The organism is Clostridium sp. AF28-12 (assembly GCF_003435225.1).
GTDB classification, from domain to species: domain Bacteria; phylum Bacillota; class Clostridia; order Lachnospirales; family Lachnospiraceae; genus Pilosibacter; species Pilosibacter fragilis.
Genome location: NZ_QWGJ01000021.1, coordinates 1 through 47,326, shown reverse-complemented (window position 1 = coordinate 47,326; position 47,326 = coordinate 1). Strand labels below are relative to the sequence as shown.

Annotated in this window: 43 protein-coding genes and 1 other annotated feature; of the genes, 30 read left to right on the top strand and 13 right to left on the bottom strand. The window is 49.4% G+C overall.

From position 1 onward, the window contains the following. Positions 1-191 precede the first annotated feature (191 nt). The 8 genes from DWY93_RS14680 (at position 192) to DWY93_RS14645 (ending at position 6,107) form a co-directional block, all read left to right on the top strand. Positions 192-965 carry a hypothetical protein gene (locus DWY93_RS14680; protein ID WP_117471048.1) on the top strand — a complete coding sequence of 258 codons (774 nt, stop codon included), beginning with the start codon at positions 192-194 and terminating at the stop codon, positions 963-965. Then, complete coding sequence (locus DWY93_RS14675) at positions 962-1,393, top strand: A24 family peptidase (protein ID WP_117471047.1); 432 nt, start codon at positions 962-964, stop codon at positions 1,391-1,393. The genes DWY93_RS14680 and DWY93_RS14675 overlap by 4 nt, the downstream gene beginning before the upstream one ends. Next, entirely contained in the window at positions 1,390-1,803 is a 414-nt protein-coding gene (locus DWY93_RS14670; protein WP_117471046.1) for a hypothetical protein, read from the top strand. The genes DWY93_RS14675 and DWY93_RS14670 overlap by 4 nt, the downstream gene beginning before the upstream one ends. Continuing rightward, positions 1,803-3,266, top strand: a complete 1,464-nt coding sequence (locus DWY93_RS14665) for a DUF6382 domain-containing protein (RefSeq protein ID WP_117471045.1) — start codon at positions 1,803-1,805, stop codon at positions 3,264-3,266. Before DWY93_RS14670 ends, DWY93_RS14665 begins: the two co-directional genes overlap by 1 nt. Before the next feature lie 112 nt (positions 3,267-3,378). Beyond that, complete coding sequence (locus DWY93_RS14660; protein WP_117471044.1) at positions 3,379-4,479, top strand: hypothetical protein; 1,101 nt, start codon at positions 3,379-3,381, stop codon at positions 4,477-4,479. A gap of 22 nt (positions 4,480-4,501) precedes the next feature. Continuing rightward, on the top strand, positions 4,502-5,122 hold the full coding sequence (locus DWY93_RS14655) for a rhomboid family intramembrane serine protease (RefSeq protein ID WP_015552895.1): 621 nt from the start codon (positions 4,502-4,504) through the stop codon (positions 5,120-5,122). Beyond that, complete coding sequence (locus DWY93_RS14650) at positions 5,119-5,535, top strand: HIT family protein (RefSeq protein WP_015552896.1); 417 nt, start codon at positions 5,119-5,121, stop codon at positions 5,533-5,535. Before DWY93_RS14655 ends, DWY93_RS14650 begins: the two co-directional genes overlap by 4 nt. 26 nt (positions 5,536-5,561) lie before the next feature. Next, positions 5,562-6,107, top strand: coding sequence for an RNA polymerase sigma factor (locus DWY93_RS14645; protein ID WP_117472544.1), 546 nt, complete (start codon positions 5,562-5,564; stop codon positions 6,105-6,107). Here the strand turns inward: DWY93_RS14645 and DWY93_RS14640 are convergent. After that, positions 6,098-7,168, bottom strand: a complete 1,071-nt coding sequence (locus tag DWY93_RS14640; protein ID WP_015552898.1) for an undecaprenyldiphospho-muramoylpentapeptide beta-N-acetylglucosaminyltransferase — start codon at positions 7,166-7,168, stop codon at positions 6,098-6,100. The two genes, DWY93_RS14645 and DWY93_RS14640, sit on opposite strands and share 10 nt — an antisense overlap. Positions 7,169-7,282: 114 nt before the next feature. On the opposite strand from DWY93_RS14640, the gene DWY93_RS14635 reads away from it, so the two are divergent. Further along, positions 7,283-8,164 carry a hypothetical protein gene (locus DWY93_RS14635; RefSeq protein ID WP_117471042.1) on the top strand — a complete coding sequence of 294 codons (882 nt, stop codon included), beginning with the start codon at positions 7,283-7,285 and terminating at the stop codon, positions 8,162-8,164. A 65-nt stretch (positions 8,165-8,229) separates the two neighbouring features. Then, positions 8,230-8,760: a DUF6147 family protein gene (locus tag DWY93_RS14630; protein WP_015552900.1), complete on the top strand. Its 531-nt coding sequence runs from the start codon at positions 8,230-8,232 to the stop codon at positions 8,758-8,760. Between the two features lie 214 nt (positions 8,761-8,974). Here the strand turns inward: DWY93_RS14630 and DWY93_RS14625 are convergent, their stop codons facing one another. Beyond that, positions 8,975-9,223 (bottom strand): TIGR03905 family TSCPD domain-containing protein, encoded by a 249-nt coding sequence (locus DWY93_RS14625; protein ID WP_015552901.1) that lies wholly within the window; start codon positions 9,221-9,223, stop codon positions 8,975-8,977. A 457-nt stretch (positions 9,224-9,680) separates the two neighbouring features. Between DWY93_RS14625 and DWY93_RS14620 the strand changes: the two genes are divergently transcribed. From DWY93_RS14620 to DWY93_RS14610, 3 genes are all read left to right on the top strand, one after another. Continuing rightward, positions 9,681-10,373 carry a 5'-methylthioadenosine/adenosylhomocysteine nucleosidase gene (locus DWY93_RS14620; protein WP_117471041.1) on the top strand — a complete coding sequence of 231 codons (693 nt, stop codon included), beginning with the start codon at positions 9,681-9,683 and terminating at the stop codon, positions 10,371-10,373. 212 nt (positions 10,374-10,585) lie between these two features. Further along, on the top strand, positions 10,586-11,716 hold the full coding sequence (locus tag DWY93_RS14615) for a hypothetical protein (protein WP_015552903.1): 1,131 nt from the start codon (positions 10,586-10,588) through the stop codon (positions 11,714-11,716). 234 nt (positions 11,717-11,950) lie between these two features. Beyond that, positions 11,951-13,300: a glucose-6-phosphate isomerase gene (locus DWY93_RS14610; RefSeq protein WP_117471040.1), complete on the top strand. Its 1,350-nt coding sequence runs from the start codon at positions 11,951-11,953 to the stop codon at positions 13,298-13,300. Between the two features lie 472 nt (positions 13,301-13,772). On the opposite strand, the gene DWY93_RS14605 is transcribed toward DWY93_RS14610, so the two are convergent. Then, a complete protein-coding gene (locus DWY93_RS14605) occupies positions 13,773-14,039 on the bottom strand; it encodes a hypothetical protein (RefSeq protein ID WP_015552905.1) in 267 nt (88 codons plus the stop codon). A gap of 185 nt (positions 14,040-14,224) precedes the next feature. On the opposite strand from DWY93_RS14605, the gene DWY93_RS14600 reads away from it, so the two are divergent. The 10 genes from DWY93_RS14600 (at position 14,225) to DWY93_RS14555 (ending at position 27,380) form a co-directional block, all read left to right on the top strand. Then, the gene (locus DWY93_RS14600) at positions 14,225-15,325 is read left to right on the top strand and encodes a hypothetical protein (protein ID WP_117471039.1); all 1,101 of its coding nucleotides are present in this window, start codon (positions 14,225-14,227) and stop codon (positions 15,323-15,325) included. A 266-nt stretch (positions 15,326-15,591) separates the two neighbouring features. Beyond that, a complete protein-coding gene (locus DWY93_RS17320) occupies positions 15,592-16,581 on the top strand; it encodes a M15 family metallopeptidase (RefSeq protein WP_207658707.1) in 990 nt (329 codons plus the stop codon). Between the two features lie 341 nt (positions 16,582-16,922). After that, positions 16,923-17,525: a spore protease YyaC gene (gene yyaC / locus DWY93_RS14590; protein WP_117471038.1), complete on the top strand. Its 603-nt coding sequence runs from the start codon at positions 16,923-16,925 to the stop codon at positions 17,523-17,525. Positions 17,526-17,656: 131 nt separating this feature from the next. Next, positions 17,657-19,057 (top strand): LysM peptidoglycan-binding domain-containing protein, encoded by a 1,401-nt coding sequence (locus tag DWY93_RS14585; RefSeq protein ID WP_117471037.1) that lies wholly within the window; start codon positions 17,657-17,659, stop codon positions 19,055-19,057. Between the two features lie 181 nt (positions 19,058-19,238). Continuing rightward, a complete protein-coding gene (locus DWY93_RS14580) occupies positions 19,239-20,684 on the top strand; it encodes a DUF5711 family protein (RefSeq protein WP_147324215.1) in 1,446 nt (481 codons plus the stop codon). A 93-nt stretch (positions 20,685-20,777) separates the two neighbouring features. Continuing rightward, positions 20,778-22,760, top strand: a complete 1,983-nt coding sequence (tkt, locus tag DWY93_RS14575) for a transketolase (RefSeq protein ID WP_117471035.1) — start codon at positions 20,778-20,780, stop codon at positions 22,758-22,760. A 171-nt stretch (positions 22,761-22,931) separates the two neighbouring features. After that, positions 22,932-23,873: an ROK family glucokinase gene (locus tag DWY93_RS14570; RefSeq protein ID WP_015552913.1), complete on the top strand. Its 942-nt coding sequence runs from the start codon at positions 22,932-22,934 to the stop codon at positions 23,871-23,873. 311 nt (positions 23,874-24,184) lie between these two features. Further along, entirely contained in the window at positions 24,185-25,858 is a 1,674-nt protein-coding gene (locus DWY93_RS14565; RefSeq protein ID WP_015552914.1) for a putative manganese-dependent inorganic diphosphatase, read from the top strand. Between the two features lie 183 nt (positions 25,859-26,041). After that, positions 26,042-26,788 carry a flavin reductase family protein gene (locus DWY93_RS14560; RefSeq protein WP_117471034.1) on the top strand — a complete coding sequence of 249 codons (747 nt, stop codon included), beginning with the start codon at positions 26,042-26,044 and terminating at the stop codon, positions 26,786-26,788. Between the two features lie 79 nt (positions 26,789-26,867). Beyond that, positions 26,868-27,380: a shikimate kinase gene (locus tag DWY93_RS14555; protein ID WP_117471033.1), complete on the top strand. Its 513-nt coding sequence runs from the start codon at positions 26,868-26,870 to the stop codon at positions 27,378-27,380. 109 nt (positions 27,381-27,489) lie between these two features. Here DWY93_RS14555 and DWY93_RS14550 read toward each other — a convergent pair whose 3' ends face one another. From DWY93_RS14550 to DWY93_RS14520, 7 genes are all read right to left on the bottom strand, one after another. Further along, complete coding sequence (locus tag DWY93_RS14550; protein ID WP_117471032.1) at positions 27,490-28,158, bottom strand: cytidylate kinase-like family protein; 669 nt, start codon at positions 28,156-28,158, stop codon at positions 27,490-27,492. 33 nt (positions 28,159-28,191) lie between these two features. Continuing rightward, positions 28,192-28,452, bottom strand: a complete 261-nt coding sequence (locus tag DWY93_RS14545; RefSeq protein ID WP_117471031.1) for a hypothetical protein — start codon at positions 28,450-28,452, stop codon at positions 28,192-28,194. Between the two features lie 320 nt (positions 28,453-28,772). Next, entirely contained in the window at positions 28,773-29,747 is a 975-nt protein-coding gene (locus DWY93_RS14540; protein ID WP_021905087.1) for an oligopeptide/dipeptide ABC transporter ATP-binding protein, read from the bottom strand. Further along, positions 29,732-30,760, bottom strand: coding sequence for an ABC transporter ATP-binding protein (locus tag DWY93_RS14535; RefSeq protein WP_117471030.1), 1,029 nt, complete (start codon positions 30,758-30,760; stop codon positions 29,732-29,734). The genes DWY93_RS14540 and DWY93_RS14535 overlap by 16 nt, the downstream gene beginning before the upstream one ends. A gap of 12 nt (positions 30,761-30,772) precedes the next feature. Then, positions 30,773-31,711, bottom strand: coding sequence for an ABC transporter permease (locus tag DWY93_RS14530; RefSeq protein WP_242990670.1), 939 nt, complete (start codon positions 31,709-31,711; stop codon positions 30,773-30,775). Positions 31,712-31,717: 6 nt separating this feature from the next. Next, positions 31,718-32,668 (bottom strand): ABC transporter permease, encoded by a 951-nt coding sequence (locus tag DWY93_RS14525; RefSeq protein WP_021905090.1) that lies wholly within the window; start codon positions 32,666-32,668, stop codon positions 31,718-31,720. Positions 32,669-32,904: 236 nt separating this feature from the next. Next, on the bottom strand, positions 32,905-34,605 hold the full coding sequence (locus DWY93_RS14520; RefSeq protein ID WP_117471029.1) for an ABC transporter substrate-binding protein: 1,701 nt from the start codon (positions 34,603-34,605) through the stop codon (positions 32,905-32,907). A 509-nt stretch (positions 34,606-35,114) separates the two neighbouring features. Further along, positions 35,115-35,568 (top strand) — a binding site (T-box leader). 244 nt (positions 35,569-35,812) lie between these two features. Between DWY93_RS14520 and DWY93_RS14515 the strand changes: the two genes are divergently transcribed. The 7 genes from DWY93_RS14515 (at position 35,813) to DWY93_RS14485 (ending at position 44,387) form a co-directional block, all read left to right on the top strand. Beyond that, positions 35,813-36,847, top strand: coding sequence for a sugar ABC transporter substrate-binding protein (locus DWY93_RS14515; RefSeq protein WP_117471028.1), 1,035 nt, complete (start codon positions 35,813-35,815; stop codon positions 36,845-36,847). Positions 36,848-36,971: 124 nt separating this feature from the next. Beyond that, positions 36,972-38,612, top strand: coding sequence for a sugar ABC transporter ATP-binding protein (locus DWY93_RS14510; RefSeq protein ID WP_117471027.1), 1,641 nt, complete (start codon positions 36,972-36,974; stop codon positions 38,610-38,612). Then, a complete protein-coding gene (locus tag DWY93_RS14505) occupies positions 38,609-39,550 on the top strand; it encodes an ABC transporter permease (RefSeq protein WP_117471026.1) in 942 nt (313 codons plus the stop codon). The genes DWY93_RS14510 and DWY93_RS14505 overlap by 4 nt, the downstream gene beginning before the upstream one ends. A gap of 122 nt (positions 39,551-39,672) precedes the next feature. Beyond that, a complete protein-coding gene (locus tag DWY93_RS14500) occupies positions 39,673-41,178 on the top strand; it encodes an FGGY family carbohydrate kinase (RefSeq protein WP_117471025.1) in 1,506 nt (501 codons plus the stop codon). 164 nt (positions 41,179-41,342) lie between these two features. After that, positions 41,343-42,527 (top strand): tryptophan synthase subunit beta, encoded by a 1,185-nt coding sequence (gene trpB / locus DWY93_RS14495; RefSeq protein WP_117471359.1) that lies wholly within the window; start codon positions 41,343-41,345, stop codon positions 42,525-42,527. Beyond that, positions 42,520-43,302, top strand: a complete 783-nt coding sequence (gene trpA, locus DWY93_RS14490; protein WP_015552929.1) for a tryptophan synthase subunit alpha — start codon at positions 42,520-42,522, stop codon at positions 43,300-43,302. The genes trpB and trpA overlap by 8 nt, the downstream gene beginning before the upstream one ends. A 356-nt stretch (positions 43,303-43,658) precedes the next feature. Continuing rightward, positions 43,659-44,387, top strand: coding sequence for a DUF554 domain-containing protein (locus DWY93_RS14485; RefSeq protein WP_117471358.1), 729 nt, complete (start codon positions 43,659-43,661; stop codon positions 44,385-44,387). 170 nt (positions 44,388-44,557) lie between these two features. Here the strand turns inward: DWY93_RS14485 and DWY93_RS14480 are convergent, their stop codons facing one another. The 3 genes from DWY93_RS14480 to DWY93_RS14470 form a co-directional block, all read right to left on the bottom strand. Then, a complete protein-coding gene (locus tag DWY93_RS14480) occupies positions 44,558-45,094 on the bottom strand; it encodes a VanZ family protein (RefSeq protein WP_117471357.1) in 537 nt (178 codons plus the stop codon). 133 nt (positions 45,095-45,227) lie between these two features. Beyond that, positions 45,228-46,505 carry a DUF1576 domain-containing protein gene (locus tag DWY93_RS14475; RefSeq protein WP_117471356.1) on the bottom strand — a complete coding sequence of 426 codons (1,278 nt, stop codon included), beginning with the start codon at positions 46,503-46,505 and terminating at the stop codon, positions 45,228-45,230. A 135-nt stretch (positions 46,506-46,640) separates the two neighbouring features. Beyond that, a complete protein-coding gene (locus tag DWY93_RS14470; RefSeq protein WP_117471355.1) occupies positions 46,641-46,952 on the bottom strand; it encodes a helix-turn-helix domain-containing protein in 312 nt (103 codons plus the stop codon). Positions 46,953-47,326: the final 374 nt, after the last annotated feature.

The following is a 47,326-nucleotide window of genomic DNA, read 5'->3' as shown; positions in this document are numbered from 1 at the left end:
TTCTTTATATTATTTTATCTAGCACAACAGGTTAATTTAGATAAAGGAGGTGTATGGGTGTGCTCTTCTTTGCCAGTTCTAATAAAATGAATAAGCAATACCATTCTTATAGTCAAGATATGTCTCTCCAAGTACATTATCCCCTGCTGGCAAGGAGAGCGCATCCATGCACCTCCTCACTCCCGGCCTCCATGACAGTGGAAGCTGCGCTTGTTCTTCCGCTCGCCCTGTTTTTCTTCCTGGCACTTCTCAAACCAGTCACCTGGCTTGACAGGCAGAGAAAGGTTCAGACTGCCATGGAGCGGATCGGCGAGGAGATCAGTCAATATGGGATTTTGGCGGAGTCGGTGGAAACCGGAGACAGTGAGTTGCCGGCATTCTGTACGGACGCTGCGGCAGCTCTTTGGATCCGGGGAAAAGTCGGGCAGTACGCGGATCATGTGACGGTGAAAAAGGCAGATGTATACGGAGAGAACGGTGAGATCGAGTTTGCGGCGGAGTATCAGGAGGAGATTCCATTTTTTGAGACAGTTCTGGGAAAACAGACGGAGACTGTGGCTGTGAAACGGAGGTCCTGGATCGGAATTCCCGGGAAATTAAAGGGAGACGGGACTTCTCAAGATGGTGATGGGGATGAGCAGACGGAGATGGTCTATGTAGGGGCCGGAATAGGGAGATATCACCTGTTCCGGGACTGCCATTATATTTCGAATGAGTACATGACTGTCACAAGATCTGAGGCAGAAAACGGCAAGGTTCCCGGAGAAAAGCGAACGCCCTGTGCCGTCTGCGGGAAAAAGGGAGATGGATCGGAGACCGTCTATATCACGACGGCAGGCGAGCACTATCACTGCAATAAAAATTGCAGGTCTATGATATCCTATGTGCGGGAAGTACCGAAGGATGAGGCGGAACATCTTGGATTGTGCTCATACTGTGTGAGGAAAAAGGGGGAGACAGAATGAATCTGTTTTTTGTTTTTTTAGGAACCGCAGCCTGGCAGGATCTCAGAACGAGAAGCATCAGCCTGGAGGTACTGGCGGGCGGAGCGGCAGTAGGGATCATAACCTGCATATGGAAGGAACGGCTTCCGGGGGAGATCGTTCTGGCGATGATTCCTGGAATTATGCTTTTGCTGATTGGAATGTTGACAAGGGGGCTCCTGGGTGAGGGCGACGGGTGGTTTTTTATTGTATCCGGATTTTTCCTTGGGTGGCAGGAGTGTGTGATGTTATTGATCTCCGGGCAGATTTTCTGCGGAATATTTGGGCTTGCGATAATGGTCGGCGCACAGATCGGAACTGGAAGGGAAAATATCCGAAAACTGCGGCTGCCGTTTTTGCCGTTTCTTTTACCTGCGTCACTGTGGATGGTGCTTATGAGGATGATATGAGAGAGACGACTTGCATAAAGAAATATTACAGCGCCAGCATAACGGTAGAGGCATCCATAATTCTTTCGGTGGTCTTACTATCCCTGGCGGCATTTATCCGATATGCCTATACGGTCCATGATACGGTGACTGGCAGTATGATCCTGGAGGAAACACTGGAGCGGGCCAGAAATAACGTCAATGAGAAAAAAACGATAGATTCTTTTGAGCAGGAGGGAAGCCAGATGGGGAACCCAAGGCTTTATCTGGGAGCATATGAGCTCCATCTGAATCTGGGAGCGCTGACGGCAGAAGGTGACGCGGCGGCGGGGGACTGGAGTCTTCATATAGAGCGGGCGGATATCCACCCGGAGACTTTTCTGCGGCAGCAGGACGCCTTGAAGAAAATAAAAGACAGGATCGATGACTGATGAAAACAGAATTTAAACGAGAAATGAACCGAAATTACATGGTACTGCACCCGGAAAAAGAGATCGGGGGATCCTATGCGCTGCGGATGCTGTCGGAAAACAGGATCAACGGACTTCTGCCGTTTCAGGAAAAAAGGATCGATGGGGAGACATTCCTGTATTTTAATATCACGTCGAGACAGTCGCTAGCCAGAATGATGGAATACCGGTCATTTAAGGCAAAGGAGATCCGGCAGATCACCAGTGATCTGGTCGTCACCATGACGGCATTGGAAAGGTTCCTGATGGACGGAGACCAGCTTTGTCTGGAACCGGATATGATCTATGTGGATCCGGATGACCTGAAAGCGAATTTCTGCCTTCTTCCAGGGAGTGGCAGTCAGTTTGAGGAGAGTTTCCGGAAACTGGCACGGTATATTCTGGACCATGTGGATCACACAGACGGAGACGCGGTAGTTCTGGCATTCGCTCTGTTTCGGGCAGGAGAAAAGGAAAATCTGGGGATCCGGGATCTGGAAAAATGTCTGCGGGCGGGAGAAAGAGACGGGAAAGAAGATATTTTCGGGGAAAACACTGGAAAGGAAAAGTTATATGAAGCAGAGAGAAAAATGGTCAGGGAATATGGGACAGGGGCAGCAGGAGAGCTGCCGCGACATCAGGGAGAAAAGCAAAATGGATCAGAAGGAAAGTACAGATATTCTGAGATCAAGAAAACGGATCTTTCAGGCGAGACAGAAGAACTAGCAGAGGAAAAAGGGCTGAAGCACGGGAAAAACTTGTTTTCAGTGCTGTTTGCGGTTTTGATGGCAGCTGTTCCGGTGGCAGTTTACTTTATCGTCGGAATCGATCGGATTCTGGAATGGAAATGGGGAATCCTTGCGGCGGAAGGTGTGCTGATGGCCGGCGTGATATTCTTTCGTGTGAAAAAAGATGAAGAAGAGACCGGGGAAACAGAAGAGGACTGGGAAGTTGAGTTCCGGGAAGAAGAGGACAGGGAGCGCGGAGGAATGCCGGACAAAATTGAATACCGGAGAGATATGGCGGAAGTGTGGGGAGATGCAGAAAATAATGAGAATGGCATTTATACTGATCCTAATGACTTAAGAACTGATGTAAGACAAAGAGAATCTGATGAAATGCAGACAGTGCTTCTTACGGGAAGACAGATATACCCGGCGACAAGACGTCTCGTCCCGGAAAATGGGGGCGAGGACGTCCTGGTCCGATATTTCCCGTTTATTATTGGAAAGAACCGGGAAATATCGGATTTCTGCCTGAATCTGCCTCAGATCAGCCGGATCCACGCGAAAATTGAAGAAGATAAGGACGGATATATGATCACGGATCTCAATTCAACGAATGGAACCAGTGTAAATGGGCGGTTCCTGGAGACAAATGAGAGTATTCATATAGAACCAGGGGAAATGCTCTCTTTTGCGGATCAGAGATACCGTTTTTTGTAGGATCTCCTGGGTAAAAGTTCCGTTAAAGAGAAAGTAAAAATACAAAACAGGGGTGGTGTTTTTCGGACATTTGGTCTATGATATATCCATCAATGATGAAAGGAGGGGTATTATGGCTTTTCAGATGCCAGAATATCATCAGCCCGATTTTTCAAAGGAACAGTTTATCAAGGCCCCTGACGCGAAATGGGAAATCGTGGAGATCGATGGGGTTGCCCCAGAATACTTTCACAGTACATCTATGTTCCCGGAATATTTTAAGATCCAGGGCAAGTGGGTGTTAGCGGAAGAGAGCCGCATGGATTCCAGCGTTGTGATCTGCCCGGATGGACATTTGGAGGTAGTCGAAAACAGGAATCTCAAAAAAGGTGACAAGGTTATTCTTGGACGGAGCGAAGCCTGCGAGGAGGGAATTTATGTCCACAGTACAGGATTCCAGACAGAAGCGGACGCGCTTGCGGATAAATTTGTGTTCCGCCAGGGACGAAGCAGGGAGACCTCCTATGCGAGAGACTATGACCGCCTGATGGACCTTCTTCGCTATGAAAAAGAACATGGGAAGATTGTCTGGGTCATGGGACCGGCGTTTTCCTTCGACTATGACGCGAGAAACGCAATGCAGTCCCTGATCGATAACGGATATGCCCACGGTCTGATGGCAGGAAACGCGCTCGCGACCCACGACCTGGAGGGCGCGCTGTTGCATACGGCACTAGGACAGGATATCTACACGCAGGTATCCCAGCCGAATGGCCATTACAACCACCTGGATGTGTTAAATAAGGTCCGCAGAAGCGGTTCCATTCCGAAATTTATCGAGGATAATCACATTGACAATGGTATTATCTATGGATGCGTGAAGAATCATGTTCCGTTTGTTCTGACCGGTTCGATCCGCGATGACGGTCCAATGCCGGAAGTCATCGGAGACGCGTATAAAGGACAGAGCGCCATGCGCGATATGGTGCGGGATGCCACCTGTGTGATCTGCTTAGCTACAATGCTTCACACGATTGCCACGGGCAATATGACTCCGTCATTCCGCGTTATGAAGGACGGAACGATCCGCCCGGTATATCTCTATACTGTTGATGCGGACGAGTTTGTGGTAAACAAGCTGATGGACCGCGGAAGCCTCTCTGCAACGACTATCGTGACGAATGTCCAGGACTTTATCACGATCATCGCAAAAGGACTTGGGGTCATGAAATAACAGAGTAGAAAGGATGAGACCCATGGGAAGCCGATATGGAAAGAAGGCTTATGTAAATGGACTTCTGATTGCTCTGAATGTGCTGTTTTTCCTGTATCTGGAGATCACCGATTCCTCGGAGGACGCGTATTTCATGTATACAAAGGGCGCGATGTTTGCACCTGCAGTCCTGGAGGACGGTGAGTATTACCGGCTTTTGACAGCGATGTTTATGCATTTTGGAATCCGGCATATTATGAACAATATGCTGGTCCTGTTTGTGATTGGGGACAACCTGGAACGGGCACTGGGACATGTGAAGTACTTGATATTTTACCTGCTCTGCGGAATTGGCTCGAACTGGGTGTCTATGATGGCGCACACAGCTGATACAATGACAGTATCAGCCGGGGCATCCGGCGCAATTTTTGGAGTGGTCGGCGGCCTGCTTTATGTGGTTACGGCCAACAGAGGGCAGTTGGAAGATCTGAATACAAGACAACTTGTGATCATGATCTTTTTCTCCCTGTATTTAGGATATACAAGCACCGGTGTGGACAATATCGCACACCTGTCTGGCCTTGTAATAGGCTTTGTGCTTGCTATAATTTTATATCATAGGCCTGCCAGAGACCGGTGGGCGGACGGAGGTATCAAAAGATGAAAGACTGTAACTGTATTTTCTGTAAGATCGCGAATGGTGAGATTCCTTCCTCAACTGTATATGAGGATGAAGATTTCCGTGTAATTCTGGACCTTGGTCCGGCTGCGAAAGGTCACGCCCTGATCCTTCCGAAAGAACACTTTAAGGACGTTACCGAGCTGGATCCGAAGATTGCTGCAAAAGTACTTCCGTTAGGAGCGAAACTCGGAACCGCAATGAAGAAATCCCTGGGCTGCGCAGGCTTCAACCTGGTACAGAATAACGGTGAAGCAGCAGGACAGACGGTATTCCATTTCCATGTACATGTGATCCCGCGCTATGAGGGCGGTCCGGTGATCGCTGGATGGGAACCGGGAAAAGAAGATCCGGAGGTTCTTGCTGAGACAGCAGAAAAGATTAAAGATGCACTGTAATCAGAGAGATTTTTAAAGGAGAATTTATGCCGCAGGACAAAGATGAACTGCTGCAAGTACTGATTACGAAATATGCTCAAATGTATATGAAGCTGGCTTATGCGATCGGAGTGCCATATGATGATGTGGAAGACATTGTCATGGAAGCATTCTGGTCGTTCTACCGGGCGGATTATGGCGGGAAGCTAGAGAGTGAAAAAGCTATAAAAGTGATGCTGGCGCGTATTGTCGAGAATAAATGTATCGACTATTTTAGAAAAGAGAAGCGAAGCATCAAGCCGAATGAGGACGAAGATGTGAGTGAACTGGAGTATGTCGCAGATCTTTCCACATACGATCCGCTGCAATCCGTAATTAGCAGAGAAAGCTGCGGTCAGATCTTCGAGGTCCTGGATGGTTTAAGGGAATCGTGGAAGGATGTCACGGTGATGTATTTCATCCAGGGATTTACGACTGAAGAAATTTGTGAGCGTCTTGAAATCACGAACGACATGTGTCGTTCGCGAATTTCAAGAGCAAGAAAATACTTAAGAGAAAACCTGAAAAGTCGTATGGACCGCGGTCATTTGTGATCAGCACAATCGTTGATCAATTTCATGATCGTATCAATTGCATTATTTAAATGGCTCTTTTCCATACTATCAATGAATGTCCGGCGGTTCTCGTAGGTATCGTGAATCGCGTCAAAAAGAGTGGCGTCAGTCACTTTCTCCTCTTCCAGAACCGTGGAATACCCCTGTTTTGCAAAAGAATTGGCATTCAGGATCTGATCTCCACGGCTGGCCGCTGCGGAGAGCGGAATCAGGACATTCGGCTTCCTGAGTGCAAGAATTTCACAGATGGAATTTGCACCTGCCCTGGAGACAATCAGATCAGCTGCCGCAAATAAGTGCTTCAGCGGACTGTCAACATATTCATACTGAACGTAACCGGGAGTTCCAATCAGGGACTCATCCAGGTTCCCTTTTCCACAGATATGGATCACCTGGAATTGTTCTAAGAGCTTTGGAAGAATACTGCGGACCGCGCCGTTTACTTTTACGGAGCCCAGACTTCCACCGATTACAAGAATAATCGGTTTTGCCGCAGAGAGGTTTGTGTACTGCAGACCGGCAAGACGGTCACCTTGAAGGAGTTCTGCACGGATCGGGGATCCTGTGAGGACTGCTTTTCCTTCCGGAAGATACTTTAAGGTCTCTGGGAAGTTGCAACATACCCATTTTGCAGACGGAATGCAGAGTTTATTTGCCAGACCTGGAGTCATATCGGACTCGTGGATGATCGTCGGAATGTGGTAATGCTTTGCAGCGAGGACAACAGGAACCGCAACAAATCCGCCCTTAGAGAAGAGAACATCCGGTTTGTATTTTTTCATCAACTTTAAGGCCTCTGCGTAACCTTTTAATACACGGAACGGGTCGGTAAAGTTCTTTAAATCGAAATATCGGCGCAGTTTTCCGGAAGAGATTCCGTTGTAAGGAATACCTGCGTTTTCAATCAGTTTGCGTTCCATACCATTGTAGGAACCAATGTATCGAATATCATATCCGGCTGCCTTGAGAGACGGAATCAGGGCAAGGTTCGGAGTAACGTGACCGGCTGTACCACCGCCGGTGAGAAGAATGGTTTTCATAAAAATTGCCTCCATGGAGCAAGAATTTCACAGCTGCTGACTATTTAATAGTAACGGCTGAAAGAGAAATGTCAACCCCTAATAGATACAAAGGAAGAAGCGAGGTGCTGAATCATGGCAGACACGGAGAATCGTGAGGAGCAGAAAATAAGCGAATGTCTTCGGGAAGCGTTTGGCTATTCGGATGATCAGCTGTTAAAACAGCTGGATCAGGCAAACGAGACTTTCAAAGATGTAAACTTCACTGGCGCCGAAGATCGACTCATGAAACGTTTCCTGGCACGAAAAGCCGAACTTGAAAAGGAAACCGCCTCCCAGACACCGACTCTGGTTCCACAGAACGAATCAGCCAACATTCAAATTGCAGAAGAGCTTCCAAAGAAGACGGTAACAGTAATCTCTGAAGCGGAAGAGAAAAAGAAGAATGAGAAGAAAGTGATACGATTCGGAAAGAAGAAGGTCCTTGCTACTGCGGCGTTGGTGGCAGTGATTGCAGGGATGCTTGGGGGGACGGCGATTGGGAAGAAGAGTTATTTTTTAAAGGTTAGAAGAAATGAGGCTACAATTTCTCTAGATAATGATAAAAATATGCCAAGTAATTCAAAATTGGAACAGGCATATGAAGCATTGGAGAGTGAATTAGGACTTCCCGTATTAAAATTGGGGTATATTCCGAAAGAATTACAGTTTATAAATTATGATATTTATGAAGACGGAGGGCAGATAGAATTTTCTTATTGCGGAAAAAGTGTTTACCTTATTCAACGAAAGAAGGAAATGAGTGTTTCTGCAGAAATAAAGTCAGATAGAAATGAGGAAGGAATTATATTTAACAAATGGATTAATAAAGATATAGAATATTATATTAATGACTTAGAGGATAACAATCAGGAATGTGAATGCTTTATTACAATAAACAATAGCTATTATTACTTATTTGGATATATAGAAAAAGAGGAATTTGAAAAAATATTAGAATATCTAAATTTTTTTTAAAAATCGGTCACAAATCTCTTTTACATACGTTTATATTTATAAAAATAAGTAAAGGAGATTAGTGAATGAAAGTAATGAAAAGGATTATCGGGATGGCACTAATATTTACATTGATGACGTGTGGAACTGCGTTTGCAGGGCTAAAAGACGTGAGGAATAGTCTGCTAAATACATACACACAAAGTAGGCTATTAGCTGATACATGTGTAAGTGATGGTGATATTACACCTAACAGTGCAAGAGGAAGAGTATTTTCAGCAGGAATGTTGGAACTGGTTAATAAACAAGATGGAACATTACATATTTCTGTAGATACATTTGCACATAGTGTAGTGGATGATATTTATCAATCTGTATTTTTGGATATGTGGGATGAATCAAAAGAAAAGTGGGTACAGGTTGGACATTGGGAATTTGAAAAAACTATTAAAGAAGATGAGAACCTAACATCATATCATGTAGGATTTACAGTGTCAGGATGTGAAGTTAATCGTTATTACCGTGCTCGTGCAATACATTTAGTTCAGTGGGGCGATGATGCAGAAGGCAAATCCACACAGACAGACGGTGTTCTTCTCACCGACCATGCAGTTTAACCTTTAATACTTTAGTATATTATTCCGGCCGGATAATATAGACACAAACTGATAAAGGGAGATGGTTGATGGGAAGACACCGTAGATAAAACCGGTCGAGGCCGGTGAGAATAATGATTCGACAATTTATGAACTGAATAAAAGAAATAGCCCCGCGCACAACAAACCTCTTGCGGGGCTATTTTTACGTCTGGAAATGACTCACTTTTGATGTTTAAGCCTGCTGCTCTTTGTACTGCTTTAAAGCTCTTGCAAGCTGGTCTGGACATGAGGTTGGGCGGCCGTTGCAGCTTACGCCTTCGACTCTCTTGATGACATCGTCGATATCCATGCCTTCAACGAGAAGGCCGATACCTTTTAAGTTTCCATTGCAGCCGCCAACGAAGCTTACATTTTTGAGTTTGTTGTTCTCTACATCAAAATGGATTTCTCTGGAGCAGGTGCCCTGTGTCTTGTATACCATATAAAAACCTCCGTTTGTAAAAAATATGACCTTGCGGCCAGTTTGAAAGTATCCTTATTATACTCACAGCAGAGAATCATTGTCAAGAGAAGCGCGGAAAGAGCTGAGGATAGGCGATAAAGCAAGATTTCCAGACGGAAAAAATAAGTTTACAGGTTACAGACGAAGCAAATATCGGAATTATTAAAAACGGGCCAGCTTAGTTCGAGGTGAGTAGAAGAGCGAGCGAACTTAGTGACTTGGTCATTCTGGAGATCGACGGATGAGTTGAGGATTTTATCGGCGGATGAGCTAAGGATTTTATTTGACCTTCCGCTCTGTATCCCGTATAATGAGAACGATAAAGACGGTAAGAACGCGTCTAAAACTCAGACAGAATCTATGTTTAAGAGCAGCAGATGAACTGCTGCTTTCGGGATCAGACTAAAATCATATGATACAACACGGAGGAATTCAAATGCTTGGTATTATCGGAGCAATGGAAGTGGAAGTCGAGAAGCTTCGCGCGAAAATGACAGAGACAGAGATGAAGACAGTGGCAGGAATGAATTTCTGCAGGGGAAAACTGGAGGGAAAGGACGTTGTCATCGTTCGTTCCGGTATCGGTAAGGTAAACGCCGGTATCTGCAGCCAGATCCTTGTGGATCTTTATCAGGTGGATGGAATCGTAAATACAGGAATCGCAGGTTCCTTAAGAAATGAGATCAATATCGGTGACCTCGTTCTCTCTACTGTTGCAGTACAGCACGATGTGGACGCAGGCGGATTCGGATATCCGGCAGGTGAGATTCCCCAGCTTGGCGTGAAGGAATTCCCGGCGGATGAGCGACTTTTAGCTCTCGCGGAAGAGGCATGCAGAGAGGCAAACCCGGATATCAGCACTTTCAAGGGACGCGTTGCCAGCGGTGACCAGTTTATCGACAGCAAGGAGAAAAAGAACTGGATCCATGACACCTTCGACGCGTACTGCACAGAGATGGAAGGCGCAGCAGTCGCTCAGGCCGCATACTTAAATAAGATTCCGTACCTGATCGTCCGTGCAATCTCCGACAAGGCAGATGACAGCGCCCATATGGATTACGGCGAGTTTGAGGCAAAGGCTGTTGAGCATTCCGTGAACCTGATGCTTGCACTTGTAAAGAGAATCTAAAAAGAGAAGACTCAAAAAGTTTTCTGGAGCAAGAAAGCTGCGAGAACTACTTTCTACGAGAATATTTTACCTCCACTATCACCTTAAAACGCGATTCCTGTCCCCATTTGACGAACGATTCTTCCGTTCTCAACCTTCTCAAAAACATTCTAGGCCGGTATAATTAGTGGCATCATCTGGAATTGATCTGGACGAAGAAAGGGGAACTGATTATGCTGGAATTTTTACAGACAGGGAGAATGCTCTATGTCCTGGCAGCGATCTGTGCGCTCGGGACACTCAGCACACTCGTAACAGGCAGCCTCTACAAAAGATTGATCAAAGAAACCGGAAACATGGCTCTCACGAAGGATAAAAATTTAAAGGCTCTGAAACAGCGCATGGAAAATGTGTTCCTTATTAACCACGGGATCCGAAATGTGAACGCGTACATAGAAAAACAGCTCTACGGATTCCGTTTCATGCACATGAGCCTTGACGGGTGGGACAATTTGTCGGTGCAGGCGATGATCCTCTGCTTTATGGCAGGCGGAGCGGCGGCGTTCGGTGCTTACTGGTATCGGTGTGACAACTATTATATTGTGCTCTACGGGGCAGCGGGCGTTTTTGGCGGATTGTTCCTCGCATTTGTGGACAACGGGATCGGTGCCGGGACAAAACGGAAACAGCTTGCGGATCATTTAGTTGATTATGTGGAAAACTCTCCGCATTTTTATAAAAGTGTGGATAACAGCGCCTACGCCGGGCAGGAGCGGAAAAAGGCGGTGGGCTCTTCCGATATCGTAGATTTTTCAGGCACCAGCGGCATTGGATATGGAAGAAACCAGGAGAATGCGAGAAAAGAAAAGCTCAACAGCCGCTTTTCTGTCCTTGGAAAAAAGAAGGACGCACAGGCTGCTAACGGGAACGGGGAAACGGACCAGGTGGAAAAAGGGAGTCTCGCCAGGACCAGGGACACCGGGAGAACGTCACGTCTGGACGGAAAAGGACCCGCGTTCCAGGAAAATGAGGACGACCAGGCCGTAAATGGGAACAGCGCAGGCAGTTCATCAAAAAAAACGGCGGGAAAGGCCGATTATAATAGAGGCACAGTTCAAAATGTCCGGGATATTGGACAGGAAAATTCAGGAACAGGCGGAAAAGTACCGACAAGTGAGACGGAGCTTGCCCAGAGTATCAATCATCTGAGCGAGAGCCTGAAGCAGATCGCCGCGAGCAGGGAGCAACCGGAGGAGATGCTGAAAGATTCGGACAGGCTGGATCTGATACGGAATTCAATCCCGCCGGCGGAGCTGGACATGCTGAAGACGCTGTTTAATACACTGCAGAGTGGCGGGGTATAAAATCAGCAGGGCAGTCCATATTTTAACAATACAAGGCAGACGGTGAAACAGAACGGCAAACAAATCGAAAAATCAGGAGCACGGCGCAGTGCTTAAAACCTGGGGGAGGAAAGCGGATGATGAGTGAAGATGTAGTGCCGATAAAATTGCTTCCGTCCATTGTCAAGGGTTTCACGAAGTGGTATAATAACGAACGGAGATTGTGAATCTCACACAAGAAAAGGAGACAGGGTTATGGGTAAAGAAATCGTATTTGATTATTCCAAGACAGCCGGATTTATCAGCGAAGAGGAAATGAAAAACATGAAGAGCACCGTTATGGGCGCGAAAGATGTCCTGACAGCGAAATCCGGTGCAGGCAATGACTATCTTGGATGGATCGACCTCCCGGTTGATTATGATAAAGAAGAGTTTGCAAGGATCAAGAAAGCGGCAGAAAAGATTCAGGGAGATTCCGATGTGCTTCTCGTGATCGGTATCGGCGGATCTTACCTCGGAGCCCGCGCTGCGATCGAGTTTTTATCCCACAGCTTCTACAATGTGCTGCCGCAGGGAAAGAGAAAAACTCCTGAGATCTATTTCGTAGGAAACAGCATCAGCAGCAAATATATCCATGATCTTCAGGATGTACTGGAAGGAAAAGATTTCTCCATTAATATTATATCTAAGTCCGGCACAACCACAGAGCCGGCGATCGCTTTCCGCGTATTCAAGGAAATGCTGATCGGCAAGTATGGCAAGGAAGAGGCCAACAAGAGAATTTATGCGACCACAGACAAGGCAAAGGGAGCTTTAAAGAATCTGGCAAACGAAGAGGGATACGAGAGCTTCGTTGTTCCGGATGACGTTGGAGGACGTTTTTCCGTGCTCACAGCCGTAGGTCTTTTACCGATCGCAGTCAGCGGAGCAGATATCGACGCCCTGATGACAGGTGCAGCGGACGCAAGAAAGGTCGCTCTTGAGACAGAGTATGAGAAGAACCCGGCACTTTTATATGCCGCGGTCCGCAACATCCTGTTAAGAAAAGGAAAACAGGTGGAGATCGTAGCAAACTACGAGCCGAGCCTTCATTATGTATCTGAGTGGTGGAAACAGCTCTTCGGTGAGAGCGAAGGAAAAGACCAGAGAGGTATTTTCCCGGCAGCCGTTGATCTCACAACAGACCTTCACTCCATGGGGCAGTTTATCCAGGACGGCGCACGTATCATGTTCGAGACCGTTCTGAACGTGGAAGAATCTCCGGCGGAGATCGTCCTTCAGAAAGAGGATGTCGACACAGATGGTATGAACTATCTGGCAGGAAAGACGGTTGATTTTGTAAACAAGAGCGCCATGAACGGAACGATCCTCGCGCACACAGACGGCAGCGTGCCGAATCTTATGGTGAAGATCCCGGCGCAGGATGCTTACAGCCTTGGCCAGCTGTTCTACTTCTTCGAGTTTGCCTGCGGCGTCAGCGGCTACATCCTTGGTGTCAACCCGTTTAACCAGCCGGGTGTTGAGAGCTACAAGAAGAACATGTTCGCCCTGCTTGGAAAACCGGGCTATGAGGAGGCAAGAGAGGCGCTTCTCAAGAGATTATAAGTTATAAGGACGAATATTTTATGCGGCTTGTGAGGCGAAGTATGCAGATGGCAGAAAGAGAAAAAACATTCGCAAAAAGTCAGCCGTAGATAGAGATGAAAATAAAAATCAGCCCGATATCCAGGTGTTCTCCAGACAGGAAATACACGATAGGATGTTGGGCTGATTTTTATCTCAGTCGAGAAGACTCCCACCATTTCAGGTGGTGAGTCATAACAAATTAGTCTCAGTGGGAGTCCAATCTCCAACTGAGATAAACGCTCCGCGAGGATGCGCAGTGATTCTGTAAAGAATATGTCAGCTTGCGCTGACCAGAATCACGCGCCAAGTCTCACGGACGTTCGACTTGAATTTGATTGTTCTCCGTCGGCAAGACACTGCCTGCGGAGATCCATCAGGTGATTACCATATTTCCCGGAAGGTTATCCTGCTTTCGTTCCGGTTTTTGCCTGCACGGTGCATGAACCGGAGCTTACTCCTCGATCACCTGAAATTCCAGATAATCAAAATCGATCGATTCAATAAAACTGTCCTTCGTAAACCGCGTCTTATCATGCAGCTGAAAGTCGCGGATATTCGAGTCGAGCCAGATTGGCTGGCTTAAGTCAAATTCATGGCAGATCTCATCCAGTGCCTGAAATACCATGGCGGTTCTTGACATGGAATAGTCGTTATTGCAGGAAACCATATCTCGCACAAGATGGTTATCTTTCCATATTTTTCCCCAGATCCGGAACATAAAAACGTCCTCCATTCGATTGCTTTCACGATCATGATTTGAAAAACAGTATAACGGATTTTTTCCAGAAAGTAAAGGCACAACATTTTGCCCAAAATGCCTTGTATCGTCAGAAAAATTGTAGTAATCTATATCTATATGGACATTTTGATGACATACTTGAACCAGAGCCAGGAGGACAAAAGATGGGACAGCCAATTACAGATTATGCTGCTTTTTTTGCCAGCGCAGGACAGGCAGTACAGGAACTGGAAGCTCTGAATACAGAAGTGGAGCAGCTCGAAGCGGACGAGAAAAAGTTAGAGAGTTCCCTTAAGGGAAAACAGCGTTCTGTTACAGAAACCATCAGTCAGACGGTGAAGCAGCGGAAAGAAGAGATCACAAAAAGCTATGACGCGGAACTCGGAAAGGCCCAGGAGCGGCTTAAAAAAGTAAAAGCGAAGCGTGAAAAAGCAAAAAACCAGGGCGTCAAGGAACGGATCGAGGAGGACACCCGGGGACTTGTGCGGGAAAATAAAGAACTGGCGGATCAGATGAAGACCTTATTTAAGGCCAATCATGTTCCGGGCTTCTGCCGGGGAAATTATTACTACGCACTTTACTTTACGAGGACATTTAAGGATTTTCTGGCACTTCTTGTGACGATCCTGATCTGTTTTCTTGCGATTCCCTGCGGCACGTATTTTCTGATCCCGGAGAGACGGACCATGTATCTCGTTGGAATTTATGTGGCGGCGATCCTTATTTTCGGCGGAATCTATGTGACGGTGGGAAATATGACCAAGGTGCGCTACATGGACGTGTTGAAAGAGGGACTTGGCATCCGTGCAAAGATCCGTGCAAATAAAAAAGAGATGAAAGTGATCGCGAAGACGATCCGCCGGGACAAGAACGAGACGATCTACAATCTCCAGAAATTCGATGACGAGATTGCCCAGCTCGATCAGGATGTGGCTGAGATCAACCGGAAAAAGAAAGAAGCGCTGACGACCTTCGATACCGTGACGCGGACGATCATCTCCGACGAGATCACGGCAAACAATAAAGAAGAGATCGGCCGGATGGAGGATGATCTTGCTTCTTTGTCGGAAAAACTCCGCAGTACGCGTACAGCGGCGAAGGAGAAATCGCTGTTTATTACGGATAACTACGAGGTATATATAGGAAAAGGCTATATGACTTCTGAGAAGCTGCAGGCGCTGGCGGATATCGTGAGAAGCGGAGCAGCGTCCAATATAAGTGACGCGATTGCTGTTTATAAGAGCCAGGAAGAGACGGCAAAGTAAAAAACGCTCAGCAAGTCCGACGAAAATACCGATTCGTATAAAAAACGAATGGAAAAGAAAAAGATAACTGTTCAGTAGGTCTGCGCACTTGCTGTGCTGACCGCAAGAGAACATAAGCTGGAAGGCAAAAATCCCATCGGCGCAGCCGATCCGGAATGGATTTTTGCTTGTAACTATAAAGGTACTGGATAGTTGGAGAAAAAGTATATTTTAAAGTGGTGCGAAAAAGACAGGAAGAACGGCATCACAGGGGAGGAAAACAAAAGATGAGAAAGCTTGGAATGAAGATTGCGGTTGCTGCCGCGGTATTCTGCATGGCAATGCCATTTGCCTCATTTGCGGGAACATGGAAATCCGACGCGAACGGAATGTGGTACCAGTTTGATGACGGTTCCTATCCGAAGGGAAGATGGGCATGGATCGATACGGACAATGATGGAATGGCAGAGAGCTTCTATTTTGATGAAAACGGCTATGTCCTGAGAAATACGACAACACCGGAGGGCTATCAGGTAAACAGGATCGGTGCCTGGGTCGTTGGCGGCGAGGTAAAGCAGAAAGCCGGTGGGGAGACGAAGAACAGCAGCTCTGGAACTTCTGGAAACAGTAGCGGTGGTTCCAACAGTAACAGCAATTCGAATCATTCCAGTTATTGGAATTATGGCTATAATTATGATCCGGACTGGTATCTGAAAGCTGATTACTTGAGCGAAATAGATAAGGCAGCTTATCACTATTCTTCAAAATATTATAATTGGGATGCTTACAATCCGGATGAAATCGCAAAAGTGAGAGAACAGGTCGACCGAATCGCAGCCAACCCGTGTGATGCGACCGCATCCGCTGAGATGGTCAGTGTGGAGATTCCGGTATGGAGATTGAGAAATGGCCAGAAGGTTGCTGGAACAGCGCATGTACAGGTGTTAAGTTCCATCGCGAATGATGTAAAGGAGATCTTTACAGAGATCTATAATGGACCGGAGAAGTTCCCGATCGAGAGCGTCGCCGGATACAACTGGAGAAGCAACGGACTTGGAAGCAACCATAGTTCAGGAACTGCCATTGATATCAATCCTGACGCAAACCCGCAGATCGATGTAGACGGTACAACAGTTCTTATCGGGAATAAATGGGAGCCGGGCGTGAATCCGTATTCCATTGGACGCGACAGTGATGTTGTGAAGGCATTTGGAAAACATGGATGGAACTGGGGAGCCGGATTCAGCAGAGCGGATATGATGCACTTTGATTACTAAGCAAAATAGAGATTTAATGAGAGACTGGGTATTTGAGGGTACCTGGTCTCTTTTTTATGTAACAGGAAATTCCGAGGAATTCCCTGTTACATAAAAAGGCACTAACGTGCCAAAGATGCGCACTCGCGCGAAGATGCAGATTGTCGCAAGCGACCGCGCGAGGCGCGAGAATGTGCCAAGGCACATTCTTTTTTATAATGGGAGATTTTTGAGAAATTCCATATTACATAAAAATATCGTGAAAAGTAACGAGCAGAATGGAGCGGGAATAACATGTATAATCTCTGCGTATTCTGCCTATAATATCTCATAGAAACCAGCCAGGAAACGGAGTGTTTACCATGAGATTCGGGAGGCGGAAGATCACTTATTACGATACGGAAGCGGGATTTGAGGCAGAGAAATTTGCGGCGAGACTTCTGCTTCTTTTGATGAACGAGATGCGGGCATCAGGCCGCCGCCAGGTGGTGTTTTTGTGCATCGGGACGGACCGGTCAACGGGGGACAGCCTGGGGCCGTTGATCGGTTCGCGTCTGGAGGCAGAGGAGATCGGTGGAGCGGTGGTGATCGGGACGCTGGAACATCCGGTCCATGCAGTGAACCTGGACCGGACGCTGGAACATATCGAGGAACATTATCCGGACGCGATCATCATCGCCGTGGATGCCGCCGTTGGCCGTTGGGATCATGTGGGGCTCGTGACACTGGAAAAAGGACCGCTCCGCCCGGGACTGGGCGTTCGGAAGGAACTTGCCGCCGTGGGTGACATCTCCATCACCGGGATCGTCGGCGGGGCGGAGAGCGGGGATCCCCTGTTTTTACAGAGCATCCGTCTGTCCATGGTCATGCACCTGGCGGACTGCATCAGCCGCAGCATCTGTCTCGGAATGCGGATCATTGGGAGACGTGTCGAAAACTTTTCCAGCCAGGCTGCGCCGTTTTGACATGTTTTGCGGATGTATCATGCTATACTTCGGAAAGAATTCGACGAAGCACGGTTTCGTGGTTCGCGTAAATATAGAGACGGCCGGTATCTGGACATGCCGGCCGCCTGAAGATAGAACGAGGTGTCAGCATGGGAGAATTATACAATCCGTTTCCGAAACTTCCGAAAAATATCCGCCAGATCGGTGACACGGACCAGGTGGTCCGGCTGTATGTGGAGGATTATGTAAATACATATTTAAAGCGCCTGTATCCGGCGGGAAACCAGACGCTGCGGGTGGGACTTCTGCTGGGCAGCACGGAAAATTATGACGGCATGCCGTATATCTTTATCGATGGGGCCATCGAGATGGAGGACGTGGAGGTGTCCGGGGAGAAGATAGAATTCTCGGAGAATGCCTGGAAGAAGGCATACCGGGGAATTGAGGAGTCATTTCCGAAGCGGACGGTCCAGGGATGGTTTATCTGCGGGGCGCCGTCGAGCCAGTTGAGTCCGCTGAATTACTGGAAGCAGCACAACCAGTATTTCAATGGGAAGAACAAGCTTATGTACCTGAATCATGGACTGGAAGGCGAGGAGGCGGTCTATGTCACGTCGGAGGACGGATTTTACCGGTTAAAGGGCCACTGTATCTACTATGAGCGGAATCAGATGATGCAGGATTACATGGTGACGCGGAAAGATGTTCGCCGGGTGGAGTCCGGGTCCCACGAGAAGGTCATTAAGGATTTCCGCCAGCGGATGACGGTTCGGAAAGAACAGGCGGATGCCGGACGGCATATGTCCGGAATCCTGGGGACGGCCTGCGGGGTCCTCACGGTGGCGGTGCTGGCAGGAGGTGTGGTCCTCGTCAACAATTATCACAAGATGCGGCAGATGGAGTCTGTGCTGACTTCTGTGGTGCCTGCGGGGACGGCGAACTGGAGTGATTACCTGGACAAGCTGAATCAGGAGCCGGATTTTGTCATCGAGGAGCGCCCGGGAAATGTGTTCCCGACAGAGGCCAGCGGTGAGACCGGGGAAAGTTATGCGGCGGAGACTATGGAGACGACGGAAGCCGGGACGGATACGGAGGCCGCCAGCGTGGACAGTCAGCCGCAGAATCATAGTACAGGCAGTACAGATGGGCAGCAGGCGCAGTCCACGCCAGGCAGTTCCGGTGGGCAGACGGGCACAGTGAGCCAGCCGTCAGACACCGCGGCGGCAGCCAGCAATGAGACCGCCGCCGCATCCGGTGCTGTAGAGGAGGCAGTTCCGTCCACCAGCGCCGAGTCTCCGACCCAGCCCCGCGTCGGAATGGGAAAAGAGAGTGAACAGAGCAGCACGGAAAGTTCCAAGAAGGAACCCGTCGATTACGCTGCCGCGTCCGCAAACGGCTACCGGATCTATGAGATCGGTGACGGGGAGACGTTATACGGAATCTGCTGGAAAGAGTATGGAAATTTGAAGCGGCTGTCCGAAATCTGCGAACTGAACCACCTGGACAATGTGGACCATATTGTGGCAGGGCAGAAGCTGGTTCTGCCGTAAATTTCAGACTTTTCTCCTGTTAAAAATGTATCAGAACCTGTAAAAATTTTGAAAAATCATCTTGCAGGTCAAGATTGGTTCCGCCCCGCAAAATGAACTGCAATAAAAACAAAGAATTTAATGCGCATCTCCTGAAAATGGTGTATACTAGCCTATATATGTCCATTTTCAGGAGATTTTTATGAGTGATATGCAATCTATGGACAGAGAGAAGAAAAAAAGGCAGCTCAGACAGAATATCGTACAGATGCCGGACAACGGATCGGAAGAACCGATGGATGATGGCCGGCTTGCCAAATATAGAAGAAAAAAGCGGATCATCGCGGCCGCGGCCGTCTGTTTTATTGCGGCATTAGGTTTTACCGGCTACCGGTACATGAATGGATATGAGTATACCGGCTACAGCGTCCAGTGGGAGCGGTCCATGCGCTACACAGAAAACTCTGGCACGGATAAGAAAACACAGGCAGCAGAGACAAGTGCTGCGGCTGACAGTGCAGGGACAGACGGAGCCGGTGAGACTGCTTCGGCAGAAAGCTCCGGCGCTTCCGGGGCGGGAAGCGGAACCCCAGATGAGACGGCGTCCGCGGAAACTTCTGCACCGGCAGAGGCGTCAAAAACGGTCGGCGATAGCAGCTTTGTGAAGTTCGCCATGTTCGGCGACAACGTGATCAAGTATACAAAGGACGGCGCTTCCTATATCGATGCCTCCGGCAAAACGATCTGGACCCAGAGCTATGAGATGAAAACACCGATCATCAACATCAACGGGGACTACGCTGTGATCGCGGACCAGCAGGGAAACGAGATGTACATCTGCAGCAAAGAGGGATGTACCGGAACGGCGAAGACACAGCTTCCGATCACGAAAGCAGCGGTATCTGCCCGCGGCGTTGCGGCGGCAGTTGTTGAGGACAGCACGGCGAGCTACATATTCTACTTCAAGAAGGACGGCGAGTCGCTGGGGATCAACATCAAGATGCTCTTATCCGGAGATGGATATCCGGTGGACATCGCGCTTTCTCCAGACGGAAAACAGATCGTCATGTCCGTTATGTACATGAAAAATGGCGCTCTGAAGAACAAGGTGGCGTTCTACGATTTCTCTGAGATCGGAAAAAATGTCAACAACCGTTTTATCGCCGCTTTTGAAGAAGAATTTGATGACAAGATGGTGGGACGCATCCGCTACTTAAATGATCAGACGGTCTGCGCCTTTTCCGATAAAGGGCTGACCTTTATCTCTGTAAAAAATGTGATCCCGGACACAAATGTCACGTTTGTTCCGGTGGATGAAGAGATCCAGAGTATCTGCTACTCAGACAAATATGCGGCTGTCGTTGTCGACAGTACCTCCGGAAGTCCGTACCGGCTTGATGTATACAACACGGATGGAAAGAAGGTTACAAGCATTGATTTTGACTACGCCTACACAGGCGTCCTCATTGACGGAGACAGGCTTATCCTGTATAATGAGGAATCGTGCAGGGAATACAACCTGGACGGACACGAGAGGTTTAACGGACAGTTTGACTTTTCTGTATCGCTCGTAAGAGCAGGCAAAAATCGTACCAATTCTCTGATTACCGCAGGCAGCGAGGTAATGAAAGAGATTAAATTAAGGTAAATAAATGTAATAGTGAAAACATGTTACAACACTGATAACTGTGAAGAAAATGAACAGTTACCACACCTATGGATTATCAGGAGGAATGAAACAATGAACACTATCGACAATCTGGCGATCAATTCCATCAGAATTTTATCCGCAGATGCGATCCAGAAGGCAAATTCCGGCCATCCGGGACTTCCCCTCGGCAGTGCGCCGATGGCTTATGAGCTCTGGGCACACCACATGAACCACAATCCGGCAAACCCGGAGTGGGCAAACCGTGACCGCTTTATCTTATCCGGCGGACATGGCTCCATGCTGTTGTATTCCCTGCTTCACCTGTTCGGATACGGTCTTACAAAGGAAGACCTTATGAACTTCCGTCAGGTCGGATCCCTGACTCCGGGACATCCGGAATACGGCCACACCGTAGGTGTTGAGGCTACAACAGGACCGTTAGGCGCAGGTATGGGCATGGCTGTTGGTATGGCAATGGCTGAGAAGCATCTGGCATCCGTATTCAACAAGGAAAGCTACCCGGTTGTCGATCACTTCACATATGTACTCGGCGGCGACGGCTGCATGATGGAGGGAATTTCCTCTGAGGCATTCTCCCTTGCAGGAACACTTGGACTTGGTAAACTTATCGTTCTCTACGATTCCAACCGCATCTCCATCGAGGGAAGCACAGACATCGCATTCCGCGAGAACGTGGAAGAGCGCATGAAAGCATTCGGCTTCCAGACAATTACCGTTGAAGACGGAACAGATATCGACGCTATCGGCGCAGCAATTGAGGTTGCAAAGGCTGATACTGAGCATCCGTCCTTCATCACCATCAAGACTGAGATCGGCTTCGGCTGCCCGGCTAAACAGGGCAAGGCAAGCGCCCACGGCGAGCCGTTAGGTGTTGACAACATCAAAGCAATGAGAGAGACTCTCGGCTGGCAGTATGAGGAACCGTTCTTTGTGCCGGAAGAGGTCTATGAGCATTATTCCCGTCTTGCAGAGGAGAAGGCAGACGTTGAGGCAGCATGGAACGCTATGTTTGCCGCATATTGCGACGAGTACCCGGAGATGGAGAAGCTCTGGGAGCAGTACCACACAGCTCCGGACGCAAAGGCACTGATCGAGAACGAGGCACTCTGGCTCACAAAAGACAAGGCAGAGGCAACACGTTCCCTTTCCGGCAAGATGATCAACATCTTAAAGGACATCATGCCGAACATGATCGGCGGTTCCGCTGACCTTGCTCCGTCCAACAAGACAGCCATGAAGGATGCGGGCGACTTCTCCGCAGAGAACCCGGCAGGCAGAAACCTCCACTTCGGCGTAAGAGAGCTTGCGATGACAGCGATCGGCAACGGTATCATGCTTCACGGCGGTCTCCGCGCTTATGTTGCGACATTCTTCGTGTTCAGTGATTATGTAAAACCGATGGCGAGACTTTCCGCACTGATGGGAGTTCCGCTGACATTTGTTCTGACTCACGACAGCATCGGCGTTGGCGAAGACGGACCGACCCACGAGCCGATCGAGCAGCTCGCTATGTTCCGCGCAATGCCGAACTTCCATGTATTCCGTCCGTGTGACGCGACAGAGACATCCGCAGCATGGCTGTCCGCAGTAACATCTGAGAAGACACCGACAGCGCTTGTCCTTTCCAGACAGAACCTCAATCCGATCCCGGGAAGCAGCAAGGACGCGTTAAAGGGCGGCTATGTGATCGATGACTGCGAGGGAACACCGGACGCAATCCTGATCGCAAGCGGTTCTGAGGTTGATCTTGCGGTTAAGGCGAAAGCAGAGCTTACAGCTGAAGGCAAGAAGATCCGCGTCGTATCCATGCCGTGTATGGATATCTTCGAGGAGCAGAGCGCAGAGTACAAGGAGTCCGTACTTCCGAAGGAAGTCAGAAGAAGAGTTGTCGTTGAGGCACTTTCCGACTTCGGCTGGGGCAAGTATGTCGGCCTCGACGGAGCTTATGTGACCATGAAGAGCTTCGGAGCAAGCGGTCCGGCAGCAAAACTGTTTGAGAAGTTTGGATTTACGGTTGAGAATGTTGTAAATACTGTAAAGACCCTGTTCTAATCAGATAGATGGAAAATGCGGCAGCCCGATGTGAAATGGGCGGCTGTGAAAAATAGGGGCTGGCGCCTGGACTATGGGGCGGCAGCTCCGCAAGGTCGTGTGCTGTCCGGACAGATGGCTGAAAGCCGTTGTTGGACGGATAGCGGAAAATCAGGGAAAAGGGGAGCACACATGAGTTTAAAGTGTATTGGAATCGATATCGGCGGAACAAGCGTGAAGCTCGGTATCTTTGAGGAAGACGGAACTCTCGTAAAGAAGTGGGAGATTCCGACAAGAAAAGAGGAGAACGGAAAGTATATCCTGGGCGATATTGCGGCTTCGATCCGCAGAATGGCAAAGGAAAGCGGTCTGGAGCTCTCTGATTTTTCCGGAGCGGGAATGGGATTCCCTGGACCGGTTCTTCCGAACGGACACTGCGAAGTGTGTGTAAACCTCGGCTGGAAGGCCGGAAATCCACAGCAGGAGCTCAGCAGACTGCTGGATGGTATGGTCGTAAAAAGCGGAAATGACGCGAACGTCGCGGCTCTCGGTGAGATGTGGCAGGGAGGCGGAAAAGGCTACAAAAACCTTGTCATGGTAACTCTGGGAACCGGCGTCGGCGGCGGCATTATCCTGAATGAAAAGATCTGGACCGGCGAACAGGGGGTCGGCGGTGAGATCGGCCATATCCATGTGATGGAAGGTGAGAAAGAGGCGTGCAATTGTGGCGGACACGGCTGCTTAGAGCAGGTGGCTTCCGCGACAGGAATCGCCAGAACCGCAAGAAGAATGCTGGCGGCAGATAACCGCCCGTCCACTCTCAGAAGCTTAAAGAACATCAGCGCGAAGAACGTGCTGGATGCAGCGAAGGCGGGAGATGCGCTTGCACTGGAATCCCTCAATAAGTCCTGCTATTACCTTGGCTGGGCTCTTGCGACGATCTCCATGGTTCTGGATCCACAGGCATTCCTGATCGGCGGCGGTGTATCCAAGGCCGGAACATTCCTGACTGATATTATTAAGAGGTACCACGATGAGTTATCTCCGATGGCAACAAAGAAGGCGGACATCGTTCTTGCGAAGCTTGGAAATGATGCCGGAATCTACGGTGCCGCGAAGCTGATCATCGGATAAAGAAGAGAGAGTCCGGTGACGGACTCCCTTTTTGCTGTGAACGCACATAGCGCATGTATGGGTGAAAAAGAAAAGTGTCCGCCATAAGCGGACACACATTACCTCTAAAAAAGAGGAGACCCCGGTCGCGACAACCGGGGCAATTATGAAAAATCTATGTGCAATTTGTCTAGTTGGTTAAGTCAAACGACTTTTTGTTTATGCAATAAGTATAAAAAACAAATGTGAACAAATTGTGAACGAACTATGAAGTTATTGTAACACATTCTTATTTGTACGTCTGAGAAAAACGCAATAGAAGGAGAAGATCAATGGCAGTTGAAGAACTGAAAAAAACACTTGTCCTGGGACACAGAAATCCTGACACGGATTCCATCTGCTCAGCCATCTGCTATGCAGGTTTCAAGCATCAGCTTACCGGCGAGAATTATGAGCCGTGCCGTGCCGGAAATGTAAACCCGGAGACACAGTATGTGTTGGATTATTTTAAATTAAAGGCCCCACGCCTCGTGGAGAACGTCAAGACGCAGGTCAAGGACATCGAGATCCGCAAGACAAAAGGCGTGTCCCGCGGAATTTCCTTAAAGAATGCATGGGGACTCATGCAGGAGAACAACGTTGTTACACTTCCGTGCGTGACAGAGGAAGGTCTCCTGGAGGGCGTTATCACGATCGGCGATATCACCAAGTCCTACATGAACTTATATGACAGCAGCATTATCTCAAAAGCGTGCACGAAGTACGCGAACATCCTTGATACTCTGGAAGGAAGCATGGTAGTCGGCGATTCTGAGGCATATTTTGACCGCGGAAAAGTCCTGATCGCGGCCGCAAACCCGGACCTGATGGAGAACTACATCGAGAAACATGACCTGGTCATTCTCGGAAACCGTTATGAGTCCCAGCTTTGCGCCATCGAGATGGAAGCAGGCTGCATTATCGTCTGCGAGGGCGCAGGTGTATCCCTTACGATCCGCAAACTGGCACAGGAGCGCGGCTGTGCAGTCATTACGACACCGTATGACACCTACACAACAGCCCGTCTGATCAACCAGTCCATGCCGATCAGCTACTTTATGACGAAGGAAAACATCATCGAATTCTCTGAGGAAGATTACCTCGACGATATCCGCGAGATCATGGCGAGCAAGAGACACCGCGATTTCCCGATTCTTGATTCTGACGGAAAGTACATCGGCATGATCTCCAGACGTAACCTCTTAGGCGCAAAGGGAAAGAGTATCATCCTTGTGGACCACAACGAGAAGAGCCAGGCCGTAGAGGGCATGGAGAGCGCCGATATCCGCGAGATCATCGACCACCATCGTCTCGGAACTGTTGAGACCATGTCCCCGGTATTCTTCAGAAACCAGCCCCTAGGCTGCACCGCGACCATCATCTACCAGATGTACCAGGAGAACCACATAGAGATCGACAAGACAACGGCAGGACTCTTATGCAGTGCGATCATCTCCGATACCCTGTTATTCCGTTCCCCGACCTGCACGCCGATCGATAAGGCAGCCGGACTCGCTCTTGCGCAGATCGCTGGTCTCGATATCGAGAAGTACGCCATCGACATGTTCTCCGCAGGAAGCAACCTGAAGGGAAAATCCGACGGCGATATTTTCTACCAGGATTTTAAGAGATTCACAGTAGGAAATTCCGTATTCGGAATCGGCCAGATCACCTCCTTAAATGCAGTGGAGCTCAAGGATCTGAGAACAAGAATGTCCGCATACACGGAGAAAGAGAGAGAGCAGCATGAGATCGACATGATGTTCTTCATGCTCACAAACATTCTGACAGAGTCCACAGATCTGATCTGCACCGGACAGGGAGCGGAGCAGCTTATTGCCAATGCGTTCCATGTAAAGGATGAGGATATGGAGAACGTCAGCGGACAGACCGGAATCGTGAAGCTTCCGGGCGTTGTTTCCAGAAAGAAACAGCTTGCGCCGCAGATCATGATGGCATTACAGTAGTAAATTTTTTGCAGCAGCCCGGTTGTCTGACACGGTCGAATCGGGAGAAGTCATGACCGGGCTGCCGTATTTATAAGTTGGGAGCAGCAGTTGTTACGCATTTGAAAGGAAGTGCGGATGGCAGACACTGCAGGTGTGAGATGCCGGAAAGGTCGCGATTGAAGAAAGGCAGGATCTGTAAAGATGGGAAAACGACAGTTTAAACCAGGAAATATGCTGTACCCGGTTCCAGCTGTCCTTGTGACGGTGGCTGACCGGGAAGGAAATTCGAATATTTTTACGGTGGCATGGGCGGGAACCATCTGTACGAATCCGCCGATGCTGTCCATCAGTGTCCGGCCGGAACGACACTCCTACCATATGATGAAGGAAACTGGGGAGTTCGTCGTAAACCTGACGACGGAGTCCATGGCCTGGGCGACAGACTACTGCGGCGTGCGCTCCGGGCGCGACGTGGATAAGTGGAAAGAGACCGGGCTGACCCCGGAGAAGGCGAACGTGGTGGATGTACCGGTGATCAAAGAGAGCCCGGTGAACATCGAGTGCCGCGTTGTGAAGGTGGAAGAGCTGGGAAGCCATCATATGTTTATCGCCGATGTTGTGGCGGTGGATGTGGATGAGGCGTACATGGATGAAAAGGACACCTTCCATCTTTCCATGGCGAAGCCGTTAGCCTATTCCCATGGAAGATATTATGGGATGGGCGAGGAGCTGGGAAGCTTCGGGTACAGCGTGAGAAAGCAGGAAAAGGGTGCGAAGGCTAGCAGGAAAACTTCAAAATCAGCGGAAAAAGCCGGAGGTGCCGGGAAAGTTCGAAAGTCTGCAGACGTGAACGGCGGAAAGAAAGCAACTACCCGGCCGGAACAAACCAGAAAGGCGAATAGTCAGAAATCCGACGGTCCGCGGAATGATAAGAAGAGACAGAAGTAGTCTGCAGAGTGACTGCAGTCATACGGAACAGTTAACCAGAGATAATTACAGCGACAGACAAAAGAGCGAGGCATAAGTTATGAAGAAAAAAAATATTCTGATGATCGGAATGCCGGCGTCCGGAAAGAGCACCATCGGCGTGCTGCTTGCGAAGCGTCTTGGATATTCCTTCGTGGATGTGGATCTTGTGATCCAGGAGAAGACCGGAAAGCTTTTGAAGGAGATCATCGCGGAAGAGGGCGATGACGGTTTCCTGCGTGTCGAGGAGCAGGCAAACCTGGAGCTGGATGTAGAGAAGTCCGTGATCGCGCCGGGCGGTAGTGTGATCTATGAGGCGAAGGCCATGGAACACTACAAAGAGACCGCGACGATCGTGTACCTGAAGCTTCGCTATGAGGATCTGGAATCACGTCTCGGAAACCTTGTGGACCGCGGTGTTGTCTTAAAGGACGGCATGACACTCCGGGATCTCTACAATGAGAGACTTCCGTACTACGAGAAATATGCGGACATCACACTGGATGAGACCGGAAAAGAGTTCGGTGAGCTGGTGGACGAGCTGAGAGCGTATTTTGAGAATTTAGAGAAATAAAATATCCCCGCCGCGTGAGAGAGAGGGGAACGCGGCGGGGAATCCGGGCACGGGGACAGGATTGGAAAGACCCCGGTGCCGGTATTACAAAATTAAGTGAAATAGCATATCAAATATCTTTTCCGATACTCTTCATATATTCTTTGAAATCATCCCCAAATTTCAACTTCATACACTCGAGAACAAGCTTCACGCAGCGATCGTCACCGAGTCTGGCGTTGTTGAAGGTCAGGTCATAGTTGACCGGATTTGTCCAGTAGTTGCCGCCGGTGTAATACTTATAGTAGTCCGCGCGGTACTTGTCCGTTTTCGTGATCAGATGATGCGCTTCCTCGACAGTAATGTCATCCATGCGTTCCATGACACGGCGCAGGGTATAGCTTCTCGGTGCCTCCACATAGATGCTGACCACGTTGTCATAGTCCTTTAAGATATAATCGGCGCACTTTCCGACGATCACGCAGGATTCCGAAGTGGCAAGTTTCTCGATGATGATCTTCTGATACTCGAAGAGCCGGTCATCTGAAGTAAATCTCGATAACTCACCGGTCGGTGAATGGCGTTTCGGCAGTGCCTGAAGCTGTTTCGTGATCAGACTGCCGTTTAAGGTCTCGTCGGCCTCTTTAAAGTAATGTTCCGGATAACCGCTGTACTGGGAAGCGAGCGTCAGGATACGATTGTCGTAGCTGTGGATATTCAGTTCATCCGCCAGCTTGGCGGCGATTGCACGTCCGCCGGAGCCGAATCCTCTGGCAACTGTGATAACAAAGTTTTTCATACAAGATCTCCCGTCCTTTCCGTAAATTTGACACTAAAAACAGAATAAACTGTCCGGTGAAGCCGGTTGAAATAGGATTTCCGGCTTTCCAGTGTCGAGATCTGTGTAGAATCCAGGGATGTTGCCGGCTTTTGTAAGTGTGTATCCAAGCTCCTCAAAATGCTGTTCCATGTAGGCGGAAGTCTTCCACTCACGGAATCCTGTCTCCGGGTGTGCCCAGATATGGTCAGCGGTGTCATAGATCAGTTTTTCATGTTTTTCAACGAGAGAAATTAATTTTTTAGAATCTACCATTTTGTATTACTCCTTTTAAATATATAACTATAAATGAGCAAATTTGAAAAACTGCACTATTAAGTCTTTCACATGCAGACATTAAGAATATTAAACGAATCAATGTCCGTGTTACATGCACAATAAGTCATAATTTTTGTGCACTTTTCGGTATTTGCTCATTTATAGTATATAAGTTGTAAGGATCAAGGCATCTAACAGCCAGATCGTTTTCCATGCATTGTTTAAGCATGATAAAAAAGTCAGCTGCGAATCTGCCGGGAGTAGAAAAGACTAAAAAGGGCTTTTCATGCCCGGGCAGGTGTTGTAGTCGTGAAAGCTTACTCGTACAGGAAACAAGCTACCATATGTCCGTCCCCGGTGTCCACGAGCTTCGGAATCTCTTTCTTACAGCGCTCTGTGCAGTGCGGGCAGCGGCCTGCGAGCGGGCAGCCAACCTGATCCCCGATCGGACTCGGGATGTCGCCGGTGAGGGGCAGACGTTCTTTTTTATCAAAGGGGCTTTCCGGCGGGATCGCGGAGAGAAGCGCCTTAGTGTACGGGTGCTTCGGATCTGCGTAGATTCCCTCCGAAGTGTAGAACTCCATGACACGTCCCAGATACATGATCATGATCCGGTCGCTGATGTACTTGATGATGCCGAGGTCATGGGAGATGAAAACATAAGTCAGGTTAAACTGCTTCTGCAGGCGGCGGAAGAGGTTGATGACCTGTGCCTGGATCGAAACGTCCAGTGCGGATACCGGCTCGTCGCAGACGATGATCTTCGGTTCCATGGAGAGGGCGCGTGCAATGTTCACACGCTGTCTCTGGCCGCCGGAGAACTCGTGGGGATAGCGCTCCATGTGCTGGATGTCGAGACCGACCTCCTGAAGATACTCTAATGCTTTCTGGCGGCGCTCTCTTGCGGTGTCACCGATGTGGTGGACCTTCATCGCTTCTTCAATAGAGTAGGAAGCTGTTTTTCTCGGGTCCAGAGAGGAATACGGATCCTGAAAGATCATCTGGATGTCCCTGCGGGCTGCCTCACGCTCATAGACCGGCAGATTCCAGAGATCCTTGCCATTGTAGGTGATCGTTCCGGCGGACGGCTTGTGGAGCTTTACAAGACAGCGTCCAAGTGTGGATTTGCCGCATCCGGACTCACCGATGATGCCAAGAGTTTCACCCTCATAAATATCAAAAGAAACATCGCTCAATGCGTGGAGAAGCTTACTCTTTTCCCCTAATTTTTTTCCGCGGATCACGAAATCCTTACTGAGATGATCGACGCTCATGATTACATTTTTTTGCATGTCACATTCACTTCCCCTCGTGTTAATCTGTGCTCGCCGTCCTGTCTGTGGCATGCCACGAAATGTCCGGGAGCGACTTCCTTAAGCGGTGGTACCTGCTGTCTGCAGATCTCCGTCGCGTAAGGACAGCGGTTATAAAAGTTGCAGCAGTGGCCGGTAAGGCGGAGATCCGGCGGTGTGCCCGGAATCGTCTTTAAATCCTCCTTCGTGGAGCTGCTGAGTTTCGGCATGGAGTCTAAAAGACCCCAGGTGTACGGGTGAAGCGGCTCTTTGTAGAGCGTCTTTGTATCCGCGTATTCTACGGTATTTCCTGCATACATGACCATAACGGTGTCGCACATCTCCCAGACAACGCCAAGGTTGTGGGTGATGAGTAAGATCGCTGTGTTGAGCTTCTTCTGGAGATCCTTTAAAAGCTCAAGAACCTGTGCCTGTACGGTCACATCGAGGGCGGTCGTCGGCTCGTCAGCGATGATGAGCTTCGGATGTCCGCAGACAGCCATGGCGATGATGACACGCTGGCACATACCTCCGGAAAGCTCGTGAGGATAGGCATCCATCCGTTTCTCGGCTTCCGGGATGCCGACAAGCTTCAAGGCTTCAACGGCTTTGTTCCAGGCCTCCTTTTTGCTGACCTTTTCATGCTCTCTGATCATTTCCACCATCTGGTGGCCGATCTTGAATACCGGATCGAGGGAAGTCATCGGGTTCTGGAAGATCATGCAGCACTCATCGCCGCGGAACTTTTCCATCTGTGCCTCGGAGAGATTCCGGATGTCCACACCGTCGAAGATGATGGAGCCATCTACGATCTTTCCGGTCTTTGACGGCATGAGCCGCATCACGGAGGCACTTGTGACGCTCTTTCCGGAACCGGACTCACCGACGATCCCCATGGTCGTGCCCTGACGCAGGCTGAAGCTTACGCCATCGACAGCCTTGGAAACGCCGCTTGCCTGATAGAAATATGTTTTTAATCCATTTACTTTTAAGATTGCATCGTTTTCACTCATAGCCTGCACCTCCTACTGTTTCATTTTCGGATCCATGACATCACGGATACCATCGCCCAACAGGTTGAAACCGATAACAGTCACGAGGATAAACGCGCCTGCGGTTCCCGCAACGTGCGGGGCGGTTGTCAGGCAGTCACGGCCGACACGGAGAATGCTGCCCCAGGAGGCGGTCGGAAGCGCGATGCCGAGTCCTAAGAAGCTTAAGGATGCCTCGGAGATGATAGCGCTTGCGATACGGAGTGTCGCGTAAACGATGATCTGGGATACACAGTTCGGCAAAATATGTAAGAACAGAAGTCTTACCGGGGAAACACCGACAACGCGGCAGGCGTTGCAGTATTCTTCTTCCTTTACGATCAGTACCTGGCCTCTTGTGACACGGGCAAATCCCGGTACGCTTGCGATACCGATGGCCAGAATGACGTTCATGACGCCGTTTCCGAGAACGGTGATCAGGATCATGGCTAACAGGATGAACGGAAAGGAGAACATGCCGTCCATGATCCTCATGAGCACCGCGTCGATCCATCCACCGAAATATCCGGCGGTAAGTCCGATGAGAACGCCGATGATCGCGCCGACGATGGTGGCGCCTACGGCGACGATCATGGAAATACGGGAGCCGTAGATGATACGGGACAGGATATCACGGCCAAGGTCATCCGTGCCGAAGAGATGTCCGGGAGTGCCGATTCCCTTAAAGGGCAGGACCGGGTTGATCGCGTTCGGGTCATATGGCGCGATGAGCGGGGCAAATACGGCGATGACTACCATAAAAGCCACGATGAAGAAGCCAACGAGGGCTGTTTTGTTTCTCGCTAATTTATGCCAGGCATTGTTCGCGTTCCGCTCTTTTACGAGCATTGCGATATTGGCATCCATTCCAAGCGCCTCACCGGAAACAACGGAGGACGCGGCAGCAGGTTTTTTCTTTTTTGATAATGTCATAACTCATCACCCCTTTTCCAGTTTAACTTTCGGATTCAGAATCGCGTAGGCGATATCGACCAGCATGTTGCAGAAGACGAACATGATCGCGGAGAACAGGACCGCACCCTGGATCAGGGAATAATCGCGGTTGTTGATCGCGGTGTTGATCATGGTTCCCATGCCCGGCCAGGAGAAGATTCCCTCGGTGATGATGGCACCGGTGAAGGTTCCGGCGATCTGAAGACCTAAAACTGTGATGAGCGGCGGGAGAGCATTCTTTAATCCGTGGATCAGGATGACTTTGAGTTTTTTGATTCCACGGGCTCTAAGACATCGGATGTAGTCGCTGCTCATGATGTCGATCATGCTGGAACGCATGGTTCTCGCAAAGGTTGCCATCGGGATCGTCGCAAGGCAGAAGCCCGGAAGGATCATATGGCTCACAACATCGCCGAAGCCTTTGGAGAGATCGCCCATACCCATAACAGGCAGAAGATTCATTTTAACGGAAAACTGAAGAACCAGCATGAGTGCCAGCCAGAAGATCGGCATGGACACACCCACGAGCGTGATGACCATGACAATGTAATCGAAGATCGTATTCTGCTTTAATGCAGCAATGATACCGACGCTGGTTCCGATGATGAAAGCGAAGAGAAGTGCTGTCAGCGTCAGGGTTAATGTGTTCGGAATTCTGGAAGTGATGAGTGGAAGAACGTCCTGACGGTAGCTGTAGGAGTAACCAAAGTCACCGTGGACAAGTCCACCCAGGTAGAGGGCGTACTGCTCAGGGAGCGATTTGTCGAGGTTCATCTCGGCTCTCATAGCTTCGATGTCCTCCGCATTTGCCTCGATACCTAAGATCGCCACTGCCGGATCGCCCGGAAGCATTCGTGTGAGGCAGAAGGTAAGTGTGACGACGACCAGAAGTGTGGGAATCGTCTGCAATAATCGTTTTATGATGATCTTTCCCATATAAATCCAATCCTTTCATAGCTGTCCTGTTCTCTTCACCGGGAAGAATGTGAAGAGAATGGAACAGTTAAATCTCTGTGAGTGTACAGAAAAAGGGAAACAAACTTAGGATTTGCCTCCCCCTTTCTATGTGTGGAATCCAGCTGCTTTGTGTCTTTAGCACTCACGCAGCGACCGCCGGTTTTCGTAATCCGGGCTATCACCCTGCTTACTCAAACCGGTTTGGTCGTCAAATTCTATTTTTCAACCCAGATATTGTTGAATGGTGTTGCGACTAACATCTGATTATCGGCACGGAGAACTGCGTTATGTACCTTCGGGGATACGGCCCAGTTCCGGCACTCGTATGCGTAGTAGATACCGGTGTATTCGTTCATAACCTTCTCAATGACTTTCTTATAGGACTCCGCGCGCTTTGCGTTGTCTGTGGAGCCAAAGCCTTCATTTAAGAGCTCATCCAGTTCCGCATCGTTGTAGCCGCCTGCGTTGGAGGAGGCGTGAAGTGTCTGGGAGCTGAAGAACTTTCCAAGGAAACCGTAAGGATCCGGATCGCTGTTCCAGCTTACTCCGTAGCTGTTTACAACATCGGACTGCCAGGAATCAACGACCGCTGCGGACCAGTCGGCCATGGTGGAAGACTTGATATCAAGTGTTACACCGATCTGGCTCCAGTAGTACTGTAACATCTGTGCCATCTTCTCGCGATAGGTAGTGGAACCAATGTAAAGGCTCATGGTAAAGCCATCCGGGTAGCCTGCTTCTGCGAGGAGCTTCTTTGCACCTTCCGGATCGTAGGACGGTACAAGATCATTGTATGCCGTGTCATAAGCGAAGGAGTATACCGGAAGCGGCTGATAAGCTCTTGTGCCTTCGCCGTACTGATAGATACCGGCTACCATGGAGTCGATATCGACAGCCATTGTGAGTGCTTTTCTGACATCAGCGTTTGCGGTCGGTCCGTTCTGCATATTGAAGCGGACAAAGGTGACAGCGGAACTCGGTGCCTGAAGTAAGAGGTCCGCATCCTGCGCACGCTTGATGGCTTCGCCCTGAAGATACATCGCGATGTCGACCTCACCGGTCTGGACTGCGTTGATCGCCTGATTGGAATCGGAGATGATTCGGAACTCGATGCCGTCTACGTTCGGCTCTGTGCCCCAGTAATTCTCATTTTTCTTTAATGTGACTTTTTCATCGGTTACGATCTCTTCCAGTGTGAAAGCACCTGTGCCGACGATGTGGGAACCGAAGTCTTCTCCCCAGCCTTCAACTTCCTCTTTCGGGAGGATTGCGTTTCCGATACCGGCTAACTGAGAGATAAACGGTCCTGCAACAGATTTCATATGGATAACGACCTGTGTCGGGCTTGCAGCTTCGCAGTAATCGAAGAAATCACGGCAGATACGGTCTGTGGTACTCTCTTCCTTGCTTCGTTCAAGAGAGTATACAACATCATCCGCGGTCATCTTTCTTCCGTCCTGGAATTTACCTTTCTGGAAGTATACATCATCACGGAGGTTGATGGTGTAGGTCAGGCCGTCATCACTGACAGTGTAATCAGTTGCCAGACTCGGAATCACCTCTTTGTAATCCTTATCCCAGACAAACAGGGTATCGAGAACATTGTACATAATGTGGTTCTCGTACATGGTTGAGTAGGCTTTCGGATCAAGAGTGCGTGGGGATGAAGGCATTGACACAACAAGTGTTCCGCCTTTTACTGCCTCGCCGTCACTTGAGCCGACCGCGATACCGCCGCCGAGTGTCTGATCCGTGGATTTTGCGTCCGGGGATACCGCATTGGAGGAAGCCGCTGCTGTTTCAGCAGTGGAACCTGCTGCTGTTGTTGAGGATGTCTGGGAACCGCCGCATCCTGCCAGGGAAGATGCTGCCATAACGGCTGCAGCTGCGAGTGCAATAAGTCGTCTCTTCTTCATAAATGAATCTCTCCTCTCTCTTTCCTTTTACGAACGATCCGGGTGGGGAATCTCCGGTGCCGGTGGGTATCCGGCAGTCGCTTCCGGAGAACCGGAGAAACTGTTCGATAGTCTTACAGTTAAGTCCGGGTAAAAAAGAAAGGCGCACTTTTGTCAGAAGTTATCGCCTTTGATAGTTGGAATGGATCGTTAATAAAATTATGTGCTTAAGAATAAAACCATAACTTTAAAAAGTCAAGTATTTTTTGAATTCACTTTACTTAATTCGGCACAATAATCAAAAAATAAGAATTATGTAACTTTTGTTTCTACAAAATGGAAAAAACTGTCAACAAAGAGATGATAGATCTGATCTTGGAAAGTCTTTCAGGAGCCGATTTTTGTTCGAACCGGATATGATTGGAAAAAATAGTGACTGGATATAGGAATTTTTAATAGCAAATATTCTGAAAATAAAATTGACATATGGAAAGAAGTGTGCTAATCTTTAATCCATAAAAATTAAAAACAAAAAGTCGATGAGCAAAGAGAGTACATTCGGAATGAAATCACAGAGAGCTGTCGGTGGTGGAAGACAGTATGGAATTCCCTATGGAATGGGTTTGTGAGACGCCAGGTGAAAGAGATTCGAGTAGCTGCGGCCGTGATTCCTGCGTTAAAGGATAAGAGTATCGAAAGAGATTTCCGTACTCTGAAATGAGACAGATTGGTGGCAGATATTCCGATGTGGGATAGCTGCTATTTTTGTTTGAAAGTGTTGTCAAGCGGATAGCCAGAATGACGTGCTTGCACGTCAGGCTGGATAGACATTTGACAACCAAGCCTGCATGAGTAAGTAGGGCGATAGCCCGGATTACGAATGGAGGCGGCAACTGTGGGAGTGCCGTAGGCACGGAGCAGTTGGCTTTCGAGGAAGCCTGATCTGTGAAATCGGGTGGCACCACGAAAAATTTCGTCCCGGCATAGTGAAAACTATGTCCGGGACTTTTTTTATGTAACTGGAAATTCCGAGGAATTCCCTGTTACGTAAAAAGGCATTAACGTGCCAAAGATGCGCACTCGCGCGAAGATGTAGATTGTCGCAAGCGACCGCGCGAGGCGCGAGAATGTGCCAAGGCACATTCTTTTTTACTTATTTTCAACGTGCTGTTCTACCCTTTACTGATTCCCGCAAGAGGCAGTCGACAAAAACGAGGAGGAAATGATTATGAGAAAAATGAAAACCATCATGAGCCTTGCTGCAGCCGTAGCTCTTGCAGGAGTTCTGATTACCGGATGTTCCACAGAGGCGGATGAGAAGACGGAAGTGACGGCAGCGCCAACAGAAGCCGCAGCCACAGAGGCGGCTTCCGGGATCGGAACCGAGGCGGAAAAGACAGAGGGAGGCGCACTTGCCGGAAAGAAGATCTCCGTTATGACCCCGTATCTCACATCTGTCACGACAAACCAGATGGCAGGCTATATTAAGGAAGATCTGGAAGCTGAGGGCGCGGAAGTATTCGTGATCGATACGGCAAACGATTTTGCGGAGCTTGCGAGCCGGATCGAGGATGTTGTTTCTTCCGGAACCGATGGAATCGTCCTTGTGAGCGCTGACCCGAACCAGGTAGCAAACCAGCTTCAGGACGCTTTTGACGCGGACATCCCGGTATTCGGATGTGACAGTGGATTTATCGATGGAATGCAGATCAATGCGACAAGCGACAACTACCAGATGGGCGAGCTCATTGTGAGGTACTTATTTGACGATCTGATGGGTGGAAAGGGAACCGTGATCGCTCTGACCCACAGACCGCATCCGGGCGTTGTAAAGCGCAGCGAGGCATTTGACGATGTTATTAAGGAATATCCGGATATCAAGCTGATCACAGAGCAGCACGTTCCGGCAGAGCAGCCGATCAACGACGCGCAGGACATCGTTGCAAATCTCTTAACGGCAAATCCGGACAAGGATTCCATCACAGCCGTATTTGCGGCATGGGATGAACCGGCCATCGGCGCTGCAAAGGCACTTCAGGAGGCAGGACGTGACGAGGTCATCGTCACAGGCGTTGACGGAAACGAGCAGGCAGTCGAGATGATCAAGGACGGAACAAACTTAAAAGCGACGGTAAAGCAGAACTTCGAAGGAATGGCTGGTATCGTTTGTGAGCAGATGGAGAAGTACTTTGACGGTGAAGAGATCGAAAAAGGTGAGATGTATGCACCGGCAGAGCTGATCACGCAGGAGAATGCACAGTAAGCAAATGAATCCGGATAAAAATGTCGAAAAATTTTAGAAGTGCTGTTTCAACGGGCATGATACTAAAAACGCTGAACAGGCATAAAACGGAGAATAGAAACAAAAATTAAGGCAGGTAAACAGGATGTTGCTGGATGTAAAGGGCGTAGATAAAAAATTTAACGGTGTATACGCATTAAAAGGTCTGGACTTCTCTCTCGGTGAGGGGGAGGTCCATGGCCTCATCGGTGAGAACGGAGCCGGAAAGTCCACGTTCATCAAGATCCTAGGCGGTGTCTACAAGAGAGACGGCGGCAGTATCCTGTGGAACGGAAAAGATCTTCCGGAGGTGATCCGACCGGAAGAGAGCCGGAAGCTGGGGATCAACATTATCTTTCAGGACAACGTCCTGATCCCGGCATTTACGGGAATGGAAAATATCTGTTTCGGAAGACCCTATCCGGTAAAAGGCGGGCTGATCCGATGGAAAGAGATGGAACGGGAAGCCGCGGCGAAAGCAGAGGAGTTTGGGATCCATCTTGACCTTAAGAAACCGGTTTCCATGATGACCCCGGCACAGAAAAAATGCGTGGAGATCGTCCGGGCGATGATGAGTGACTGTAAGCTTTTGATCCTCGATGAGCCGACAGCGTCCCTTTCCGATAAGGAGACGAATCTGTTATTTTCCATCGTGAGAAACTTAAAGGCAAAAGGAACCTCGGTCCTCTATGTGACACACCGGTTGGAAGAGATCATGGAGCTGGCAGACCGGGTCACGGTCTTAAGAAACGGAACGCGGGTGTCCACGGTGGATACGGCAGGAACCAGCAGAAAAGAGCTGGTACGGCTGATGAGCGGAAATGAAGTCGCGGATGGCGTCGGAAAAGCTGGAAAGGATGCTGAGGCGGAGCTTCAGGGTGGAGCGGCAGATAAGGCATCTGGTAAAGGCGGAGTAAAGCAGACAGTGAGCAGTGAAGCAGAAAAGACGGATATTCAGGGAGCTGAGCTGTTGGGAACAGGTGCCGACGGAAAGATCGGAAAAACAGCTCTGGAAATCCACGGGATCCGCTCCGGGGACGGAATCGTCCGCGGTGTCGATCTGGAAATAAAGACCGGGCTGATCACCGGAATGTTCGGGCTCTGCGGAAGTGGGCGGACAGAATTCCTGGAATGCATTTACGGAACGAGAAAGCTGGCAGGCGGCGAGGTCACGATCAACGGAAAGACCACGGTCCGCCCTACCCCGTCGGAATCTATCCGACAGGGAATGGCGTTTATCTGTGAGGACCGGAGAGGAAAAGCCATGATCCCCGCGTTTTCCGTTGAGGAGAATATGATGCTTTCCTCCATCGACCGCTACACGAAAAGCGGCTGGTTTCAAAAGCGGGCGGCCGACAAAAAGGCGATGGACATGATCGAGGCATTAAAGATCAAATGCGTTGGTGTGAGCCAGCCGGCAAAGGAGCTGTCTGGCGGAAATCAGCAGAAAGTCGTTTTCGCGAAGGCACTCCTTACGGAGCCGTCGATCTGGCTTTGTGATGAGCCGACTCAGGCGGTGGATGTGGCAACACGACAGGAGATCCACAGGCTTCTGAAGGAAGAGACAAAAAAGGGCAAAGCCGTCCTTTATGTGTCATCCGATCTCACGGAACTTTTAGAGGTTGCCGATGAGGTTGCCGTCATGGCATGCGGAAGAGTACGAAAGACATTTGAGAATAAAGACCTGAAACCGACGGACGTGCTGGCGTGCTGTTATGAGGCGGAGAGGGAGGAAAACGACAGATGAAAGGAAAAACATTAAAGAATTACGGAACGGTGGCAGCATTGGTTGTCATCATCGGAATTTTCGGACTCCTGAGACCTGCGTCGTTTTTTACACTGAAAAACTTCCTTAATATAACGCGTCAGGCAGCGCCCCTCGCCATGGTGGCTTTAGGAGCGACATTTGTCATGACCATCAATGAATTCGATCTTTCCATCGGAAATATCGTGAGCCTTGGCGGCGTGGTTGCAGCGCTTTTATCGATTCAGGGTGTTCCGATCCCAGTCTGCTTTCTGGCAGCGGTAGTGGCCGGTCTGATCGTCGGCTGCGTGAACGGAGTGATCGTAGCAAAGTTCGGGATCCTTTCCTTTATTACAACACTTGGTATGGGAACCGTGCTGGACGGCGTGATTTACGGACTTACCGGAGGAACGACCGTATTTCATGGGATCCCGAAGGCGTTTACGATCCCCGGGATCTTAAAAATCGCGGGCATCCCGTTTATCACCATTGTTGCGGCGGTGCTTTACATCGTATTCCACATGTTTATGAACCACATGTCAGCCGGAAGAAAGCTTTATGCCATCGGTGGAAGCAAGGAGGCTGCGGAGACGGCAGGCATCCGGATCTTCCGTTACCGGATTCTCACTTTTGCGCTCAGCGCGGCAATGGCAGGTCTTGCAGGCGCTCTCGTGGCATCCCGTGTAGGTTCCGCGAATACCACAGCGGGGCAGGGATATTTCTTGCAGTCCTACGCAGCGGTATTTATCGGATGCACCGTTTCAAAGAGCGGTGTTCCCTGCGTGGTCGGAACCTTAGTCGGAACCATCATTCTGGCGGTTCTGGCGAACGGACTTACGATCCTTCAGATGCCGAGCTTCATGCAGAACATTATCACCGGCGGAATCATCATTCTCGCAGTTGTGCTCCAAAAACTCGGCGCGGGTCATGGTTCACGGTAAGGATTTTTGGTACCGAGAATACCGTAAAATAACATTGAGAGAGCGGATTTTACCAATTTAGGATGCGAAGGATTGGCAAAATCCCCAGTACTGTGTAACGGTACAGAACGGGGAGGGAATAGATGTTAGCAGCAACCTTTGATATCGGAACGACAGCCGTCAAGGCAGTGGTCGTGAACGAAAACGGAGAACCGGTCTTTACCGGAAGCCTGGTGATCCACACCATTGAGGTGGGAAACTTTAAGGAACAGGATCCGGACGAATGGTACGGGGCATTCTGCAGCCTGTCGAAAGAAATGCTTGAGATCATACCGGCGGCGGAGATCGGAGCCATCATCTTCTCCGGACAGATGCAGGATGTGATCTCGGTTGGGACAGAAGGAAAAGCACTCCGGAATGCGATCCTTTATTCCGACGGTCGGGCGGACGAGCAGGCACGGGTGATCATAAGAGAGGCGGCAAGGCGGAATGTAGTACCTCTTGGGGACGCGTATATCGCGGAGATCACGGGAAACCATTTTGACGGATCGATGCCGTTGGCGAAGATCTTGTGGCTGAAGGAAAATGAGCCGGATATCTATGCAAGAACCGCCTGTTTCCTGATCAGCTCAAAGGACTATATAATAGGTAGACTTACCAGTGTGTTCGCCGGAGACATGACCGCCTGCTCCACGGCGGGGGCCATGGATCTGGACAAGAAGATCTGGTCGGAGGAGCTGATTGGAGCGGCAGGAGTCGATATTAAGAAGTTCCCAAAACTTTTTTACGGCCATGAGTGTGTCGGCACGGTCACGGAGACCGGGGCGACGGAGAGTGGTTATCCGGTAGGAACAAAGGTCTATGCCGGAACCGGGGATGCGGGAGCGACGACACTTGCCAGCGGCATCTTGGCACCGGGGGAGTACAACATCAACCTCGGAACCTCCGGCTGGGTGGCAGCCGTGTCCAACCAAAGGATGGAGAGCGAGGGCGGCGGGTTTAATCTGGCAGCAATGCAGAAGGACCTGCTCATCAATGTAGTCCCGTTCCTAAACGGCGGAAACGTCCACCAGCTGATCGCGAAGATCCTGTCCAGGAATCCCGACGGGGCACCGGATTTCGGGTATATCTCAGAGCTTCTTGAGAAAGCGGAACCCGGAAGTCACGGACTGTTCTTCCTGCCCTATGTGGCAGGTGAGCGGTTCCCGATCATGGACAGCAGCGTCCGGGGAAGCTTCTTAGGTCTCTCCCAGGAGACCACGGCGGCGGATATGGCACAGAGTGTCCTCGAGGGCGTGGCATTTTCCATCCGTCAGGGTCTGGAACTGTTCGACCATCCGGCGTCAAAGATCACACTGATCGGCGGTGGAGCGAGGGAGCGGCGATGGTGCCAGATCTTAAGCAATGTCATGGGACAGAAGATCTTTGTATACAAGGATCCGGACATTTTACCGGCACTGGCCATCGCCTCGGCGGTGTTTGTGGCGGAGGGCGTGATCCCGGATTACAAGTCCTTTATCGAGACACTGGAGAGCCAGGGACACTGTGATACGGTGGAGCCGGATCTGGAAGTTTCGGAGAAGTATCACGGGATCTATCAGAAATATAAGAACATTTATCCGCTGGTAAGAGAGTTTTACAGCAGATAAAAAGCAGATAATAGTAAAAATTTTACCTGCAGCAGATTGCAAATTACAGTAACTGTTCAGAAACTCCTGTTGCCGGGAGAACTTATAAAGCAAAATAGCCCGCGATCATGCGGAGATCGGGCAGTTACCGATGATATACCAGTTTATACGAGGAGGAAAAATATATGTCAAAAGGCAGATTTGGCGCGCATGGTGGTCAGTACATTCCTGAGACGCTTATGAACGCGGTACTGGAACTCGAAGAGGCATACAACCACTACAAAAATGACCCGGAATTCCAGAAAGAACTCACAACACTTTTAAATGAATACGCGGGCAGACCGTCAAGGCTCTACTACGCGGAGCACATGACAAAGGATCTCGGCGGAGCGAAGATCTATTTAAAGAGAGAGGACTTAAACCATACCGGTGCCCACAAGATCAACAACGTGCTCGGTCAGGTGCTTCTCGCGAAGAAGATGGGAAAGACTCGTGTCATCGCTGAGACGGGCGCAGGCCAGCACGGTGTAGCGACAGCGACGGCGGCAGCGCTCTTCGGCATGGAATGCGAGATCTACATGGGCGAGGAGGACACAAAACGTCAGGCATTAAATGTTTACAAAATGCGCCTTCTCGGAGCAAAGGTGCATGCGGTGACAACCGGAACAGGAACCCTCAAAGATGCTGTTTCGGAGGCAATGAGAGAGTGGACGAACCGGATCGAGGACACCCACTATGTTCTCGGCTCCTGTATGGGACCACATCCGTTCCCGACTATCGTCCGTGACTTCCAGGCGGTTATCTCCAAGGAGATCAAGGAGCAGATGTTAGAGAAAGAGGGACGTCTTCCGGATGCAGTTCTTGCCTGTGTTGGCGGCGGATCCAATGCCATCGGCGCATTCTACAACTTTATTGAAGATAAAGACGTTCAGCTCATCGGCTGTGAGGCAGCAGGACGCGGTGTGAACACGGCAGAGACAGCGGCGACCATCGCCACAGGACGTCTCGGAATCTTCCACGGCATGAAATCTTACTTCTGCCAGGATGAATATGGCCAGATCGCCCCGGTATATTCCATCTCCGCAGGTCTTGACTATCCGGGAATCGGACCGGAACACGCAAATCTTTACGATACCGGACGGGCCCAGTATGTGGCGATCACTGACGACGAGGCAGTCGATGCGTTCGAGTATCTCTCCAGAATCGAGGGAATCATCCCGGCGATCGAGAGCGCCCATGCCATCGCATACGCAATGAAGCTCGCACCGACGATGGGAAAGGATAAGATCATTGTCGTCAATGTTTCCGGAAGAGGAGACAAGGACTGTGCAGCAATCGCAAGATACAGAGGGGAGGATATTCATGAGTAAGATCGCAAACGCCTTCAAAGGCGGAAATGGAAAGGCATTTATCCCGTTTATCACCTGCGGTGACCCGTCCTTAGAGGTCACGGAGCAGCTTGTATACGCAATGGAGGAGGCAGGCGCAAACCTCATCGAGCTTGGTATCCCGTTCTCCGATCCGACGGCAGAGGGACCGGTGATCCAGGCGGCAAATATCCGCGCCCTGTCCGGCGGCGTGACCACCGACAAAATTTTTGCAATGGTTGAAAAAATCCGGAAAAACACACAAATTCCGATGGTTTTCATGACCTATGCGAATGTTGTCTTCTCCTACGGAACTGAGCGCTTCATCAAGAAGGCGTCTGAGCTTGGCATGGACGGACTGATCCTGCCGGATGTGCCGTATGAGGAGAAAGAAGAGTTTGATTCGGTATGCAAAAAGTATGATATGGATCTGATCTCCCTCATTGCCCCGACCTCCCATGAGAGAATCAGCATGATCGCGAAAGAGGCGTCCGGCTTTGTATACTGCGTATCCTCTCTTGGCGTTACCGGAACGAGAAGCGAGATCACAACGGATATCGGCGCGATGGTGAAGCTTGTGAAAAAGGCGAAAGATATCCCGTGCGCGGTTGGCTTCGGAATCTCCACCCCGGAGCAGGCAAAGAAGATGGCAGGTCTCTCCGACGGCGCTATCGTTGGTTCCGCGATCGTGAAGCTCTGCGGAACGTATGGAAAAGATGCGGTTCCGTATGTGAAAGAGTATGTGAAGTCCATGTGTGACGCGGTGCATGGGATCTAAGAAGCGGCTGGGAAACGCTCCGCGAGGATGCGCAGTGATTTTGATAGGAATAAGTCAGCTTCGCTGACCAGAATCACGCGCCAAGTTTCACGGTCGTTCGACTTAAATGAGAAGAATGTTGTCAAAATGGTAATTGGGAACATGCACTTCACATGCACTTTTGCGAGGTAAAGTGTTTGCGTTGTACCGTACTTTGTGCTAAAATTAAATAACGAACTGTCAATTCTGCGGTGCAGGGACTCCTTTGCACCGCAGTTGTTTGTGTTACTTGCGCAAAGATGTAGGTTGTCGCAAGCAACCGCGCGAGACGCACGAATGTGCCAAGGCACGTTCCTTTTTGAAAAGGAGAAAGGTGTATGCCAGTAGGAATTATCATCAATGCCCTGTCCGTCGCCAGCGGCGGTGTGGTCGGGGCTTTATTTGGGCATAAGCTGCCCACAAGGATCAATTCAGAGCTCACGAAGATCTTCGGCGTCTGCTCCATGGGAATGGGCGTGAGCTCCATCGGCCTTATGAAAAATATGCCCGCCGTTATCTTTGCGGTGATCATTGGGACCGCGTTTGGGCTGGCGGTGAATCTCGGCGGGATCATCAACCACGGCGCGGCGTGCATAGAGAAGCCGGTGGGGAAGATCTTCCCGAATAAGAATGCGTCCATGTCCAGAGAAGAGTATATGACGATGCTCGTGACGATCATCGTGCTGTTCTGTGCCAGCGGAACGGGAATCTATGGTTCCCTGGACTCCGGAATGAGCGGTGACCACACGATCCTCATCTCCAAGTCCATTCTGGACTTCTTTACCGCGATGATCTTTGGAGGAACCCTGGGAATGGTGGTTGCGGCTGTTGCGATCCCACAGTGCGTGATCTTTCTCGCGATCTTCGCTGCGGCGAAGTTCATCTTTCCGCTTACCACACCGGATATGATCGCGGACTTCAAGGCCTGCGGTGGTTTTCTTCTTCTGGCCACAGGTTTCCGCATCGCAAAGATCCACAACTTCCCGGTCGCCGATATGATCCCCGCGATGGTGCTCGTCATGCCGGTGAGCTGGTTCTGGGGGAATGTGGTGGTGCCGATGCTGTAGGAGTACAGGCGGACGAGAAAAGTACATAATATGAAAATAAAAAATCCCTGAGTATGTAGATCAATGTGATGTGCGTATTCAGGGATTTTTGCAGTCATGTATTCGGAAGAAGCTGCCAGCGGCAGGTACTGATATTATCGGTCAATACCATAATCATAATGAGAGCCGGTTTATGCGTTCTGGTAGTGTTTGCGGGACTGCTGTCTCATCAGGCAGACCAGTGTCACGATTGTGACGCCAAAGCAGTCAATCAGCACGTCCGTAAATCGTCCTGCGCGGCCCGGGACGAAGAGCTGGTGGAATTCGTCGGTGCAGGCGTAGAGGAAGACGATGGCGAGAGTGGTGAGAAGACGGCGTTTCACGTTGGAGGTCCGATACGTAAAGTGCAGTCCAAAACGGACGGTGCAGTAAAATACCAGATATTCAGTCATATGAGCGGTTTTTCGGACGGGGAAGCTCATAAGTTCGATGAGGTCGGTGTACTGAGCCGGATTTCCGTGGAAAAAGCTGAGTTTTGTGCCGAGTATGAGAATCAGTCGGCTCACGGTATCGCTCATCTCCGTGGACTCCGCCGCCGGCTGGGCGGAGAACCAGGAGATGGCGGCTGCGACGAAGATCGCTGGGAGCCAGGAAAGTAGCTTTGCGGCAGTAGGATATTCTTTTTTATCATTCATATTTCCTTTTTTAGATACACTTGCATTGCCCATATCTTAAAAGCTCCTAAAAATCTGTAGAAATCTATTATTTTATAATCATGAAAAATCCATTAAAGTAATCTCAAAAAATGGTCTTTTTAACTGGGGCAGTGTATTGAAAAGCAGAGGGTAGATACCACATGCATTACAGCGAAATCTCACCTTTCGCCCGCGCTCTCCGGTCGCGGATGGAATGTATCACCGGAACCATGAAAATCGCCACAATTCCACCTGCAAATCCATTATTATATAAATTCATGCCTCCATACACAATTCCGACATTCAAGGCGACGGAAGAGTGCAGGAATCCGGCGAGAAGTCCCATGAGAACTCCGAATTCCCCCGCAATCGGCGCCAGTGTCGTTGAGAATAAAAGTGCCAGCATCGGTGACGGGGAGTTAATGGTCCAGCGTTTTGTGAAGCTCGCGAAGAGGACGCCAAACATGATCGGGGCGATGTTCCGGATATGTTTTCCAGTGGCGGAAAATCCTACGATCGTGAAGATTCCGCCGATAGTCGGTCCGTTTAACTCGCCGCCGACGCCGAGAATAAAGATCGTTGCAAATAAACCGTTGACTGCCATATTGAGGATCGTTGCCGCGCCACCGTTATCCCGGAGATAATCGGTTCCGCCGATTCCGGAGCAGGATAAGATCTTTCTGTAGGATTCACCGACTTCCTTTCCGCCGAAGAGGAATGCCGCAATGATCATGGCGGCAAACAGCCCGCAGAGGATCGCAAACAGCAGCTGGTTATTGCCCTCGGACCAGATCAGGCGGGACTCGGTGGTGATGCCGAAGGATTTCAAGACGGAGACAACGACAGTGGCGATGATTCCGGCGGAAAAGCCCACGTTATAGAGGGAGTAACCTTTGTGGGCGTAGTGGACATGGGTGGATAAAGGCGGCAGCACGAAACCGATCATGAGTCCCACAGCGAGGCTGATGAGAAGCCGCAGCAGGTAGGGGAGATCCGAGATATACATGATCTGCGTGATGATCGGGGACAGGCTGGTGCCGTAAAAACCGATGTAAACGTAACGGGACAGGTGTGTTTTATGGTAGTGGGAGTAGAGGTACACACCAAACAGGATCGCCCAGATATTTAAGAGGTTCTTTCCGAACAGGGAGAAGCCGAACATCAGGCAGCTGGATGTGATCGTATGTCCGTCCATCTCCATATCAAGGAAATAGATGGTCCAGATACATAAAAGCGTCAGCAGTCCGGCGTTGATAAAGGAAGTTCCGATGCCGCCGACCAGGAAGTAGTCCGTGATCAGGAAGTCCGGCTCCTTGATCAATGTCCAGAGTCCCGGAAGAATTTCCGTGATGGGCTGTAAAAACAGTCCCACGATCATGAAATAGAGTGGGATCAGGGACAGAAGACGGAATTTCTGGAGTCTTGTGAGGGGGGAATGTGTCATGTACGTGTCCTTTCTATCTTTTCTGGTAAATTGAGGCTCAGACCGGTGCAGGAAAATGCGCGCATGGTTTAGTATACCGTAAAACAGCAGGAATAGAAAGATGTTTTGCTGATTACAGAATAGAAACAAAAAGAATTATTGAAAGATGATAGAATGAATCAGATTTAAGATAGCCTGCTTTTGCTCAGCAGTTAATAACTCCCACTGTTTGATTAAGGACAGCTGATCATCAGTAAGCTCAGTGCAGTTTTCTACAGCAAAAAATTGCGCAAGAGACAGGTCAAAAGCATCACAAATTTTTTGTAAAGATGGAATCGTAGGCAGCATTTTTTTACGGTACCAAGAAGAAATAGTAGATTGCGGAAGACCTGAACGGACTGATAACTGATATTCAGACCAGTTCCTGGCTAAACGCAAATCGGTGATTCGCTGAAGAACGTCAAACATGATGAAATACTCCCTTATTGCTTGTGATTGTCATAATTATAGTGGGATTTATCGTTGTAAAATAGTTATAATTATAGTATAATAATTACGATATTATCTACCATTCACAAAAGATTACAGTTTGTTTATAGGAAATACAAGTGTTGTGAAAAGAAAGAGTATTTCACAGAGCAATTGAGCTTAGGGAAGGAGATGTAGGAATGAGCATGAGACCCACTAAAAATATATGGGTAGGATTAGCAATGTATTTTTTGACAAAAGAGTTGAAAAAAAAGAAAAAGAAGGGGAGCATAAAAAAATGAAGAAATGGTTTATCCATAAACACGGTTCAGAGTGCAAATTCCGGCTCATCTGACTACGCATTCCGCTAAGAG

Coding starts and splice junctions, on each gene's coding strand:
- DWY93_RS14680 (WP_117471048.1), top strand. CDS start 192: ATGACAGTGGAAGCTGCGCTTGTTCTTCCGCTCGCCCTGTTTTTCTTC.
- DWY93_RS14675 (WP_117471047.1), top strand. CDS start 962: ATGAATCTGTTTTTTGTTTTTTTAGGAACCGCAGCCTGGCAGGATCTC.
- DWY93_RS14670 (WP_117471046.1), top strand. CDS start 1,390: ATGAGAGAGACGACTTGCATAAAGAAATATTACAGCGCCAGCATAACG.
- DWY93_RS14665 (WP_117471045.1), top strand. CDS start 1,803: ATGAAAACAGAATTTAAACGAGAAATGAACCGAAATTACATGGTACTG.
- DWY93_RS14660 (WP_117471044.1), top strand. CDS start 3,379: ATGGCTTTTCAGATGCCAGAATATCATCAGCCCGATTTTTCAAAGGAA.
- DWY93_RS14655 (WP_015552895.1), top strand. CDS start 4,502: ATGGGAAGCCGATATGGAAAGAAGGCTTATGTAAATGGACTTCTGATT.
- DWY93_RS14650 (WP_015552896.1), top strand. CDS start 5,119: ATGAAAGACTGTAACTGTATTTTCTGTAAGATCGCGAATGGTGAGATT.
- DWY93_RS14645 (WP_117472544.1), top strand. CDS start 5,562: ATGCCGCAGGACAAAGATGAACTGCTGCAAGTACTGATTACGAAATAT.
- DWY93_RS14640 (WP_015552898.1), bottom strand. CDS start 7,168: ATGAAAACCATTCTTCTCACCGGCGGTGGTACAGCCGGTCACGTTACT.
- DWY93_RS14635 (WP_117471042.1), top strand. CDS start 7,283: ATGGCAGACACGGAGAATCGTGAGGAGCAGAAAATAAGCGAATGTCTT.
- DWY93_RS14630 (WP_015552900.1), top strand. CDS start 8,230: ATGAAAGTAATGAAAAGGATTATCGGGATGGCACTAATATTTACATTG.
- DWY93_RS14625 (WP_015552901.1), bottom strand. CDS start 9,223: ATGGTATACAAGACACAGGGCACCTGCTCCAGAGAAATCCATTTTGAT.
- DWY93_RS14620 (WP_117471041.1), top strand. CDS start 9,681: ATGCTTGGTATTATCGGAGCAATGGAAGTGGAAGTCGAGAAGCTTCGC.
- DWY93_RS14615 (WP_015552903.1), top strand. CDS start 10,586: ATGCTGGAATTTTTACAGACAGGGAGAATGCTCTATGTCCTGGCAGCG.
- DWY93_RS14610 (WP_117471040.1), top strand. CDS start 11,951: ATGGGTAAAGAAATCGTATTTGATTATTCCAAGACAGCCGGATTTATC.
- DWY93_RS14605 (WP_015552905.1), bottom strand. CDS start 14,039: ATGTTCCGGATCTGGGGAAAAATATGGAAAGATAACCATCTTGTGCGA.
- DWY93_RS14600 (WP_117471039.1), top strand. CDS start 14,225: ATGGGACAGCCAATTACAGATTATGCTGCTTTTTTTGCCAGCGCAGGA.
- DWY93_RS17320 (WP_207658707.1), top strand. CDS start 15,592: ATGAGAAAGCTTGGAATGAAGATTGCGGTTGCTGCCGCGGTATTCTGC.
- yyaC (WP_117471038.1), top strand. CDS start 16,923: ATGAGATTCGGGAGGCGGAAGATCACTTATTACGATACGGAAGCGGGA.
- DWY93_RS14585 (WP_117471037.1), top strand. CDS start 17,657: ATGGGAGAATTATACAATCCGTTTCCGAAACTTCCGAAAAATATCCGC.
- DWY93_RS14580 (WP_147324215.1), top strand. CDS start 19,239: ATGAGTGATATGCAATCTATGGACAGAGAGAAGAAAAAAAGGCAGCTC.
- tkt (WP_117471035.1), top strand. CDS start 20,778: ATGAACACTATCGACAATCTGGCGATCAATTCCATCAGAATTTTATCC.
- DWY93_RS14570 (WP_015552913.1), top strand. CDS start 22,932: ATGAGTTTAAAGTGTATTGGAATCGATATCGGCGGAACAAGCGTGAAG.
- DWY93_RS14565 (WP_015552914.1), top strand. CDS start 24,185: ATGGCAGTTGAAGAACTGAAAAAAACACTTGTCCTGGGACACAGAAAT.
- DWY93_RS14560 (WP_117471034.1), top strand. CDS start 26,042: ATGGGAAAACGACAGTTTAAACCAGGAAATATGCTGTACCCGGTTCCA.
- DWY93_RS14555 (WP_117471033.1), top strand. CDS start 26,868: ATGAAGAAAAAAAATATTCTGATGATCGGAATGCCGGCGTCCGGAAAG.
- DWY93_RS14550 (WP_117471032.1), bottom strand. CDS start 28,158: ATGAAAAACTTTGTTATCACAGTTGCCAGAGGATTCGGCTCCGGCGGA.
- DWY93_RS14545 (WP_117471031.1), bottom strand. CDS start 28,452: ATGGTAGATTCTAAAAAATTAATTTCTCTCGTTGAAAAACATGAAAAA.
- DWY93_RS14540 (WP_021905087.1), bottom strand. CDS start 29,747: ATGCAAAAAAATGTAATCATGAGCGTCGATCATCTCAGTAAGGATTTC.
- DWY93_RS14535 (WP_117471030.1), bottom strand. CDS start 30,760: ATGAGTGAAAACGATGCAATCTTAAAAGTAAATGGATTAAAAACATAT.
- DWY93_RS14530 (WP_242990670.1), bottom strand. CDS start 31,711: ATGACATTATCAAAAAAGAAAAAACCTGCTGCCGCGTCCTCCGTTGTT.
- DWY93_RS14525 (WP_021905090.1), bottom strand. CDS start 32,668: ATGGGAAAGATCATCATAAAACGATTATTGCAGACGATTCCCACACTT.
- DWY93_RS14520 (WP_117471029.1), bottom strand. CDS start 34,605: ATGAAGAAGAGACGACTTATTGCACTCGCAGCTGCAGCCGTTATGGCA.
- DWY93_RS14515 (WP_117471028.1), top strand. CDS start 35,813: ATGAGAAAAATGAAAACCATCATGAGCCTTGCTGCAGCCGTAGCTCTT.
- DWY93_RS14510 (WP_117471027.1), top strand. CDS start 36,972: ATGTTGCTGGATGTAAAGGGCGTAGATAAAAAATTTAACGGTGTATAC.
- DWY93_RS14505 (WP_117471026.1), top strand. CDS start 38,609: ATGAAAGGAAAAACATTAAAGAATTACGGAACGGTGGCAGCATTGGTT.
- DWY93_RS14500 (WP_117471025.1), top strand. CDS start 39,673: ATGTTAGCAGCAACCTTTGATATCGGAACGACAGCCGTCAAGGCAGTG.
- trpB (WP_117471359.1), top strand. CDS start 41,343: ATGTCAAAAGGCAGATTTGGCGCGCATGGTGGTCAGTACATTCCTGAG.
- trpA (WP_015552929.1), top strand. CDS start 42,520: ATGAGTAAGATCGCAAACGCCTTCAAAGGCGGAAATGGAAAGGCATTT.
- DWY93_RS14485 (WP_117471358.1), top strand. CDS start 43,659: ATGCCAGTAGGAATTATCATCAATGCCCTGTCCGTCGCCAGCGGCGGT.
- DWY93_RS14480 (WP_117471357.1), bottom strand. CDS start 45,094: ATGGGCAATGCAAGTGTATCTAAAAAAGGAAATATGAATGATAAAAAA.
- DWY93_RS14475 (WP_117471356.1), bottom strand. CDS start 46,505: ATGACACATTCCCCCCTCACAAGACTCCAGAAATTCCGTCTTCTGTCC.
- DWY93_RS14470 (WP_117471355.1), bottom strand. CDS start 46,952: ATGTTTGACGTTCTTCAGCGAATCACCGATTTGCGTTTAGCCAGGAAC.